This is a genomic window from Arthrobacter ramosus (assembly GCF_039535095.1).
GTDB lineage: Bacteria > Actinomycetota > Actinomycetes > Actinomycetales > Micrococcaceae > Arthrobacter > Arthrobacter ramosus.
Genome location: NZ_BAAAWN010000001.1, coordinates 4,359,227 through 4,415,744, shown reverse-complemented (window position 1 = coordinate 4,415,744; position 56,518 = coordinate 4,359,227). Strand labels below are relative to the sequence as shown.

At 64.6% G+C, this 56,518-nt stretch carries 50 protein-coding genes, 1 tRNA gene, 1 other RNA gene and 2 pseudogenes (2 of these 54 cut by a window edge); 13 read left to right on the top strand and 41 right to left on the bottom strand.

Features of this window, described 5'->3' with window-relative positions; all coding sequences use genetic code 11:
- The 4 genes from recR to ABD742_RS20295 form a co-directional block, all read right to left on the bottom strand.
- Positions 1-181, bottom strand: partial view of a recombination mediator RecR gene (recR, locus tag ABD742_RS20310; RefSeq protein WP_234752624.1) — the start only. 419 nt of this gene lie to the left of the window's left edge; 181 of the gene's 600 nt are visible here — the first part of the coding sequence; it begins with the start codon at positions 179-181; its stop codon lies off the left edge, out of view.
- A 105-nt stretch (positions 182-286) separates the two neighbouring features.
- Positions 287-3,580 (bottom strand): DNA polymerase III subunit gamma and tau, encoded by a 3,294-nt coding sequence (locus ABD742_RS20305; RefSeq protein WP_234752623.1) that lies wholly within the window; start codon positions 3,578-3,580, stop codon positions 287-289.
- A gap of 33 nt (positions 3,581-3,613) precedes the next feature.
- Positions 3,614-3,710, bottom strand: an RNA gene (ffs, locus tag ABD742_RS20300) — signal recognition particle sRNA small type.
- A gap of 209 nt (positions 3,711-3,919) precedes the next feature.
- Positions 3,920-4,243: a YqfO family protein gene (locus ABD742_RS20295; RefSeq protein ID WP_234752622.1), complete on the bottom strand. Its 324-nt coding sequence runs from the start codon at positions 4,241-4,243 to the stop codon at positions 3,920-3,922.
- A 310-nt stretch (positions 4,244-4,553) separates the two neighbouring features.
- Here ABD742_RS20295 and ABD742_RS20290 point away from each other — a divergent pair.
- Positions 4,554-4,638: transfer RNA gene (locus ABD742_RS20290), tRNA-Ser, on the top strand.
- Between the two features lie 189 nt (positions 4,639-4,827).
- Here ABD742_RS20290 and ABD742_RS20285 read toward each other — a convergent pair.
- Positions 4,828-5,727, bottom strand: a complete 900-nt coding sequence (locus ABD742_RS20285; RefSeq protein ID WP_234752620.1) for a LysR family transcriptional regulator — start codon at positions 5,725-5,727, stop codon at positions 4,828-4,830.
- 125 nt (positions 5,728-5,852) lie between these two features.
- Between ABD742_RS20285 and ABD742_RS20280 the strand changes: the two genes are divergently transcribed.
- Positions 5,853-9,332: a proline dehydrogenase family protein gene (locus ABD742_RS20280; protein WP_234752619.1), complete on the top strand. Its 3,480-nt coding sequence runs from the start codon at positions 5,853-5,855 to the stop codon at positions 9,330-9,332.
- Positions 9,333-9,392: 60 nt separating this feature from the next.
- Here the strand turns inward: ABD742_RS20280 and ABD742_RS20275 are convergent, their stop codons facing one another.
- Both ABD742_RS20275 and ABD742_RS20270 read right to left on the bottom strand, forming a co-directional pair.
- Positions 9,393-10,304 carry an oxygenase MpaB family protein gene (locus ABD742_RS20275; protein ID WP_234752822.1) on the bottom strand — a complete coding sequence of 304 codons (912 nt, stop codon included), beginning with the start codon at positions 10,302-10,304 and terminating at the stop codon, positions 9,393-9,395.
- A gap of 107 nt (positions 10,305-10,411) precedes the next feature.
- Positions 10,412-11,878, bottom strand: coding sequence for an MFS transporter (locus ABD742_RS20270; RefSeq protein WP_234752618.1), 1,467 nt, complete (start codon positions 11,876-11,878; stop codon positions 10,412-10,414).
- A gap of 97 nt (positions 11,879-11,975) precedes the next feature.
- Here ABD742_RS20270 and ABD742_RS20265 point away from each other — a divergent pair, with 97 nt between their 5' ends.
- Positions 11,976-12,356 carry a MarR family winged helix-turn-helix transcriptional regulator gene (locus ABD742_RS20265; RefSeq protein ID WP_234752616.1) on the top strand — a complete coding sequence of 127 codons (381 nt, stop codon included), beginning with the start codon at positions 11,976-11,978 and terminating at the stop codon, positions 12,354-12,356.
- Between the two features lie 311 nt (positions 12,357-12,667).
- Positions 12,668-13,216 (top strand): annotated as a pseudogene (locus ABD742_RS20260) (M23 family metallopeptidase); the annotation flags it as partial.
- A gap of 74 nt (positions 13,217-13,290) precedes the next feature.
- Here the strand turns inward: ABD742_RS20260 and ABD742_RS20255 are convergent.
- Positions 13,291-13,881, bottom strand: coding sequence for a hypothetical protein (locus tag ABD742_RS20255; protein WP_234752829.1), 591 nt, complete (start codon positions 13,879-13,881; stop codon positions 13,291-13,293).
- 125 nt (positions 13,882-14,006) lie between these two features.
- Between ABD742_RS20255 and ABD742_RS20250 the strand changes: the two genes are divergently transcribed.
- Complete coding sequence (locus ABD742_RS20250; RefSeq protein ID WP_234752614.1) at positions 14,007-14,492, top strand: glutathione peroxidase; 486 nt, start codon at positions 14,007-14,009, stop codon at positions 14,490-14,492.
- Here ABD742_RS20250 and ABD742_RS20245 read toward each other — a convergent pair.
- The 3 genes from ABD742_RS20245 to ABD742_RS20235 are packed head-to-tail and all read right to left on the bottom strand — an operon-like array spanning position 14,489 to position 18,330.
- Positions 14,489-16,174 (bottom strand): amidohydrolase, encoded by a 1,686-nt coding sequence (locus ABD742_RS20245; RefSeq protein WP_234752613.1) that lies wholly within the window; start codon positions 16,172-16,174, stop codon positions 14,489-14,491. The genes ABD742_RS20250 and ABD742_RS20245 overlap by 4 nt on opposite strands.
- 49 nt (positions 16,175-16,223) lie before the next feature.
- Positions 16,224-16,862, bottom strand: coding sequence for a TetR/AcrR family transcriptional regulator (locus tag ABD742_RS20240; protein WP_234752611.1), 639 nt, complete (start codon positions 16,860-16,862; stop codon positions 16,224-16,226).
- A 22-nt stretch (positions 16,863-16,884) separates the two neighbouring features.
- Positions 16,885-18,330, bottom strand: a complete 1,446-nt coding sequence (locus ABD742_RS20235; protein ID WP_344788852.1) for an APC family permease — start codon at positions 18,328-18,330, stop codon at positions 16,885-16,887.
- A gap of 330 nt (positions 18,331-18,660) precedes the next feature.
- Here ABD742_RS20235 and ABD742_RS20230 point away from each other — a divergent pair, with 330 nt between their 5' ends.
- Positions 18,661-19,602, top strand: a complete 942-nt coding sequence (locus tag ABD742_RS20230) for a phosphodiesterase (protein ID WP_234752608.1) — start codon at positions 18,661-18,663, stop codon at positions 19,600-19,602.
- Here the strand turns inward: ABD742_RS20230 and ABD742_RS20225 are convergent.
- From ABD742_RS20225 to ABD742_RS20215, 3 genes are all read right to left on the bottom strand, one after another.
- On the bottom strand, positions 19,599-21,158 hold the full coding sequence (locus ABD742_RS20225; RefSeq protein ID WP_234752606.1) for a DUF2142 domain-containing protein: 1,560 nt from the start codon (positions 21,156-21,158) through the stop codon (positions 19,599-19,601). The two genes, ABD742_RS20230 and ABD742_RS20225, sit on opposite strands and share 4 nt — an antisense overlap.
- A gap of 125 nt (positions 21,159-21,283) precedes the next feature.
- Positions 21,284-22,867, bottom strand: coding sequence for a stealth family protein (locus ABD742_RS20220; RefSeq protein ID WP_234752604.1), 1,584 nt, complete (start codon positions 22,865-22,867; stop codon positions 21,284-21,286).
- A gap of 52 nt (positions 22,868-22,919) precedes the next feature.
- Entirely contained in the window at positions 22,920-23,828 is a 909-nt protein-coding gene (locus ABD742_RS20215) for a Cof-type HAD-IIB family hydrolase (protein WP_234752603.1), read from the bottom strand.
- Positions 23,829-23,998: 170 nt separating this feature from the next.
- Here ABD742_RS20215 and ABD742_RS20210 point away from each other — a divergent pair, with 170 nt between their 5' ends.
- Positions 23,999-24,298, top strand: coding sequence for a type II toxin-antitoxin system VapB family antitoxin (locus tag ABD742_RS20210; RefSeq protein WP_059388531.1), 300 nt, complete (start codon positions 23,999-24,001; stop codon positions 24,296-24,298).
- Complete coding sequence (locus tag ABD742_RS20205; protein WP_234752601.1) at positions 24,291-25,025, top strand: LytR C-terminal domain-containing protein; 735 nt, start codon at positions 24,291-24,293, stop codon at positions 25,023-25,025. Before ABD742_RS20210 ends, ABD742_RS20205 begins: the two co-directional genes overlap by 8 nt.
- A 39-nt stretch (positions 25,026-25,064) precedes the next feature.
- Here ABD742_RS20205 and ABD742_RS20200 read toward each other — a convergent pair whose 3' ends face one another.
- From ABD742_RS20200 to ABD742_RS20125, 16 genes are all read right to left on the bottom strand, one after another.
- Complete coding sequence (locus ABD742_RS20200; protein WP_234752599.1) at positions 25,065-25,706, bottom strand: TetR/AcrR family transcriptional regulator; 642 nt, start codon at positions 25,704-25,706, stop codon at positions 25,065-25,067.
- Between the two features lie 114 nt (positions 25,707-25,820).
- Entirely contained in the window at positions 25,821-26,519 is a 699-nt protein-coding gene (locus ABD742_RS20195) for a DsbA family oxidoreductase (RefSeq protein ID WP_234752820.1), read from the bottom strand.
- 189 nt (positions 26,520-26,708) lie between these two features.
- Positions 26,709-27,239 (bottom strand): GNAT family N-acetyltransferase, encoded by a 531-nt coding sequence (locus ABD742_RS20190; RefSeq protein ID WP_234752597.1) that lies wholly within the window; start codon positions 27,237-27,239, stop codon positions 26,709-26,711.
- A 122-nt stretch (positions 27,240-27,361) separates the two neighbouring features.
- Positions 27,362-28,696, bottom strand: a complete 1,335-nt coding sequence (locus ABD742_RS20185; protein WP_234752596.1) for an MFS transporter — start codon at positions 28,694-28,696, stop codon at positions 27,362-27,364.
- Positions 28,697-28,811: 115 nt separating this feature from the next.
- Positions 28,812-29,285 (bottom strand): heme-degrading domain-containing protein, encoded by a 474-nt coding sequence (locus tag ABD742_RS20180; RefSeq protein ID WP_234752594.1) that lies wholly within the window; start codon positions 29,283-29,285, stop codon positions 28,812-28,814.
- Between the two features lie 8 nt (positions 29,286-29,293).
- Positions 29,294-29,602 (bottom strand): Dabb family protein, encoded by a 309-nt coding sequence (locus ABD742_RS20175; RefSeq protein WP_234752593.1) that lies wholly within the window; start codon positions 29,600-29,602, stop codon positions 29,294-29,296.
- A gap of 45 nt (positions 29,603-29,647) precedes the next feature.
- Positions 29,648-30,514, bottom strand: coding sequence for a TolB family protein (locus tag ABD742_RS20170; RefSeq protein WP_234752818.1), 867 nt, complete (start codon positions 30,512-30,514; stop codon positions 29,648-29,650).
- Positions 30,515-30,669: 155 nt separating this feature from the next.
- Positions 30,670-31,668 carry a sugar phosphate isomerase/epimerase family protein gene (locus tag ABD742_RS20165; RefSeq protein ID WP_234752591.1) on the bottom strand — a complete coding sequence of 333 codons (999 nt, stop codon included), beginning with the start codon at positions 31,666-31,668 and terminating at the stop codon, positions 30,670-30,672.
- Positions 31,669-31,733: 65 nt separating this feature from the next.
- Positions 31,734-32,942 (bottom strand): Gfo/Idh/MocA family protein, encoded by a 1,209-nt coding sequence (locus ABD742_RS20160; protein ID WP_268819357.1) that lies wholly within the window; start codon positions 32,940-32,942, stop codon positions 31,734-31,736.
- Positions 32,943-32,952: 10 nt separating this feature from the next.
- Positions 32,953-34,089, bottom strand: coding sequence for a Gfo/Idh/MocA family protein (locus tag ABD742_RS20155; protein ID WP_234752589.1), 1,137 nt, complete (start codon positions 34,087-34,089; stop codon positions 32,953-32,955).
- Positions 34,086-34,829, bottom strand: a complete 744-nt coding sequence (locus ABD742_RS20150) for a sugar phosphate isomerase/epimerase family protein (RefSeq protein ID WP_234752587.1) — start codon at positions 34,827-34,829, stop codon at positions 34,086-34,088. The genes ABD742_RS20155 and ABD742_RS20150 overlap by 4 nt, the downstream gene beginning before the upstream one ends.
- 51 nt (positions 34,830-34,880) lie before the next feature.
- Positions 34,881-35,774: a carbohydrate ABC transporter permease gene (locus ABD742_RS20145; RefSeq protein WP_234752586.1), complete on the bottom strand. Its 894-nt coding sequence runs from the start codon at positions 35,772-35,774 to the stop codon at positions 34,881-34,883.
- The gene (locus ABD742_RS20140) at positions 35,774-36,736 is read right to left on the bottom strand and encodes a carbohydrate ABC transporter permease (protein WP_234752584.1); all 963 of its coding nucleotides are present in this window, start codon (positions 36,734-36,736) and stop codon (positions 35,774-35,776) included. The genes ABD742_RS20145 and ABD742_RS20140 overlap by 1 nt, the downstream gene beginning before the upstream one ends.
- Before the next feature lie 10 nt (positions 36,737-36,746).
- Positions 36,747-38,063 carry an ABC transporter substrate-binding protein gene (locus tag ABD742_RS20135; RefSeq protein ID WP_234752582.1) on the bottom strand — a complete coding sequence of 439 codons (1,317 nt, stop codon included), beginning with the start codon at positions 38,061-38,063 and terminating at the stop codon, positions 36,747-36,749.
- Between the two features lie 131 nt (positions 38,064-38,194).
- Positions 38,195-39,004: a hypothetical protein gene (locus ABD742_RS20130; RefSeq protein WP_234752580.1), complete on the bottom strand. Its 810-nt coding sequence runs from the start codon at positions 39,002-39,004 to the stop codon at positions 38,195-38,197.
- A complete protein-coding gene (locus ABD742_RS20125; RefSeq protein ID WP_234752579.1) occupies positions 39,001-40,122 on the bottom strand; it encodes a Gfo/Idh/MocA family protein in 1,122 nt (373 codons plus the stop codon). The genes ABD742_RS20130 and ABD742_RS20125 overlap by 4 nt, the downstream gene beginning before the upstream one ends.
- A gap of 176 nt (positions 40,123-40,298) precedes the next feature.
- Here ABD742_RS20125 and ABD742_RS20120 point away from each other — a divergent pair, with 176 nt between their 5' ends.
- Positions 40,299-41,519 carry an ROK family transcriptional regulator gene (locus ABD742_RS20120; protein ID WP_234752578.1) on the top strand — a complete coding sequence of 407 codons (1,221 nt, stop codon included), beginning with the start codon at positions 40,299-40,301 and terminating at the stop codon, positions 41,517-41,519.
- Between the two features lie 83 nt (positions 41,520-41,602).
- Positions 41,603-42,799, top strand: coding sequence for an MFS transporter (locus ABD742_RS20115; RefSeq protein WP_234752577.1), 1,197 nt, complete (start codon positions 41,603-41,605; stop codon positions 42,797-42,799).
- Between the two features lie 238 nt (positions 42,800-43,037).
- Here the strand turns inward: ABD742_RS20115 and aceB are convergent, their stop codons facing one another.
- Both aceB and aceA read right to left on the bottom strand, forming a co-directional pair.
- Positions 43,038-44,690: a malate synthase A gene (aceB, locus tag ABD742_RS20110; RefSeq protein ID WP_234752576.1), complete on the bottom strand. Its 1,653-nt coding sequence runs from the start codon at positions 44,688-44,690 to the stop codon at positions 43,038-43,040.
- Between the two features lie 438 nt (positions 44,691-45,128).
- Positions 45,129-46,445 carry an isocitrate lyase gene (aceA, locus tag ABD742_RS20105; protein ID WP_234752575.1) on the bottom strand — a complete coding sequence of 439 codons (1,317 nt, stop codon included), beginning with the start codon at positions 46,443-46,445 and terminating at the stop codon, positions 45,129-45,131.
- Between the two features lie 155 nt (positions 46,446-46,600).
- Here aceA and ABD742_RS20100 point away from each other — a divergent pair, with 155 nt between their 5' ends.
- Complete coding sequence (locus ABD742_RS20100) at positions 46,601-48,112, top strand: XRE family transcriptional regulator (RefSeq protein ID WP_234752574.1); 1,512 nt, start codon at positions 46,601-46,603, stop codon at positions 48,110-48,112.
- 142 nt (positions 48,113-48,254) lie between these two features.
- On the opposite strand, the gene ABD742_RS20095 is transcribed toward ABD742_RS20100, so the two are convergent.
- The 9 genes and pseudogenes from ABD742_RS20095 to ABD742_RS20055 all read right to left on the bottom strand — a co-directional run bounded on the left by ABD742_RS20095 (position 48,255) and on the right by ABD742_RS20055 (position 54,897).
- Positions 48,255-48,848: a dihydrofolate reductase family protein gene (locus ABD742_RS20095; RefSeq protein WP_234752573.1), complete on the bottom strand. Its 594-nt coding sequence runs from the start codon at positions 48,846-48,848 to the stop codon at positions 48,255-48,257.
- Between the two features lie 17 nt (positions 48,849-48,865).
- Entirely contained in the window at positions 48,866-49,399 is a 534-nt protein-coding gene (locus tag ABD742_RS20090; RefSeq protein ID WP_234752571.1) for a DUF6036 family nucleotidyltransferase, read from the bottom strand.
- Between the two features lie 31 nt (positions 49,400-49,430).
- Positions 49,431-49,796: an iron chaperone gene (locus tag ABD742_RS20085; protein ID WP_234752570.1), complete on the bottom strand. Its 366-nt coding sequence runs from the start codon at positions 49,794-49,796 to the stop codon at positions 49,431-49,433.
- Positions 49,797-50,040: 244 nt separating this feature from the next.
- A pseudogene (locus tag ABD742_RS20080) lies at positions 50,041-50,358 on the bottom strand (integrase core domain-containing protein); the annotation flags it as partial.
- 67 nt (positions 50,359-50,425) lie between these two features.
- On the bottom strand, positions 50,426-50,743 hold the full coding sequence (locus tag ABD742_RS20075; RefSeq protein ID WP_234752568.1) for a DUF6262 family protein: 318 nt from the start codon (positions 50,741-50,743) through the stop codon (positions 50,426-50,428).
- Complete coding sequence (locus tag ABD742_RS20070; protein WP_234752567.1) at positions 50,740-52,656, bottom strand: tyrosine-type recombinase/integrase; 1,917 nt, start codon at positions 52,654-52,656, stop codon at positions 50,740-50,742. The genes ABD742_RS20075 and ABD742_RS20070 overlap by 4 nt, the downstream gene beginning before the upstream one ends.
- Positions 52,619-53,677, bottom strand: a complete 1,059-nt coding sequence (locus tag ABD742_RS20065; protein ID WP_344788842.1) for a tyrosine-type recombinase/integrase — start codon at positions 53,675-53,677, stop codon at positions 52,619-52,621. The genes ABD742_RS20070 and ABD742_RS20065 overlap by 38 nt, the downstream gene beginning before the upstream one ends.
- 108 nt (positions 53,678-53,785) lie before the next feature.
- On the bottom strand, positions 53,786-54,460 hold the full coding sequence (locus tag ABD742_RS20060; protein WP_344788840.1) for a DDE-type integrase/transposase/recombinase: 675 nt from the start codon (positions 54,458-54,460) through the stop codon (positions 53,786-53,788).
- Between the two features lie 32 nt (positions 54,461-54,492).
- Positions 54,493-54,897 (bottom strand): coiled-coil domain-containing protein, encoded by a 405-nt coding sequence (locus ABD742_RS20055; RefSeq protein WP_344788838.1) that lies wholly within the window; start codon positions 54,895-54,897, stop codon positions 54,493-54,495.
- Positions 54,898-55,171: 274 nt separating this feature from the next.
- On the opposite strand from ABD742_RS20055, the gene ABD742_RS20050 reads away from it, so the two are divergent.
- Together ABD742_RS20050 and ABD742_RS20045 are read left to right on the top strand one after the other, a co-directional pair.
- Positions 55,172-55,873, top strand: a complete 702-nt coding sequence (locus ABD742_RS20050; RefSeq protein WP_234754943.1) for a queuosine precursor transporter — start codon at positions 55,172-55,174, stop codon at positions 55,871-55,873.
- Between the two features lie 213 nt (positions 55,874-56,086).
- A protein-coding gene (locus ABD742_RS20045; RefSeq protein WP_234754942.1) for an ABC transporter ATP-binding protein crosses the window boundary here: on the top strand, positions 56,087-56,518 show its 5' portion. 255 nt of this gene lie beyond the right edge of the window; 432 of the gene's 687 nt are visible here — the first part of the coding sequence; it begins with the start codon at positions 56,087-56,089; its stop codon lies beyond the right edge, outside the window.

The following is a 56,518-nucleotide window of genomic DNA, read 5'->3' as shown; positions in this document are numbered from 1 at the left end:
TGCCGCAGACAGTGCAGAACTTCACCCGTTCCTTGACTGTGGTGATGGCCGCGACCAGCCGCTTCATGTCCTCGGGATCGGCCTCAAGGATGTGGAAGGCCAGGCGCTGCGCCGACTTCGGCCCGACGCCGGGGAGCCGGCCGAGCTCGTCGATCAGCTCTTGTACTGCGCCTTCGTACACAATTTCCTCGTTCGTTTGGTGTGGACGCCGTTCCTGTTCGGCGGGCGTCGCGGTTGGGTGGCACCTTTTGCGGGCCCGCGCAGGGTGTTTTACGGAGTCCGGATGTCAGCGGCGCATGCCGTCCAGCGACCGTTCTTCCAGTAGCTTCCCGCCCAGAATACGCTCGACGGCGGCCCGTCCAAAGACTCCAGACTCCTCGATGGTTTCGTCGTCGGCACTCGGGATGTCTTCCACCGCGGTACCGGGAGCGACGGCAGCCCGTGCCGGTGCTTTCTCGCGGCCGGCCATGGCTTCCGGGCTGTTCGAAAGCCGTTGGTAGAGGCTCTGCTTCCCGGCTCCCGAAGGCGCCGACACTGCTGCAGGGGCCACTTGGGCAGGGGCTGGCGCAGGGGCTGGCGGAGTGGTTTGTGCGAGTGCGACGGCCGAACGCGCGGTTTCGCCCCCGGGCGTCGCGGCTGCAGGCGACGTACTGGCAGACGATGCGCCCGCTGGCGGTGCACTGCCTGGTGATGTGCCCGCGCCGGAGGCCGCGGGCTGGGGCGCCGACCAAGTGGTTGACCAATCGGCGGCTGGCGCGATGGCCGGTGCCGGTGCCTGAGGCTGGTTTGGAATCTGCGCGGCGGCAGGTTCATAGACGGGACTGGGCGTCACCGACTCGGATGAACTGGCCTGACCGTCAGGGTCGGCCGGGGTGCCCGAAGCCGCGGAACCAACGTTGGATTCGGTGCCGACCACCCACGAGCCCGGCGCCTGCTCGACAGCCCTGGACCATGGATCTTCCGAGGCCTCGGACTTCTTCTCCGAAGGTGCTTGGGTGGAGCGCTTGCTCTTGGGGGTAGAGCTGGCTGGGATTGAGCTGTTCAGCGCGGAGCCAGCGCGTGGCGAAGGGACGGCAGGCGTTGGGCCGGCTTCCGGGGCTGCCGTGCCGGCCGACCGTGGGGCGGCAGGCCCGGCGGTGGGCACGGCGGTGAAGCCCGGAGGACCTGCCGGCTCCCAATCCATGGGCGGTTCTTCGTCAAGCGGGGGAGCGTCTTCGTCCCGCGGGGGACCCCAATCATCGTCCGAATACGAGTAGTCCGCGGCCGGGTCTGTCGGTGCCGTCGGGGACGAGACGGCCGCTGCGGCGGACGATGCCGGGGTGGCTGCTGAGGCCGGAGCCCGCCCCGATGTTGCCGATGCCACCGGTGTTGGTGCCGTAGGTGCTGGTGGAGCCGATGGTGCGGGTGCCGGGTCAGCCTTGTCTCCTTCCGGGGTGGCAGGGCTTTGTGCCGCAGGGGCAAGTCCCCATGCGGTATCCACAGCGGACGACACAGCCGGAGAGGCGCCACCCGCTACAGGGGGCGTCGGATCAGCCGGTGCTTTTGGGTTTGGCTCAGAGCTACCTGAGCTGTTGCCGCCGACGACCGAAGTGATCTGGCAGTCGATGCCGATCGTCTTGTGGATGGCTTGGCGAAGGTTCTCGGCATGGTCGGCGCGGCTGAACGCGCTCGCAAGGCCGTCAGTGCTGAATGCCAGGGTCAGAAGTTGGCCGTCGAACTGCGCCACCTGCGCGTTCGCTCCAACCAAAGCCCAGCTGCTGCGCTTGATCTTGGTCAGCGTCTGGAGGATCTCGGGCCAAGCCCGCCGGATCACCTCTACATCGGCGCCACCAGTAGCGGGGCGAGAGGCCTGTGCGGGCGCCGGTTGTTGGGCGGGCGCTGACGCCTCTGCGGGCACTGGCGGTTGTACCGGGGCTGACACCGGGGCCTGTGCTGGCCCCGGCGTTTGGCGTGGCGCGGGCGTTGGAGCCGGTGCCGCCGCGGACTGGGTCCGGTCCTGATCTGCCGCTGGTGGAGCCGATGGCGCCTGTACAACGGGCCGCGCCGCAGCAGCTTGAGCAGGAGCATGCGGAGCTTGTTCGGGAGCGGGGCGGCTGGCGTGTTGCCTGGTTTCATCCACAGGCCAGTCAGTGGTGGACACCCGCGGCGGTGTCAGTTGTTCCCTGGACGGTTCCCCGGAAGCAGGCGGATGGCCCGGAGCCGGAGCGACCTCGGCCGGCGTGGACGAGGCTGCCCCGGGCACGGGTGAGCCGAGCCCTGGTGAGCCGAGCCCTGGTGAGGCGGGAACGGGACGGGCGGCCGCCGTCGGGCGTTCCACTGCTTGATCCGCTGGGCGGGCAGTTGGCGCGGCGGAATTGGAAGAAGCCGAAGCTTCCGGCGGCGCCTGGGCTTCCGCGGGAGGAAGTGCCCCGCCGTAGTTGAGGCGCCGTTCGACGCGGTCGATCCGGGCGGCGATGCCACGTTCGGTCTGCTCGGAACTGGGCAGCAGGATCCGGGCGCAGAGCAGTTCAAGATGCAGCCGGGGCGAGGTGGCGCCCGTCATCTCAGTGAGCGCGGTGTTAGTGACATCGGCGGCACGGGAGAGCTCCGCGGCACCGAGGTTGTTGGCCTGGCTACGCATGCGGGCGATCTGGTCCGCCGGCATGCCGCGGAGGATGGCCTGGGCGCTTTCCGGCATGGCTTGCACGATGATGAGGTCGCGGAACCGCTCCAGCAGGTCCTCGACGAAGCGTCGGGGATCGTGCCCGGTTTGGATGACACGGTCCACGGCACGGAAAACGGTAGCGGAATCGGACGCGGCGATTGCCTCCACGACGTCGTCGAGCAGTGAAGCGTGGGTGTATCCAAGCAGCGCGACGGCGAGTTCATAGTCCAGGCCGTTGGGTCCGGCGCCGGCCATGAGCTGGTCCAGTACGGAGAGGGAATCGCGCACCGAACCCCCGCCGGCCCGGATGACGAGGGAGAGCACGCCAGGAGCTACGGGCACGTTTTCTTGTTGGCAGAGAAGCTCGAGGTACTGCATCAGTGGCTCGGGCGGCACCAGCCGGAAGGGGTAGTGGTGCGTGCGGGAGCGGATGGTGCCGATGACCTTGTCCGGCTCCGTGGTGGCGAAGATGAATTTGATGTGTTCCGGCGGCTCTTCGACGATCTTCAGCAGCGCATTGAAGCCGGCAGAGGTGACCATGTGGGCTTCGTCAATGATGAAGATCTTGTAGCGGTCCCGGACCGGGGCGAAGGTAGCGCGTTCGCGGAGATCGCGGGCGTCGTCGACGCCACCGTGGCTGGCGGCGTCGATCTCGATGACGTCGAGCGAGCCGGAGCCGCCGCGGGCCAGCTCAACGCAGCTGTTGCATTTCCCGCAAGGAGTGTCCGTGGGGCCTTCGGCGCAATTGAGGCAGCGGGCGAGGATGCGGGCGGACGTGGTTTTTCCGCAGCCACGAGGCCCGGAGAAGAGGTAGGCGTGGTTGACCCGGTTTTTGCGCAGGGCCGTCATGAGCGGCTCCGTGACGTGTTCCTGCCCGATAACGTCCGCGAAAGAATCGGGGCGATATCTGCGGTAAAGAGCAGTAGTAACAGTCACAGGGGAAACCTACCTATAGGGACTGACATTTAAATAAGAGACCCCTCATGCACCCGCCAGAGCCCATCTACCCTTGCTACCTTCCGGTCCTGGGGGAGTTCAACAGGATGACGCCACATGAGGGGCCGTCGACAAGCTTACCCGAAGTTATCGAGCCCTCCGAATTTGCGGACATGTGCTTTCTGAGAGCCAAGAAATGGACATGTCCCTTCGGCGCTCGGTGGTTCCAAGGGACATGTCCCTTGTGAGAGCCAAGGACTGGACATATTGGGATTATGTCCAGTGCTCGTGTGTTGGGGAGGGCATGTCCAGTGGCAGGGGGAGGGCATGTCCAGTGGACTAGCGCCAACCGTTCACTGGCCACGTCATGAATGCAGGCTCCTCATACGGGTGGGCTGCGCGCAGGGCCTGCACTACGGTGTCGAGCAAGTCCGCTTCAACTACGCACTCGACCCGGATTTCCGGCACCGTTTCGCCTTGCCCCACGGCTCCGATGAACGGTTCTGCCCCTGGCAATGGAGTGAAACGTCCTGTGCCGGGAGTGGTGAAGGAACAATGCGAATAGTCGCCGATTCTGCCGGCCCCTGCATCGCCGATCGCGGCCAGCAAGCTCTCGCTATGGGATGCCGGGACGTAGACAACGAGGGCGTGCAGTTGGCTCATGGCACCATCCTCCCAGTGGTCGCTTAAAAACAGGTCAGAGGATGGTTCTTGATCTCCATTGCCAAACCGCTGAACGCAGCGGACTATGGGTATGTACACCGATTGGGGCAATCTCAAGATTGTGAGCTGCAGGGCCTGGTTTCAGGGGCTGGACCCAGCAGCTCAACGGAGTGCCGGAGGAATGGACGCATTGGGGGCGTCCATTTTTACGTTTAAGCGCAAAGAGAGCCCGCCCGACACCATGAAAGTCCCGATTGGGCGATGCTGAAATTCTCGGGTACAGTGGAGTCTGCTTTTGATTCAGAAGCATGGAGAATTCGCCTAGCGGCCTATGGCGCACGCCTGGAACGCGTGTTGGGTTAACGCCCTCGGGGGTTCAAATCCCCCATTCTCCGCGTTTGGCCCCGGTCTTTTGGACCGGGGCCTTTTTGCGTTTCTGGGCCCTTGAGGCGAGCTTGCAGGCAGGCCTCGGATTCCCCTCAAGCTGCGTTGTTGAAACCGGGGATTGTTTTCAGGACTGGCCCTTGTTGCTGCCGGATGAGAAACAAGCGCCGGGTTGGCTGCGCCGGGTTGGCTGCGACGCCCTACACCCGTTCCGCAGCCACCCGTTCCAGCACTACCCGGCACGCCAGGATTGCCGGGTGGATCCGGCCGGCGGTGCGCGTTGACGTGAAGACTGTCCGTTTGGGAAGCCCGGGGAGGTCCAGCAGTTGGACTGGCGTCGTCCGCCCCGTCCAGACGAGATCCGGCATGAGGGCCACGGCATTGCCGGACTCGATGAGCCGGATTTGAGCTTGGAGGTCGGCGGTTTCGTAGCGGACGTCGGGCTCGAAACCGGCGGAGCGGCATGCTTGCTCCGCCCAGTGCCGGGACGCCGCGCCGCGCGGTTCCATGACCCACGGCAGCGCAGCCGTGTCCGCCAGCGAGGAGATCGATTCCCCACCAAGGCCAATCGGGGGAGTGGCCAGCCTGATGGCGTCGCTGGTCAGGGTGGCCCGGTCCAGGCCGGGATGATGCGGTGCCGCGTGCCCGGGGTATTGCTCGGCCACCACGATGTCGAAGTCGCGGGCCCAGGTTTCATAGAGCGCGGTCTCCGGTTCGCGTTGGATCATCTCTACGCGCACTTCGGGATACTCGCCCTTCATGATGGTGAGGAAATCCGGCATGAGAGCCAGGGCGGCGGTTTGGAACACGGCCAGCCGCACTGTTCCCGTCACCGTGGAGAGGGATGCCGCGAGATCCGTCTCTGCCCGCTCGAGGGTGGCCAGCAAGGACGCCGCGTGCTCCACAAGGATCTCGGCCTGCGGCGTCAGCTGAACTCGCCGTCCGGACTTTCTCAGCAGTTTCACGCCGGCTTCCTTCTCCAGCAATGTCAGCTGCTGGGACACCGACGACGGGCTGTACTTCATCGCGTCGGCCACCTCTGCGAGCGTTCCGCGGATCTTCAATTCGTGCAGCAATCGCAGCCTGCGGACATCCAGCATTCGGCTCTCCAGAAGGGTCGAGAAATCTAATGAATATTCTTCAGAAAAGATCGCTTTTCCTAATCTGATTGTAGATCCATACTGATGGAAACAAAGCCCTCTCCGCACCAAAAGGAACGAAGCGCATGAGCACACCAACCCGGGATTCGAGCATCGACGCCAGGACGCAGTCCACCCCGGAATCCGGACACCTCCAGGAGTTGGCCCACGAAGCCATCCAACTGGTTCGACACTGGCTCACCGAAGCCTCGAAGGTCCCCGTTGACGTTTCCGCCCAGCGCCTCGCCGGCGTCCTGAAGGACCCGAATGGCCTGGACTTCACGGTGGGATTCGTGGACGGCGTCATCCGCCCCGAGGATCTGTCCGTCGCCGGCCGCAACCTGGCCAAGCTTGCCCCGAAGGTCCCGGCCTTCCTGCCCTGGTACATGCGCGCTGCCGTGCGCACCGGCGGTGTCATGGCCCCGGTTCTGCCGCAAGTAGTCATCCCGATCGCCCGCAAAGTCCTCCGTGACATGGTGGGCCACCTGATCGTGGATGCCACGGACGCGAAGCTCGGCCCGGCCATCGCCAAGATCAAGCAGAACGGCGTCCACCTGAACGTGAACCTGCTGGGCGAGGCCGTCCTGGGCGAACGCGAAGCCAGCCGCAGGCTCGAGGGAACCCTCAAGCTCCTGGCTCGCGACGACGTCGACTACGTCTCCATCAAGGAGTCCTCCACGGTGGCCCCGCACTCGCTGTGGGCCTTCGACGAAGCAGTGGACCACGTGGTGGAGAAGCTCACGCCGCTCTACAAGCTGGCTGCGTCGTTCTCCAAGCCAAAGTTCATCAACCTGGACATGGAGGAATACAAGGACCTCAGCCTGACCATGGCCGTGTTCACCCGGATCCTGGACAAGCCCGAATTCAAGAGCCTCGAGGCCGGCATCGTGCTTCAGGCCTACCTCCCGGACGCGCTCTCGGCCATGCAGGAACTGCAGGAATGGGCTGCGGCACGTCGGGCAAACGGCGGCGCTCCCATCAAGGTGCGCGTCGTCAAGGGCGCCAACCTGCCCATGGAACAGGTCCAGGCCTCCATCCAGGGCTGGCCGCTCGCCACATGGGGCACCAAGCAGGATTCGGACACCAATTACAAGCGAGTCCTGAACTACGCCCTGACCCCTGAGCACATCGACGCTGTGCGCATCGGCGTCGCCGGCCACAACCTCTTTGACGTGGCCTTCGCGTGGCTGCTGGCGAAGGAGCGCGGGGTGACGAAGGGCATTGAGTTCGAGATGCTCCTCGGTATGGCCACAGGCCAGGCCACGGCCGTCCGCAAGGACGTCGGCAGCCTCCTGTTGTACACACCGGTGGTGCACCCGGGCGAGTTCGACGTCGCCATCGCCTACCTGATCCGCCGCCTCGAAGAAGGCGCCAGCCAGGACAACTTCATGTCCGCCGTGTTCGAGCTCAGCGAGAATGAAACCCTGTTCGAACGCGAGAAGCAGCGTTTCCTCGCCTCGCTCGCGGAGATGGACGACGCCGTTCCGGCCCCCAACCGCACGCAGGACCGCAACGAGCCCGCAGTCTCGGCGCCAAAAGATGGTTTCGCCAACACCCCGGACACCGATCCTGCCCTGCCCGCCAACCGGGCCTGGGGCCGCGCCATCCTGGAGCGCATTCCGGGCTCCGCCGCCGGCGACGCGATCGTTGAAGCCAGCAAGGTCAGGGACGCCCAGGAACTTGACCGCATTATTGCCACCGCCGTTGAACACGGCAAAGCTTGGGGCGCCATGCCGGCTGCCGAGCGCGCAGCCATCCTGCACCGCGCAGGCGACATCCTGGAATCCCGGCGGGCCGAACTTCTTGAGGTCATGGCCTCCGAGACCGGTAAGACGATCGAACAGGGCGACCCCGAAGTCAGCGAAGCAATCGACTTCGCGCACTACTACGCCGAGCGTGCCAAGGACCTGGAAACGGTCGACGGCGCCACGTTCGTCCCAGCGAACCTCACCGTCGTGACCCCGCCGTGGAACTTCCCGGTGGCGATCCCTGCGGGCTCCACGCTGGCGGCACTCGCGGCGGGATCCGCCGTCGTGATCAAACCGGCAAAGCAGGCCCGCCGCTCCGGTTCCGTCATGGTGGACGCGTTGTGGGAGGCCGGTGTGCCGCGCGAAGTGCTGGCGCTCGTGCAGCTCGAAGAACGCGAGCTGGGCACCCAGCTGGTCTCGCACCCCAGCGTTGACCGCGTGATCCTCACCGGCGGCTACGAGACCGCCGAGCTCTTCCGCTCCTTCCGGCAGGACCTCCCGCTGCTCGCGGAGACCTCGGGCAAGAACGCCATCATCGTCACCCCGCACGCGGACCTCGATCTCGCCGCCAAGGACGTCGTGTACTCGGCTTTCGGGCACGCCGGACAGAAGTGCTCCGCCGCTTCGCTCGTGATCCTGGTAGGTTCCGTTGCCACGTCCGAGCGCTTCCACAACCAGTTGGTGGATGCCGCCCGCTCGCTCAAGGTGGGCTACCCGGAACAAGCCACCACCCAAATGGGCCCGATCATTGAGCCGGCCAACGGCAAGCTCCTCAACGCGCTGACCACCCTCGGCGACGGCGAGACCTGGGCCGTGAAGCCGGAGAAGCTGGACGAGACCGGCCGTCTGTGGTCCCCGGGCATCCGGTTCGGCGTCAAGCGCGGCTCCTACTTCCACCTGACCGAGTTCTTTGGTCCGGTCCTCGGCGTCATGACGGCGTCCACCTTGGAAGAAGCAATCGCCATCCAAAATGAGATCGAATATGGCCTCACCGCCGGGCTGCACTCACTCGATTCCGAAGAAATGGGCGTCTGGCTGGACACCATCCAGGCCGGCAACCTCTACGTGAACCGCGGCATCACGGGCGCCATCGTCCAGCGGCAGCCGTTCGGCGGCTGGAAGAAGTCCGCCGTGGGCGCGGGCACCAAGGCCGGCGGACCCAACTACCTGGTCGGACTGGGCAGCTGGCTCCCGGCTGAGCCCGGCGCCAAGCGCGGTGCCACGCTCAAGGGTGGGGCCGCTTCGATCCTGGCCGCCGCCAAGGCCGCAGGCCCGCTTGTTGAAGCCAGCGACGCAGAGGCCCTGCAGAAGGCGCTCTTCAGCGACGCCGCGGCATGGGCCACGGAATTCGGCACCCGCAAGGACGTCTCCGGCCTGAGCGCCGAGCGCAACGTCTTCCGGTACAGGGCCGTCCCCGTGACCATCCGTCTGTCCGAGGGCGAGAAGCTCGTGGACTTGCTTCGCGTCGTAGCGGCCGGGGCAGTGGCGGGTTCGGCACTCACGGTGTCCTCCGCCGTCGAGCTTCCCGAAGCTGTTATCGCAGCGTTCGCGGGGCTGGGCGTGAGCACCCGCATCCAGAACGACGCCGAATGGCTGGCTTCCGCGGCAGGCATCAATGGTGGCCGCATCCGCCTGATCGGCGGGGACAGCAGCGCGCTGAGCGCCGCGACCGGCGGTCGTCCCGACGTCGCGATCTACCACGGCTCGGTGACCCCGGCCGGACGCATCGAGATGCTGCCGTTCCTGCACGAGCAGGCCATCAGCATCACAGCGCACCGCTTCGGCACTCCGAACCACCTGTCGGACGCGCTGATCTAGCGATTCGTCAAAGAATCCCGGCGGGACGGCCACAAGCCGCTCCGTCGGGATTCTTTGCGTCTATGCCTCGTACCCCAAGCGCCGCAACCGCTGACGGGCGGCCTGCTCGCTGGGGCCGCTACGGCCCAAGGTCAGGCGCACGACGGCGAGGACCACCCGCGCGGCGAGAATCGACGGCAGCGGGATGGGGCCAAAACGGGGCTTTTCCAGCCCCAACAGTTCCCGATACCTGGGTTCCAGGCTGGCTACGGCCGCGGCGAACAAAATCCGGTAACCGGGTTGCAGCGACGCTTTCAGCGGGGGATATCGGATGAAATCGATGGTTTCCCTGAGCCGCTCGTCCGCGCGGAGATGTCCGGAGGCGTACCAGCGGTCCATTTCCGCCGTCACTTCCGCGAGGCTCAGGGGAGGGTCCTCGACTCCCATCAGGCGGCCGGCCTGGGCCCACTCGCGGATGTAGGCGTCGGCGCCGCCGGGGACCGCACCTCCCCAGATCCGGTGCGCCGCCACGAAGGAATCCGCGTAGGCAACGTGGACCCAGCGTAGAAGCTCGGGATCGTTGGCTGAATACTCGCGGGTCTGTCCCTGGGCGTCAACGTAGCTGCCCTTGACGGAGTCATGGACCCGTCGCACGAAATTGGTTGCCGTGTGAGCCGCGTCCATGGAGCCGTAGCTCACGGTGAATATCCAACGGATGGTATTTGCCAGCCGGCCGAGGGGATCTCTTTTGAAGCCTGAATGGTCGTACACTCCCGCCAAGGCGCCGGGGTGCAGGGACTGCATGAGCAGCACCCGGATTCCCGCGACGATCGTGGACATGGACCCGTGGACAGCCCAGACGGCCGAGCCGGGAAGGTGGTATCCGGGGTCGTTTCCCTCCGCAAGCCGCAGCACCCAGTCAGGCGTGGACTGCGGGTGACCTGTAAAAGTCATCCGCAGCTCCGCTTGCCACTTCTTCAGGAAGTTGACCATGGTCCATTGTTGCGCAGCATTCTGTTGGCGCAAGGTGCCGTTTTGTTTAGGCAGAGGTGCCGGCCCGCTGTGGAAACAGCGGACCGGCACCTTTCACGCGAGTCCGCTTAGGCTGCGGGTTGCTCAGCGAGTGCCCGACGGCGGCGCGCCGGGGACGCTGCCACCAGCAGGGCCGCGATTGCCACGGCAGCGCTCAGGACCAAACCGGGACGGTATTGATCGAGCATGGCCGCTGCGCTGAGTGTGCTGCTTGTGCCGTCGGCGGTCCCGTGGCCGCTGACGAGGGCTGTCGTCACGGCAAGGACCAGGGCGGCCCCAACCTGGGTGCTGGTCTGGATCAGTCCAGCGGCCAGCCCCTGCTCCGAATCCCGGATGCCAGCGGTGGCTTGGACGTTGATGGACGGGAAAGCCAAAGCAAAACCGATTCCCAGCAGGATGACCGAGGGCAGGATGTCCAGGACGTAGTTGGGTGAGGTTCCAACGCGGAGGAACAAGACGTAGCCCAGTCCCATTGCGGTCAGACCGGTGAGGATGAGCTTCGGGGCCCCGAATTTCTCAATGAACCTGTCCGCGAAGGGCGCGCTCGTTGCCACCAGGAGCCCGGTGGGAAGCAAGGCAAGCGCCATGCCCAAGGGAGACCAGCCGAGCACCGACTGCAGGTACATCGTGAGGATGAACTGGAAGCTCAGGTAGGAACCGAACAGTCCAACCGCACTCAGGTTGGCGCGGGCCACCCATCCTTCGCGAAGGATGCCGAAGCGGATGAGCGGGTGCTTGACGCGGTTTTCGATGACGGCGAAGGTTGCCAGCACGGCAGCAGAGACGGCGAATCCGGCGATTGTTGCCACAGATCCCCAGCCCTTCTCCGGAGCTGAAACCAAGGTGTACACGAGGCCAAGCATGCCGAGCGCGAGGGTGACTGCGCCCCAGACATCATGGCCGCTCTCTTCCGTGGACGGCTTGTCCCGGGGAATGAACAACATGCCAAGAAGCACGACGGCGACTGCGATCGGTACCGATACCAGGAAGGTCCAGCGCCAGCTCAAGCTGGTCATGAGCCCGCCAACCACCAGCCCGAGCGAAAAGCCGCTCGCGCCGAAAGTGGTGAAGATGGACAGAGCCTTGTTGCGCTCGCGCCCTTCAGCGAAGTTGGTAGTGATGATGGAGAACCCGGTAGGGGCGGTGAATGCCGCGGCCAGGCCTTTGACGAAGCGCGTGGCGATCAAGAGGGTCGGATCATTCACGAGGCCGCCGAGGAGCGATGCCGCGGCGAACACGGTCAAGGCGATCAGGAAGATCCGACGCCGGCCCAGCAGGTCGGCGAGCCGCCCGCCCAGGAGCAACAGGCTCCCGTAACCCAGGACGTACGCGGAAACGATCCACTGCAGGGAATCGGTTCCGAGGTGGAGTTCGTGGCCGATGGAGGGAAGGGCTACGCCCACCATGGAAACGTCCAGGCCGTCGAGGGCCAGGACTGTGCACACCACCATTAGCAGCAGCCACTGGGCCCGGGTCCAGCGGACGGCTGTATGGAGCTGCTCGGCAGATCTAGTGAGGGTGCTTGGTGAAGTCATGGAAATCAATCTATATGACACGTCATTCAATGACAAGGAATATGACCCGGAATCTTATGACGTGGACTTTATCTTGGGTTTCGACTAGAATCGGGCCATGGCAACAACGCAGGATCGCCAGCTGGTTGAGCAATGGCGCAGCATCCAGAACTCGTACTTCCGCACCGCGGCCGCGATAGACCGCGCCCTCGAAGCCAAGTTCGACATCGGCCTGAACGAATTCGAAATCCTCGATCTTGTTGCCGAAAGCGTCGACTCTGCCTGCCGCATGAAGGCACTCGGGGAGCGGACTCCCATGACCCAGAGCGCCGTCTCCAAGGTTGTTGACCGCTTGGAGAAAGCCGGACTCGTCTCCCGCGTAACCTGCACGGATGACCGCCGCTCGCTGTACCTCGAGCTGACCGACGCCGGCCGCGCGCTGCATTCGGATGCCGCCGTCGAGCACCGCGCGCTGCTGAAGGAGAACCTCGGCGAGTAGCCCGGCACCGTCCTTCGAGTGTTTCGCGGACCGGCCAAGTATGAAGTCGAGTGTTCCCATTCGATTTCATAGCGGCCACAATGGGACAAGCGCGCCCGTACTGGGGATGAGCGCCTGTCTCAGGAGCCGCTGTGGGAAAGCATCATGAGTCTGGCCGGATTGTCGATCTGGTGCTCACAAGAAAGTTTGGCCGGGTCCTTTCGGCCTGTTTCCTCGCTGTCGTGGTGATCCTCGCTTTTGGTTTTCAGGGCCCCCGCCTGGGCGGGCCGGTAAGCGATGGATCCTTGGCCACGGGCCAAGTTGAACCCGGCATGCTACCCACGGATGGTGCCACGTCGAGTGCGCAGGATACCCTGCCACAAAGCCCGTCATCGGCCCCGGTCCAGGCAGGTGACAAAGCCACGGTGTCTTTTGAACGTTCCCCGGTCCAAACCCTCGACAAGAACGGCGTAGGCAATCTCAACGTCTCATCAAGTTCCCTCGACCGGCCCCCTGCCGGGAAACTCTACGCTCCGCTTGAAGTGCTGCTTCCGAGCTCCCCCTTCGGATTGAGGATCGATCCCTTCACCGGATTGCCGGGGGAGTTCCACTGGGGCCAGGATTTCGCCGCGGCCTGCGGCACGCTCGTCTACGCAGCCGACTCCGGCGTGGTCCGGGCCGTGGGCTGGCATCCGTGGGGTGGCGGCAACCGCGTGGAAATTGATCATGGCAACGGCCTCGTCACCACGTACAACCACCTGCAGGGAATCGCGGTGACCAAGGGGCAATCGGTCCGGGTGGGCGAGGTCATTGCCAGAGTGGGAACCACGGGTTCCTCGACTGGTTGCCACCTGCACTTCGAGACGATCCTTAACGGCGTCTATACCAACCCGATGAACTGGACGTTCCTGCCAACCAAGCAGGTGGATCCCCTCGGCGATATCCCGATGGTCAGCTACCAGCCAGGTTCCGCCACCGCGACCTCGGCCGGGTCCGTCTGGTCCATCCCCGGGGCCGTGCCGACTGACCCGGGAGCCGTGCCCTCCAGGGAGGCGGTGACCGGCGGGGTACAGGAAGCGAAGGTTGTGCCGCCGAGCCCGTCTGCTACGGCCACGCAGACGCCGACGGCGTCACCCACCGGTAGTCCGACGGCGTCACCCGCCGCGACGCCGACGCCGAGCCCGACCGGGACGCCAACGCACTCGCCGACTGGCACCCCGAGCGCGCCACCAACGCACTCGCCGACTGGCACCCCGAGCGCGACGCCGACCCCGACCGGAACGCCGACCCCGACCGGAACGCCGAGCCCGACCGCGACGCAGGCTCCTACTGGGACGCAAGCGCCAGTGGTGACACCGACGCCCACAGCAACAGTCCCGCCCCCGGTGACCGTACCGCCCACGGTGGCGCCGACGTCGAGCCTCCCCGCTCCGGTACCGACCGTGACGCACACCCAGTCAGCCCCGCCTCCGCCCGCGACGCCGGCACCCAGCAAGCCCACGCCGTCGGCGCCCACGAGCCCCACGCCGCCGGCTACTTCGACCACCAAAACGACCCCTACGGCCCCTCAGCCGTAGAAGACATCGCTTTCCTGGAGCCCGCCCAAGCGCCTTGCCGCGTAGACTCGAATGCGGCAGTTTGCCAAGGTCCACGTCGTAAGGAAGCGATTCAATGTCCCCGCTCTATAGCATCCCCCTGACTTTCAACGACGGCTCCCAGGCCGACTTTGGGCGTTTCGAGGGTAAAGCCGTACTGGTCGTCAATGTGGCTTCGAAGTGTGGTTTCACGCGCCAGTACTCGGGACTTGAGGAGCTCTACGGCAAATACCGCGACCGTGGATTCGAGATTCTGGGTGTGCCGTGCAACCAGTTCGCCGGCCAGGAACAGGGTTCCGACGCCGAGATCGCGGACTTCTGCCAGCGCAATTTCGGAGTCTCGTTCCCGCTCGCGAGCAAATCCAAGGTCCGGGGCAAGGAACAGCACCCCCTGTATGCCGAGCTGACCCGGACGGCCGACGGCTCCAAACCGCAGAAGGTGAAGTGGAACTTCGAAAAGTTCCTCGTGAGCCGCGAAGGCGAGGTGCTCGCCCGCTTCCCGTCCGCCGTCGAGCCCGATTCCGAAAAGCTCATCGAGGCACTCGAAGAGGCTCTCGCTTAAGCAGGCTGGAATGAGCCCCGGTTGACCCCTTCGGTGAGGGCCTGGCGGTTATCGACAACCACGTCTCCGTCAACAACAGTCAGGATCACCGGCGTCTGCGCGAATTCGTCCGGCGCGGTGGTCAGAGGATTGTGTCCAACAATCGTCAGATCGGCGCGGGCTCCGCTCTCTACGATTCCGCCCTCTTCACCAACCGACCGCCAGTATTGGCTCGTGTAGCCTTCGAGCGCGGCACGCGCGGACAGCGCCTGCTGGGGCCGGACGGGCTCGACGTCGGGCCGGCCGGCCGGGCGGCGCGTCTGGGCCGAGGCGATGATCGCCCGCGGGTCGAAGGGAGCGATGGGCCAGTCCGATCCGAGGGCGACGATGGCTCCGGCGTCGCGGAGATCGCGGGTCCGCCACGCGTGGTTGGCCCGTTCGCTGCCAAGCCTGCGGGACCAGTTGTCGGTGTGGTCGGCGCGGCTGTAGAGGGCGCAATGCGTCGGCTGCAAGCTCGTTGCAGCCCCAGCGCTGATGATTTCCGCCAAGACCGAATCCGGGATGGACTCGATGTGCTCGATCCGGTGAACCGTGCCGTTCTTGGGAAGGGCCCCGATGGTCCGCGCGACGAAGGAGACCGCTTTGTCGCCGATGGCGTGCGTGGTGGTGGGGATCCGGTGTTCGTGGAAGAACTTCATGGCTGCGGCGAGGGCCTCGGGATCGTGCCAGAGCGGGTGGAGCGACTCTCCGTGGGTGTCGGGTTCAAAGAGCCATGCCGTGCCGTTGTCGATGGTTCCATCCATCATGAGCTTGATGCCGTGAACGTGCCAGCGCCTGCCGTGCCGGCCCTGCATCGCCAGCATGGCCTTCAGGTCCTCCTCCGTGGCGCCGGGCATGACCCACGGGGAGATCCGCAGCCGGATGGCGAGCTCGCCTCGGCGCTCCAAGGCCTCCAGCACTTCCAGGGTGTCCGGTGCGCCGAAGTCCAGCATCTGGCCGGCTACGAGCCCGGCTTCGGCCATGGAACGCAGGAGTTTCCCTAGTTCGTCGACCCGCTGATCGAAGGAGGGCTGGGGGAGGAAGCGGCGAACGAGCTCCTGGGCGGCCATTTCGTAGAGCATGCCGTTGGGCTTGCCGTGCTGGTCGACGCCGACATAGCCGGTGCTGGGAAGCTCTTCCGTTCCGGTGACTCCGGCGAGCTTGAGGGCGGCGTCGGAGACAAGTGAGGCGTGGCCGTCGAACAGGGTGATGAACACGAGTTCGCCGTCGAGGATGCCGTCGAAGAGGGAGTTGTCGAAGACCGCATCCCCGAAGATGACAGGGTCGAGGCCCCAAGCGAACAACCAATCAGAGCCGACGGCGTGCGGCGTGGAAGCGGCGCGCCGCGCAAGGGCGGCGCGGACGGCGTCGAGCTCGGTGACTCCGCCCAGGTCAAGGCCACGGGCGATTTCCGCCCCGTGGATCGGGTGGATGTGGGCGTCAATCAGGCCGGGGCAGACTGTTGCGTCGCCGACGTCGATCACCTGTTTGGCCCGCGCGGTCCATTCGGCGGCGGGGTTGGCCGCCTGCTCGCCGTCGGCGCGGCCGACGTGCGCAATGCGGCCATTTGAGATGGCGACGAAACCGGCGGTCTCTGTGAGCGCCCCGCCGTGGAGGATGCTGGACGAGAAGATGACGAGATCGATGGGCTCGGGCGTGGTCAAGATGTAACTCCTTGTTGTGTTCGGGTTTCCGACGCCGGCCCGGTGAGGATCAGTCGTCGTCGATGGCTGCCTTCAATCCTGCCGAGAGGACATCGGCCAGGAACGCGAAGCGGTCCACAGGGTGCTCTGCCACGGCTTTCTTTGCCGCGAACAGATGGGGATAAGTGCCTTCCTCCTCTTGGTTGATGCTCCATGCGGATTCCATCGTCATTGCGTCGAGGCTCGCGCCGATCGCTGCGCTGTCGAGGGTTTCCAACGCGGGAATGATGAGGTGCCGCGGCGTCCCAGCGATCTCAAACGCTTCGACAAACTGGTCGTAACGCTCCAGGGCTGCCGGGTGTGACACCGGCTGCGTGAGCAGGAGGGGAAGGAGCGCCGGCACCATGCTGTACGCCTTGCGGAGGGAGTCGAAGATCTCGCGGATGACGTCGTCAAGGCTGCCGGCCGGCAACTCGGGCATCGGAGCTTTTTCTACGAGCGCGCCACGGGCCAGTTCGATGATCTCCTGGCGACCGGTGACGTGCTTGTAGAAGGATGACTGCCTGACGCCCAGACGTTCCGCGAGCCGCGGGATGGAGAGGCTCTCTTCCTCTTGGAACATCTCGAGCGCCGCGCGGCCGATCGCCTTCCGCGAGAGCCTCGGTGTCCGGGGCCGTCCTAGCTGGCTGGTTTTGCTGGGAGTCTGCATCCCTCAAGACTAGGCTCCGGGATCACTCGGCGTGGCCGATCCGCTGGTAGGCGGCCGGGTTGACGTTGCGCAGCACGAGGGCCAGTACGGTTCCGGCGGCAAACAGGATCGGTGCGAACACGAGGAGCGTGGTGTTGACGGGGTCCCCGGCCGGAAGGCCTGTGAGCAATTGGGCGTTGTTGGCCATCAGGTAGGTCACTACGCACATGATGATGGTGGCGACCACGGCGGAAGGGACGACATACCAGCGAAGGCCGTGGTCCTTGAGTCGGGTGAAGAAGACCACGACGCCGACTCCAGTGAGGGCCTGCAGGAGGAGGATGCCGATCACGCCGGGGGTGTTCGTCCAGATCAGGAACTGGGTGAAGGGGTCCAGATGGAATAGGGCCGCGCCGATCACGAGGGCGAGCGCGAGGAGGGTCTGGTCGAAGCCGGCCACGGAGGGGGTACGGTATCGCGGGCTGATGCGGCCGGAGCGCTTCGGGAAGATGCCCTCGCGGCTCAGGGACAGGGTGTAGCGATTGATGGTGTTGTGGAAGGAGAGCTGGGCGGCGAAGATGCTGGTGACGATCAGGACGCTCATGAGGTTCACGCACCAGCCTCCCGCGAAGTTACCCGCTGCGATGTAAGCGGTGTCCCCGGCGTCGAGGTGGCCCGCGGCGAACGCTTGGACGGCGTCCGCTCCGAAGGCCTGGACGATGATCCAGACGGCGAAGGCGTAGAACGCGCCGATGAAGGCGATGGAGATGTAGGTGGCACGCGGGACGCTGCGGTCCGGGTCCCGGGCCTCTTCCCGGTACAGGGCTCCGGATTCAAATCCCATGAAGGCGGAGAAACCAAGGCCAAGGACTGCGGCGAACTGCGGGGAGAAGATGGCCTGCGGGCTGAACGATTCGAAGCTGATGCCGTGTGCGCCGCCTTGGGCCAGGACGAACGCGGCGACGATGGCGACGATCAGGGTTTCGAGGGTGAGCAGGACGGCGAGGACCTTGGCGCCGACGTCGATCCCGCGCCAGCCCAGGTACCAGACGGCCCCGATCGACACGATCGCGTAGAGCCACCAGGGAAGTTCCACGCCGGTGAAGGACTTCACGGCGAGGTTGGCCTGGATACCCAGCAGCCCGTAGAGGCCGATCTGCAGGCCGTTGTAGCTCATCCAGGCCGTGAGGCCGGAACCGAGGCCGACCATGCGGCCGAGGGTTTTCGAGATGTAGCCGTAGAAGCCGCTGTAGGACCGGACGTGGCGGGTGAGCGCCATGAAACCGATGGCGAACAGGCCTAGGCCGATAGCCGCGGCGATGTAGATGGAGGGAGCGCCGACGCCGCCCACAGCGAGGGCGAGCGGGGCGATGCCGACCACGATGGTCAGCGGAGCGGCCGCTGACACCAACATGAACACAATGTCGCGAGTGCCGATTGCGTTCTTCTTCAATCCAACTTCAGGGCTGGAAGTTGCGGGCGGCGCCATTGCCGCTGATTCTTTAGTGAAAGCCATTCACTTATTGTGAGGGGCAGCACATGTTTGAGTCAAGAGGGTCTGTTCGGGGCTCGCTTCCGAGCACACGCAAACACCGACGCTCGCTCACCTATGTCGCCTTTTCGGCGAACGCTCGCTCACCTTTGGTGAGCGGGCGTCGTCGAAAGTTGACCTAAAGGTGAGCGAGGATCGCGGGGGGACGCGAGTAATTTTCCAACATTCCGGCCGTAAGTTACCCTGCGTTAGCCTTTTGTCTGGTTGGATTGGGTCTATTGGGGACTGAAACCGGAGGCGCCGCCTCCTACCGACCCGAAGGTAGTAATGGAGCTCATCGAGGCCGAGCACCCGCGGCCAGGACACGTACTTCTGCACCTTAGCGACTCCCATTTGTTGGGAGGGTCGGAACCCCTTTACGGTACGGTCGATAGCGAAGCCCATCTCAGGCAACTATTTTCGGAAGTGCACGCGTCAAAGGTCCGTCCCGACGCCGTGATCTTCACCGGTGACCTCGCCGATCAAGGTGAGCCGGGCGCCTACGCCAAACTCCGGTCGATCGTCGAGCCTGCCTGTCGAGAGATGGGAGCACGGGTGATCTGGGCAATGGGAAACCACGACGATCGGGCGAATTTCCGTGCGGGCCTCTTCGACCAGAGCGACAATGACGCCCCGGTGGACCACAGCTACTTCGTCAATGGCCTGCGGATCATCACGCTCGATACCTCCGTGCCCGGCTTCCATCACGGTGAACTAAGCCAGAGCCAGCTCGACTGGTTGGGATCGGAGCTCGCGACGCCGGCTCCCGACGGCACGATCCTTGCCCTCCACCACCCTCCGGTTCCGAGCGTCCTTGACCTCTCGATCCTCGTGGAGCTGCGCGGCCAAGCGGCGCTGGCCGACGTCGTACGCAATTCGGATGTCCGCTCCATCCTGGGCGGTCACTTGCACTACTCCACGACGGCCACTTTCGCTGGCGTCCCGGTATCGGTAGCTTCCGCGAGCTGCTACACGCAGGACCTCAACGTTCCGCAGGGCGGCACCCGCGGTCGTGATGGCGCCCAGGCCTTCAACCTGGTGCACGTTTACGAGCAAACGATCGTGCATTCAGTGGTTCCGTTGGGAAAATCGCCGACTGTCGGTGAGTACGTCAGTCCGGAAGCCACCAGGCGCCGGCTCGCCGAAGCAGGCATCCGGATTCCCCAGCGAGCGACGCACGAACGTGGTTCCAGGGCCGACGCGAAGCGCCCGGAGATGACCCGACGCTAGAGGCGCGCTTGTGGCTGCGGGTTCGACGCCCCGTCTTCCATTGGCGTGGTGCTTAGCACCGGGCTTAGCGGATTCACGGCCGTCATCGTGCGGTAAAGAAGAGCGGCTGCCACGAGCAAGACAGCCAGGTATGCCACGGTGAGCGAAAGCCATCCGAAGGGCGGCTGCCACTGAGGTGCCGTCACCATATCCCGCCAGTTGGCCTCGTCATGGAGCCCGATGACGTACCGGCGCATTCCGTAGATAAAGCTGTAGAAGTGGCCGAATACCAGGACGGCGAGCACCACCGGTAGCGCCCGTCGTGCTGTGCGGCGGAAGTCGATATTGAAAGAGCGCATTGCAACTCCGCATGCGGTGATCATGACGGCCACCAGCGCCAGGATGTACCGGCCCTGCCAGATAATTCCTACCTCTTTTGCGAGGGGAATCTGCAGTAGTGGAGGGAGGACGATGATCGCAAAGACCAGGAAAGCGATGGTCAGTCGCGCTGAACGGCTGGGCACGGACAAAGCTGCCACGATCGCCCCAATGATGAGCGCCGCCCAGACAGTGAGCACACCGCTTGGCCCCAAAGTATCCAGCCAACCAAGGTAGGACACGTAACCGGCCGCGAAATCGAAGGTCTTGTCGAGCATGATTGCGGCGATCCGGGCCGGTGATGCGTCGATCCCGTCGCCCATGAGGCTTTGCAGGCTATCCGCGCTCTTGAGCCAAAGCAAGGCGAGCCCGCAACCGACAGCGGCCACGAGTGCCATCGCCTGCACAAATCGCAGTCGCAACACGGAAAGCAGCGGACGAAGCCCGAACATCAAGAGCGACGCCGCCACCGCCAACACGAGCCATAGCAGTGAGGCAGCCCGGGTGTTGGCCAGGACAGCAGCCGAAATCGCTGCCGCGGCAAGGGGTAGCCGCCAATGATCGCCGGAAGCGATTCTCTCCCACGACAAACAGAGCGCGCTGAACACAGCCATCGACGCGGAGATTTCCAGCGAATTGGGGTTCACGCCCCCGGACAGGAACAAAACCATGGGAGTCACAGCAATCGACCCGACAAACAGGGGCAGCTTCCATCGTTGAAGGCTGGCCAAAGCAGTCAGGGCAACAGCCAGGAAGGCGACGCTGAGGAGACCGCCCACGATCCGCATGGCGTAGATGGCTTTGGCGCCGGTAAGGACGAGGCTCGGAAGCCCGGCCACCGCGTAGTACATCGGGTTGTAGTTCCCCGCGCTCGTGTATGCGTTCAGCTCTGAGGCGTCATCTGTCAGGGTAGGGCTGCAACCGGCGGACACTGCTGGCTTCCAAGCGAAGCAAATAGGGAGTCCGTCCACCGTTCCCACGAATGCGGGGACGAGCACCTGGGCACGATCACCTTGATTCGCGCCCGGTTCCCCTCGCAACTGCCCTCGAACAACGGACGCGGCCTTGATGGTGTGTGCGGGCTCGTCGGGCACGGACATGAGGGGGCTTGCCAGTGCCCAGATCGTGGTGAGGAGTCCAAGAATGGCGAATATTGCGAGAAAGCGGAGGAACCAAGGGGGTTTGGTGGCGGGGTTCAATAGACATATCTGTTCGTTGATCGGGTGCGGAGATTCACAGCTACTTTACGTGGGCGGACGTGCCGTGTACGGCAACCCTGGTCGGCGAGCTCACTGAATCAACCCGGAGCGGGCCCGTTCCCGGACTACTTCTCCCACGGCGCCTTGACCGGGAAGTACTTCTCCATGAAGTCCGTCACGAGTCCGGCCCTTTCGTCGGCAGCCACCTCGGGGAAGCTGCCGTCGTTGAGGCAGAAGAAGTCCACGTTGCGCTTGGCTAGCAAGGTGGGCAAGTAGTGCAGCCCGGACCACAGGGTGGTGTCCACATACCTGACCTTGGCTGCCGTCTGCGTCACTGCCCGACCCGTGAGCAACGAGTAGTAGTGGTAGAACGAGTTGGTTACCGAGATGTTGTCCGCCGCACGGAACCTGCTGGCTGCCGTCTTGGCGAATTCGGCCGGAAACTCGCGCTCCATCTCTGCGATCACGCTGCGGCGAAGGGGCGCGGCGGTGTGCTCCAGGTGGCGAGTGGTGATGCGCCCGAACCGCTCCCAGAGGAGTTTCCTGTTGACGCGGGCCGCGTTCTCGAAGCCGCTGCGTTCGGCGTCGTTCTCTCCCAGTCCGATCCGGGTGGAGGCCTCGATGAACTTGGTGATTCCGCCGGGAGTGAAGAACATGTCCGGTGCCACGGGCCGGCCGAAGAACATGTCGTCGTTGGAATACAGGAAGTGCTCGGAGAGATCCTCAATGTGGTGCAACTGGGATTCCACGGCCTGGGAATTGTGGGTGGGCAGCACCGTGGGGTCCTTGAAGAACTCCTCGCTGCGCATGATCCTGACGCTCGGATGCTCTGCCAGCCACTCCGGCGCGGGGGAGTCCGTGGCGATGTAGATCCGGCGAATCCAGGGCGCATACATGTACACGGAGCGCAGGGCATATTTGAGCTCGTTGATCTGCCGGAAACGGGCCTCGTGGGCGTCGCCCTCGCCCACGACTGCGTCTTTCATCTGCTCGCGGCGCGCGGCAATGTACGCGGGATCGTTGCCGTCTACCCATGAAAAGACGATGTCGACGTCGAAGTCGATGTCGCTCGCGTGGTCCGCGAACATGTTCTCGATGGTCGGCCAGCTCAGCCCATGGCGTTCCACCGTGCCCCGGACAGCGTCCTGGCGCAACATGGTTCGTCGGGTCAGTGAGTTTTCCACCGGCAACACGAGTTGATCGCCGTCGAACTCCCACAATTCCAGTTGCACGCCCAGCGAGGGGCCGTAAGTCAACCCGCCCCCGGGCTCGACGCGTGGACGGAAGAGCCGGAAGATCCGGGCCTTCCGGTTGCTCGAGAGCTCGCCGTCGGCCACCAGCAACGTGGACTTCTTCCGCGCATCAACTGTCATGGAGTAGAACGGCTCGTTCCGGAAAGCGGAGACCAATGCCTGGCGCAGTTTCTTCCGGAGCTTCCAATCGACGGCAATCACTGGCCTGTGATCGTTGCCGCGGACCAGGATGAAGTCGAGCCCGGCCGCGTCGAGTGCGGCGCGGATAACGAGTAGGTCTTCGACCATCACCTGTTGCGGGGTGCGGTTCTGGTTCAGCAAGCTGTATCGGCCGCGATGGCGGACGACGTCGGCGCGGTGCTTGAGGCGCGCGTCGACTGCGGGCGATGTCGGTTCGGGAACGACCGCATCGTCGTCGGAGGCGGGGCTACCGAAGTAGATTGCTTGCTGGTCCATGTCTGTGATGGCTTTTCTCCGAAGGGTTGTGGTTCGCGCGGGCTTGGTGACCTTAGCCCACCAAGGCTTCACGCCAACTGCGGAGGAATGCGCCTCCGGCGTCGTCGTGAATGACGTCGTCGCCCAGGCCGAGGTCTGTGGCTGTAAGAACATCGTAGGGCTTGTTGGGCACGCCGTCCGCGGGCCGGACGTCGACGTGCTTGACGCTGTGGTCGTTGTGGTGGAGCCAATCCGCCATGGCGTAGTCCGTGCGCGAATCGCCGACCGTCCGCCAGGCCTGTGGGGTGATGCCCTGGGCGGCGAGGAGTTCCACAGCGCGGCTGGCGCCGAGATCCTTGCCGAGCCGGATGGACTCGATGTCCGTGGAGATGATGGTGGGATCCAGGCGGTAGTCGGCGGCGTCGTCGGACTCTGGCGCGTGGTGATCCAGGAGGGCGGCGGAGAGCCCGTGCCTGCCCATGAGCTCCAAGGCATCGGCGTCGAAGAGCTTCTGCTCGGCGAGGTATTCGTCACTTGAGACGTCCAGATGCTGCTCCACCGACACCATGGCGCGCTTTGTCTCATCGAAAAACATGTGCGTCGCATAGTCCTCCGCCACCATGCGGCGGACGTCGTCGCCGTAGGCCTTCGGAACAGCAAGGTCGTGATCCACATGGATGGGTCCCGGGCCGCCCGCGGTGTAGCTGAACCACACGGCGCCCTTCTCGCAGATCGCGTGGACCACCGTTCCCGCAGGCATTCCGGCGGCGATCATGGGTGCCATGACCTGCTCGCGGATGAAAGCGTCTGAGCGGCCGGTGTTGAAAATGACGGGGATGCCTGCGGATGCCAAGCCCACGAGGTCCGAGATGATTTCCGGCTTCACGTCGCGCGTCACGGGACTCGCGACAGGGCCGTCGACGTCGAGGAGGAGTGCGAGGGCGGGAGCAGCAGGGTGCGTGCCTGGCATTGAAGCAGTCATGAACCCATTCTGTCAGTCCGGCGTTATGTCGGCAGCGGTGTGACAGCCGACGGCGGCAGGCGGCAACGTTTCAGCGCGCGCCGTCCGTCAACGGTTACCTTTTGGCCACAACCTTGGTGACCGACTTCTCACAAGTTCCCTTGGACGCCTTACTTCTTTAGGCTTGCAACGTGATATTCAAAGCTGTGGGCGAGGGACGCCCGTACCCTGACCATGGTTTTTCCACGCCGAAGGACTGGGCCTCGCTGCCGCCCCGTCCTGTCCGGCTCGACGAACTTGTCACCACCAAGCGCACCCTTGACTTGGAAGCGCTGCTGGCTGAAGATTCAACGTTCTTCGGCGACCTTTTCCCGCATGTGGTGCAGTACCAAGGCCTGTTGTATCTAGAAGACGGGCTCCACCGTGCAGTCCGTACTGCGCTCCACCAGCGCACGGCCATCCACGCCCGGGTGCTCGTCATAGATGGTTAACGAAACAATCCCGGAAGAGCAGGTCGCAGTGCCCGAGAATGCGGACCCGAGGAAGCGGCGGAAACGTCCCGGTCGTCAGAAAGACCCGACGAGTCTGCACGGTCATCGCGTTGTCACCGGTCCGGAACTCCGGGCAACTTTTGCTGAGACTCCTGCGCCTGAGAGCCATCCAGGGTGGTTCAGCCGCCGCCTCTTGCATGGGATCGTTCTCGCGCTGCTCGTCGGACTGGTCGTTGCCGGGCTCGTGGGCGCCTGGGCAGTCATCAATGGCGTGATCCGTTTCCCCTCCGCCGTTGCAAGCCAGTCGCCGGCGGCCGTGTGTCCTCCCACTGTTTTCGACTACATGCCCAACAACAAGATCAGCGTAAATATCTACAACGCCGCCGGCAGGGCCGGCCTGGCCAAGAACGTGGCAGACCAGTTGAAAGCCCGGGGATACAACGTCGGCACCGTCGACAACTCCACCACGAGCTACGCCGGCCCGGCCATGGTTGTTTCGGGATCCGGCGGCCAAGCGGCGGCTTTCAACATCCAGAGGAACATCGCGGGCACCGACTACTTCCAGGACCAACGCACGGATGCCTCCGTGGACCTCATCCTCGCGCCCGGCTTCTCGGCACTGGTGCCACCGGAACTCGTGGATAACACCCCGGGCAAGCTCAGTTGTCCCCGCTTGGACCAGAGGATTGCGGACAATGCGAAGCTGCCGGTGATGCCGACGCCTTAGCACTGGCTTTCCGCGGACAGCGCCAGCCCCGCGGGCGAGTCACGCCAAGCGCGCGGGCCGTCCGTCGTCGTCGAACCTTGCTCCTGCGCCCAACTGGATGAACCGCACGGTCTGGACCAGCCGCTCCTCAAGCTCGTCCAGCTCTGTCCCGTTCGCGGCATTGCCGCGTGCCGCGCTGGAGGAAAGAGTTCCGTGGATAAGCCTCGCGAGCTGGCCGACGTCGGTGGGCGGGAGGTAGCCGGCTGCGATTCCGTCGCGCAGGATGTCCTGGAGCAGCAGGTTGAGTTCGCCGACGTGATCTGCCAATTTCGCAAAGGAAGCAGGGGAGAGGACGGCCCCCATCGCAGGGCCCGGCGGGAGGTGCCGACGGCTCAGATCTTCGACCTGGGCGCGCACGTAAAGGGCCAGGCGGTCCACCGGGTTCTGCAGTGCCGCGAGGGATTCGCGGAGATCGCCCAGGAATCGCTCGGTCTCGTCCAAGGCGTACGCGATGAGGAGCTGTTCCATGTCGGCGTAGTAGTTGTATACCGCCGTCCGGCCGACGCCAGCGTGCCGCGCGACGTCGGTCATGGTCAAGCCGGGCAGGCCGTGGGTGAAGAGCAGTTCGCCGAAAGCTGTCAGGACCCGGCGTCGGGTTTCAGCGCGTTGCGCCGCATTGGTGGCGGCAGTAATCCTAGGCATACAGACACTTTACAGGGATCTGTCAGTAAAGTTGGGTGCGTACGGCGCGAGCTGGCAGCAGATGACCACTCAGCGCGCTGTCGGGGTCATCTGCTGCCAGCTCGCGCAAAGGTTCTAGATCGCGCAGCCGTCGGGGCCGCAGGCTTCGGCGTCGGGGCTGCCGACGGCGACCAGCGGATTCGCTTCCTGCCATGCCTGTGTGAGGGCCTGGGTGAAGACCTCGGAGGGCTGTGCGCCGGAGAGCCCGTACTTGCGGTCGATGACAAAGAACGGCACGCCGGTGACGCCGAGCATCCGGGCTTCGGCGATGTCGCCGCGGACGTCCTCTGCGTACTTGTCGGTGCTGAACAACTCGGCGATTTCGGCTTCCGGCAGGCCCAAGTCGCTGCCGAGCCCGGTCAGGTATTCCTGGCTCCCGATGTCCTTGCCGTGTTCAAAATGGCCGCTCAGGAGCAACTCCTTGGCCTCGTCCTGCTTGCCGTGGGCGGCCGCGAGGTGGATGAGGCGGTGTGCCGTGAAGCTGTTGGCCACCACGACGTCGTCGAAACGGTAGTTGAGGCCCTCGCCCTTTGCCTGCAACGCCACGTGCTCGAACATCTGGCTGACCTGCGCGGGGTTCATGCCCTTGCGCTTGCTGAGGTAATCGAGCTCGGTGCCGTCGTAGTGTTCCGGGATGCCCGGGTCCAACTGGTAACTGCGCCACTGGATCTCGACCGAGTCGCGGTGCGGGAATTCGGCGAGGGCCGTTTCGAACCTGCGCTTTCCGATGTAGCACCACGGGCAAGCGACGTCTGACCAGATCTCAATCTTCATGACGGCGACAACCGGAAGTGGAGGCCCGGCATTCCCGGAATGACCTGTTGGACTGGTCACAACTCGGCCTTCACGACACGCAAAATGGTGTGAGAGGCAGAAGCGGGCGGGCGCTACGCGTATCCGGGCGTCGTGGAACTGTTTGCGCGTCGCCGGGCCATTTCCGCGTCGCAGGCCCTTTTGCGCGTCCTAGACTGCCCGCTCCATCACGAAATCGTGCTCCACGGCATTGCCCAGGCGGAACGACTTGGTGCCGACCTTCCTGAATCCACTCTTCTCGTAGAAGCGGATGGCCTTGGCGTTCTGGCTGTTGACGCCAAGCCACACCCCGGCAGCACCCGAGCTGGCAGCGCGGTCCAACGTGGCCTTCATGAGTTCCGCGGCAGCACCCAGGCCGTGGTGCTCGGGATGCACATAGCACTTGCTCAGATCCGTGCAGGGGCTGAGCGTCAGGGCCGAAGCGACGTCGGAATCGCTCGTGGGTCGGGCCACGAGCATGCTGTAGCCGCGGAGTTCCCCGGCGGCGTCGATGGCCAGGATGGTGATGTCCGGATCGGCAAGGTATTCCGTGAATTTCTCCGCGCTGAGCGTCCTGCGCAGGTGCGCGGCGATGTCCTCGGGCGAGGAGTCCGGCGGGCAGGCGAGCGGAAAGGTGACGGCGGCAAGCTCCGCCAGCCGTCCGGCGTCGTCCGCTGTTGCTTCACGGATTGTCTGGCTCACGCGGTCCTCTCGGGAAATCGGGCACAGAAATGCCCCTCACGACTGATCTTAAGGGGCATTTCAGGAAAGATTACGACGGCGGTGGCCCGCCGAAGCGTTCCGGTTCCGGGGCGCCAGGCTGCTTAGGCGCGGGCTTCCGCAAGCAGGCGAAGATCCTCGTCCGGCTCGGGATCCCGGCCCAAGGCGAGGCCGACGATGGTGACGACGGCTGTGGCGAGCAAGTATGCGGCGATCAGGAGCCAGCTTCCGGTGGCGGCGTAGAGGGCCGTGAAGATCAACGGTGCCACCGCTCCACCCACGACGCCCGCCACCGTGTACGCGAGGGAACTGCCGGCATAACGGAGCCTGGCCGGGAATTGTTCGGTGATGAAGGCCGCCTGCGGGCCGTACATGAAGGCGTGCAACCCGAGGCCGATCACGACGCCGACGGTCAGCACCAGGACGGAGCGGGACTGGATCATGAGGAAGAACAGCGGGATGTACACGGCTGTGGCCGCGGCGGTGATGCCATAGACCAGCCGGCGGTTGAACCGGTCCGTGACGGCTCCTGCGGCCGGGATCAGGAACAGCTGGAAGGCCGAGCCCACCAGGACTGCACCCAGGACGTTGCCCGTGGTCATCCCCAGTTCCTTGGTGGCGTAGACCGCGACAAAGACGGTGAACAAGGCGTACAAGACGTCGGGGCAAATCCGGCACAGCGCGGCGGCGAGCAGGGGACGGAACTGGGTGGTGAGGACTTCCTTGATGGGAGCCTTGGGCCGTTCGCCGGTGGCCTCGATGGCCTTGAACACCGGGGTTTCCTCGAGCTTGAGCCGGATGACGAGCCCGAAGGCAACCAGGATGGCCGAGCTGAGGAAGGCCACGCGCCAACCCCAGGCGATGAAGGCATCGTTGCTCATGACGGCGGCGAGGACGGCCAGTGCGCCGTTTGCCATCAGGTTGCCTGCGGGCGGCCCGATCTGGGCTGCGGAAGACCAGAATCCGCGCTTGCTGGGATTTGCGTACTCGCTGGACAGCAACACGGCGCCGCCCCATTCGCCGCCTACGCCGATCCCCTGGGCCAGGCGAAGGAGGACCAGGATGGTCGTGGCCCCAATGCCGATGGTGTGGTAATCCGGCAAAGCGCCGATGAGGACCGTGGCCGCGCCGATGAGGATGAGAGTGATGACCAGGACGTTCTTGCGTCCGATCTTGTCCCCGAGCCGGCCAAAGACAACGCCGCCGATAGGCCGGGCGAGGTAACCCACCGCGAAGGCCGAGAAGGACAACAGGAGACCGGTGGTTTCGTCGTTCGTGGGGAAGAAGATCTTGGGGAAGACGAGCGCGGAGGCGACCGAGTAGATGGCGAAGTCGTAGTACTCCAGGGAGGTTCCTGTGACGCTGGCAATGAAGGCTTTGACGGCGCCTGCCGAGGGTTTGCTGCGCCGTGTTGAACTTGGCGAAGTGGTCGCGGACATGGTTCCTCCATGGAACGTTGGGCGGGCTTTGTGATCCCGATCTCAATCGGGGCCTACACCCAATGATGCATCAACAAGAGGAATTGTTCAACAATTTTTTGGCGAGAGTTCTTGCTTAGGTGGTGAGATGTTGCCGGATCCCTTCGACAATGAGGTCATGATCCTCCTGCGATGAAAGGCCTGATGCCGTGACGGCGGCGACCACTCCAACGCCACGGACCCGCACGGGAAACGAGCCCCCTGTCACGGCATAGTCGGCGCCGAGCCACCCCGTGGCTATTGGATCGATACCGGCGGAGGACAGCCGGGCTTCGACAAGTGCGCTGCTTGCTTCCATCCGCAAGACGAGTGCGGATTTCCGTGCGATCCACGATTCCTGGTCCGGTGTGATTCCCGGCAACGCAGCGCGGAAAAGAATGAGCCCGGGGCGCCGGATGTCGATGCCGATCGCGTGACCGGCCTCCTGGGCCATGCTGGTCAACCGTGAGCCGAGCCTCCAGGCGTCCCCATGGTCGAAGGAGGTGAAAATCAGCTCCTCTTCCTGGCGTTTAAGCGTTTCCAATGCTTCATGGGCGGCGATGTTAGCCATGGAGCCCCCTACCGTCCTTCCTGGCCGTAGGGTTCGAAATCGAACTCCTGGAAGTCGGACACTTCCTTCGCCCACCGGGTCTCCACGAATCCGACGTGGGCAGGATGGTCATTGTAGGAATTGAAGGCCTCCGCGCCGTCGAACTTCATTTCGAACTGAAAATTGAGCGGGCTCTTCTTTGAAACCTGGCGGGACACTCGGAAGTCCTGAACCACTGGTATTGCGGTCAACGTGGCGACTGCTGCGTCCAGGAATTCCCGCTCCCCGGAGGAACCGGGCTCGTGGAAGAGGGAGAAGGTAACCGTGTGAAGGATCATGGCATTCCAATCGAAGTGGGCAGCGTGGCTTCCGCAAAAGCCACTTTAGTTTTCCGGGTAGGCGGCAAAAGCGAAACGGGTGGAGTCGGGTGACCAACTGTTGACGTTGAGGGTTCCCTGGCCGCCGAAGCGGGGCCACATGTGGAGCGGAGTAGCCCAGTCGCTGGTGGAAACAAGTACGACGTCGACCCGCAAGTCCGCGGGGTGGCCGACGGTTCCGCTCGGAAAGCGGATGTAACTGGCGAGGCGTGCGTCTGGGGAGAGGTGCGGGAACCAATCGACGGTTTCGCTGTGGAGCAGCCGTTCAAAGCCCGTACCGTCAACCCGTGCCCGGGCAATCTGCGCATGCCCGGCCTGCGTGGTGAATGACTCGGTATTGAAGTAGAGCCATTTCCCGTCCGGAGAGTACTCGGGCCCGTCGCAGTGGCCAGGGCCGGTGTCCACGAGCGCCGATGGGCCGCCGGCCGCGGGCATCGTCATGACTTGGCCCGGGTTGCTGAAATCGCCGCCGTCGATGCCTACGTAGGCGAGTTCAAGTCCGTCCGGACTGACGCCGTGCAGGAAATGGAAGGACCCGTCATCGGGGGTGAGGCGGTCCGCCTCGCCGCCCCGAAGATCTGCGCGGTAGATGTGGCCGTCATTCGCCGAGAGGTAGATGGTGGAGCCGTCGGGCGCGAGGACGTGGTCGTTGTTGAGGTCCGGGACGCCGGTGATGGCTATCTTTTCGAGTCCTCCGGAAAGGTCCAGCCGCCAGAGGACACCGTCCCCGTTGAGGATGAGGGCCTGGCCATCGAGCGTCCAGTTCGGTGCCTCCAGCAGCAGCTCGTCCGTGGTGAAGGCCAATTCGGAGCTGCCGGTGGCGGAGGCGATCCAGACTTCGCAGCGCTGGCCTGGCCGAAGGGTTCGTATCACCATGCTTCCTCGACGAATCCGTCCTCATCAGGTGCTGTGGTGCCAGACATGCGGATGACCTTTCGTTGTGGGCGAATCGGGGCGCGAGTTGGCAGCAGATGCCCGCAAAATCGGATTTTGGGGTCATCTTTTGCCAACTCGCGCTAAACGGAGGGTTAGTCCTGGCTGAAGGCGGCGTCGAATCTGGTTTGTGAAGGTGGGTAGTCGTATTTTTTGAGGGCGGCGAGGGCTTCGGGGGCGCCGTGGAGGCGGTCCATGCCGGCGTCTTCCCATTCCACGGAGATCGGACCGTTGTAGCCGATCGCGGTGAGGGCCCGGAAGGAAGATTCCCAGGGCACGTCGCCGCGTCCGGCGGAGACGAAGTCCCAGCCCCGGCGCGGGTCGCCCCAGGGCAGGTGGGAGCCCATGACGGTGTTCCGGCCGGTGGGGCGCAGCTTGGTGTCCTTGCAGTCCACGTGGTAGATCCGGTCCTTGAAGTCCCAGATGAAGGAGACGGGGTCGATGCCTTGCCACATGAAGTGCGAGGGGTCCCAGTTCAGGCCGAACGCTTCCCGGTGCCCGATCGCTTCCAAAGTCCGCACGGTGGTCCAGTAGTCGTAGGCGATCTCGGAGGGGTGGACTTCGTGGGCGAAGCGGACCCCGCATTCGTCGAAGACGTCCAGGATGGGGTTCCAGCGGTCCGCGAAGTCCTGGTAGCCGGCCTCGATGACTTTTTCGGGGACGGGCGGGAACATGGCGACGTATTGCCAGATGGAGGAGCCGGTGAACCCGACGACGGTGTCCACGCCGAGCGCGCGGGCGAGGCGGGCGGTGTGTTTCATTTCCTCGGCTGCGCGGGCGCGGACGCCTTCGGGGTCCCCGTCGCCCCAGACCTTGGCCCCGACGATGGCTTGGTGGCGGAAGTCGATGGGGTCATCGCACACGGCCTGGCCCTTGAGGTGGTTGGAAATGGCCCAGACCTTGAGGTTGTATTTGTCCAGGATGGCGAGTTTGGATTCGACGTAGCCGGGTTCGTCCCAGCGCCAGGCGTCCAGGTGGTCACCGGACACGGCGATTTCCAGGCCGTCATAGCCCCAGCCGGAGGCCAGGCGGGCGACTTCCTCGAAGGGCAGGTCGGCCCACTGGCCGGTGAACAAGGTGTACGGGCGGGGCATTGGTTCTCCTTGGGAAAGATTTCGGGGGGAGGGGAAAACGGAAGGCCGGGGTGCTCAGTGGCCGGTTATGGTCGGTGGGCGGCGACCTGGATGATGGCGCTCTTGGCGTCGGCGGATTCTTCGATGGCGGCCAGGACCTGCTGGACGGCGAGCCCGTCCTCGAAGGAGGGTGTGGGCGGGGTTCCGGTCGCCACAGCGGTCAGGAAGTCGCGGATTTCGTGGGTGAAGGTGTGCTCCCAGCCGATCACGTGGCCTTGGGGCCACCAGGCGTCCATGTAGGGGTGGTCGGGCTCGTTGACCAGGATTCGTCGGAAGCCCTGCTCCCTGACGGGCACCGTGGCGTCCATGAAACCCAGTTCGTTGATGGATTCCAGGTCGAACAGGAGCGAGCCCTTGTCGCCGTAGATTTCCATCGTGAGCGAGTTCTTCCGGCCCGTGGCCATGCGGGAGACTTCCACCGAGGCGACCGCCCCGGAGGCAAGGGTCAGCGTGGCCCAGGCGGCGTCGTCGACCGTGACTTGTTCCGGACCGTCCGGCCCGGGACGGCTGTCCACGAAGGTGTGCAGCCGGCCGGAGACCTCGGTGACCGTGTCCCCGAGCAGGAAGAGGACCTGGTCGATCGCGTGGGAGGCGATGTCGCCCAGCGCACCGGATCCGGCGGTTTCCTTGTTCAGCCGCCAGGTCATCGGGGAGTCCGGGTCCACGAGCCAGTCCTGCAGGTAGGCGGCGCGGACGTGCCGGACCGTGCCCAGCCTGCCCTCGGCGATCAGCTCCTTCGCCAGGGCCAGGGCCGGTACCCGGCGGTAGTTGAAGCCGATCATGGACTGGATGCCGCGCGCCCGGGCGGCACGCGCGGCATCCGTCATCGCTTCGGCCTCGGCCAGGGTGTTCGCGAGGGGCTTCTCCACGAGCACGTGCTTGCCCGCTTCCAGCGCCGCGATGGCGATCTCGGCGTGCATCCAGCCCGGGGCGCAGATATCCACGATATGGACGTCGTCGCGCTCCAGGACGGAGCGCCAGTCCGTGGCGGACTCGCTCCACCCGTACCTGGCCGCGGCCCGGGCGACCTGTTCCGGGTCCCGGCCCACGAGCACTTTCTGCTCGAAGGCCGGAACGTCGAAGAAGCTGCCCACGTTCCGCCACGCGTTGGAATGGGCTTTGCCCATGAACGCGTAGCCGATCGCGGCAACACCCAGGGTTTTCTTGCCCGCGCTGCTCCCCTCCGGGGAGGCGCCGTGGTGCGGGGTGGTGGGGGTGGGGGCGGAGCTGGTCATGAGTGGGTTCCTAGAGGGTGGCGGCCATCGGGTCCCAGTCCTCGGGGAGGGCCTGGGAGGTCACGGCGGAGCTGTCGACGCCTACAAAGGTGCCGGTTTCGGCGGACTCGGAAATGGAAACCAGGGTATCGACCACGTGGTAGGCGAGGGCTCCCTGGGCGCGGTGCGGGACACCGGCGCGCAGGGACCGGGCCATGTCCAGCACCCCCATGCCGCGGCCGTTGGCCGGTCCCGTGGCGGGAATGGTTTCCGCTTCTTCGGCTCCCGCGCGCCAGAGCTTGAGGTCGCCGTCGAAGTAGTTCGGGTCCGGGAGCTCCAGGGTGCCCTCGGTGCCGGTGATCTCCACGAAACCCATCCGCAGGCGGGGGGACTCGAAGCTGAAGACGCTGTGCGAAGAGGCGCCGCCCTCGAACTGGAGCATCGCGGACACGTGGGTGGGGACCTCGACGGGGAATTCCTCCCCGGCCTTGGGCCCGGAACCGACCACGCGGACGTCCTTGGCTTTGGACCCGACGGCGGCGACCTTGCGGACCGAGCCGAAGGCCTGCACGAGCGCGGTGACGTAGTACGGGCCCATGTCGAAGAGCGGACCCGCGCCGTGGGCGAAGAGGAACGCCGGGTTCGGGTGCCAGGACTCCGGGCCGGGGGTCTGGAACATGGTCAGGGCGGTCAGCGGGGTGCCGATGTCACCGCGTTCGATGATCCGGCGGGCAGTCTGCAGCCCCGCGCCCAGGAAGGTGTCAGGTGCGCAGCCCAGGCGGATGCCCGCGGCGTCGGCCGTCTTGAGCAGGGCCAGCCCGGATTCGCGGTCCAGGGAGAACGGCTTCTCGGTCCAGACGTGCTTGCCGGCGTTCACGGCGGCCGTGGCCACCTCGACGTGCGCTGCCGGGATGGTCAGGTTCACGATGATCTCGACGTCGGGATGGTTCAGCGCCGCGTCCACCCCGCCCCACCCGGGGACGCCGTATTCCTTGGCCCGCGCTTCCGCGGCGTCCTCGAACAGGTCGGCGATGACGTGGACCTTCAGGTCCGGGAAAACCGTCAGGTTGTCCAGGTAGGCCTTGCTGATGTTGCCCGCGCCGATCACCGCGACGCCCACGGGTCCCCGTCGGGTGGAAGGGGTGGTCTGGTGTGTTGCGGCGCTCATGCGTTCACTTCCTGTGCTGCGTTGAGGAAGGCGAGGCTTTCGGCGATGCCTTCGAAGATGTCGCCGGCGTAGTCGTCGAACTCAACGACGCCGACTTCGAGGGACTTTGCGGCAGCAACGACGTCGAGCACCGGGATGGTGCCCTGGCCCGCCGGAAGCTGGGCCTTGGTGTCCGTGGTGCCGGGGCCGTCCTTGATGTGGATGAACTTCACGCGGTCACCGAGGCGGGCGAGCAGTTCAACGGGGTTCTGGCCGCCGACCGAGGCCCAGTAGGTGTCGACTTCCAGGACCAGTTCCGGATCCAGCAGTCCCTCAAAGTACTCCAGGGCGGTCTGGCCCTCGATGGTGGACTCAAGCTCCCAGGCATGGTTGTGGTAGCCGACGCGGATGCCGTATTCGGCGCCTTTCTTCGCTGCGGCGTTGAGCTTGGCCGCGGTGGCCTGGATGTCCTCGGCCTTCTGCCAGTGCTCGGCAGGCAGGTAGGGATCAATGACCGTGCTGATGCCGAGTTCCTTGGCGGCGGCGAAGATCTCGTCCTGGTCCTGGCTCAGCAGCGGCGCATGGCCGGACGGGGCACTCAGCCCGTTCTCCTTCAAGGCAGTGCCCAGTTCTTTGGCCGTGGCCACGAAATTGTAGGGTTCAACCTGCGTGTAACCGATCTCGGCAACCTTCTTGATGGTGCCCGGCAGGTCTTCCTGCATGGCGTTGCGCAGGGTATACAGCTGGATGGAGTAAGACATGGTTTTCCTTTGCGTTGTCAGTTGCGTGCGATGCGAGGCATATAGCGGCCGTTAGCGGCCGGCGAGGGATCCGCCGATGCCGCCGACGCTGAAGTATTTGTTCAGGGTGGCGAAGACGATGATCGGTGGGAGCATCATGATGACCGCGAGGGCCATGACGCCGGACCAGTCGGTCTGGTTTTGCTGGAAGAACGACTGGACGCCCATGGGGAGGGTGAAGATTTCGTTGGAGCGCAGGAACACGATGGCGACAAGGTAGTCGTTCCAGGCCAGGAGGAAGGCGAAGATGGCCGTGGACAGGATGCCGGGCAGGGAATTGCGCAGCACTACCTTCGTGAACGATCCGAACACTGAGCAGCCGTCGATCCACGAGGCCTCCTCGAGGCTGACCGGGATGGAATCGAAGTATGCCGCCATCATCCACGTGGCCACAGTCATTGTCGAGCCGACGTAGATAATGATCAGTCCCATGAGGTTGTCCACGAGTCCCAGGCCTGCGAACAGGATGAACAGCGGCACCACGGACGTGATGATCGGCAGGGACTGCATGACGAACAGCAGCAGGGAGTAGCCGGAGACGGCCCTGGATCGGCCGCGGGAGAGGACATAGCCGGCGGGTGCGGCCACGGCGACGGCGACGATCACGGTGCTGACGGTGGTGATGAGGCTGTTCTTGAGCCAGGTGGCGGCCAGGGTCTCGGAGAAGACGTTGCTGAGGTTCTCCAGGGTGAGGCCGGTCGCGGTGCTGTTGGGGCCCGGGGTGAGGGCCAGGACCACGGTGACCATGATGGGGACCAGGACGATGGCGGTGATGGCCAGGATCAGGACGAACCGCCACCAGCGTCCGCGCATGCCTGCTTCGGAGAGGACGCGGCGGGATTTTTCGGGTCCCGCGACACCGAGCGCGGGTCCGGATTCGGGGTGGGCGTGGAGTACTGCGCTCATTATTCGACGCTCGACTTTCGGATCTGGCGGTACAGGAAGACCGACACGACGACGAGGGTGAGGGTCATGAGGAAGGCGATGGCAACGCCGGGACCGGTCTGGAAGTCCTGGAAGACCGTGCGGTAGGCCAGGACCACGAGGGAGGTAGTGGCGTCAACAGGGCCGCCGCCGGTGAGGAGGTAGATGGTGGGGAAGTCGTTGACGCAGAAGATCGTCATCAGAATCCAGCTGATGTAGGTGGAGCGGGCGATCAGCGGCAGGGTGATCTGGGTGAACTGCTGCCATTTGCTGGCACCGTCCATGCTGGCGGCTTCATAGACGGTGGTGTCTACCGAGGCCAGTGCTGCCGAAATCATCATCATCATGAAGGGGAAGCTGACCCAGACCTTGAACACCATGACCATGACCGCGGCCAGGTGGGGGTCCGCCAGGAACAGGGGCGTGCCCAGTCCGAGGTTCCGGAAGATGGAGGGGATGAGGCTGTCCGGGGTGGCGACGAGCCAGTTCCAGGCGGTCGAGGAGACCACGATCGGAACCACCCAGGGCAGGAGGAGGAGGACCTTGAAGGTCCCGCCCGCCGGGATTTTGGTGCGCAGCAGCAGGGCCAGGCCCAGGCCAACCAGCCAGGAGCCGAAGACGCCGACGATGGTGAACCACAGGGTGAACTGGGCGGCCTTCCAGAAGGCCGGGGATGTCAGGACATGGCCGAAGTTGTCGACGCCGACGAAGTTGCCCGTGTCGATCAGGGAGCCGTCGTGGGTGGCCTGGACGCCGGCGTAGACCAGTGGGTAGCCGTGGATCAGGACGAGCAGGATGACCGAGGGCAGCAGGAGCCAGAAGAACGTCCGCTTGGTCTGCCCCGAAAGTTTGCTCTTGCGGTTCAGGGACCCGCCGCCGGACCCGCCGGGAGCAAGCCCCCGACGGGCCCGGGCGAGGCCGGACTGTGTTGTGGTGGATGTCATGGCGACGGCTTTACTTCTTGATGACGGATTCGAGGCCGGTCTTGAAGGCCGTGAGCGCCGTCTTGGCGTCGGTCTTGCCGGTGAGGATGGTCTGGGTGAACTGGTTGAGTGCCTGGCCGCCGTCGAGGACAGCCAGGTTGGCGTTGAGCGAGGTGCCTTGCGCGGCGAAGGTCTTCGCGATGGGCTGCCATTCCTTGACGATCTTGACGTTGTTGGCGTCGCTCGTGAATTCGGGCATTTCCGTGATGGATTTGAATACCGGCAGGGCGTTCATGAGCTTCTGGCGCCACAGCTCCTTGAGCTGTCCCATGTAGTAGGTCAGGAAGGCCTCGGAGGATTCCTGGGACGGGGTGTTCTTGTACATCATGATGTTGTTCGGGAACACCAATCCGTGCTTGTCGCCGTGCGGGCCTGCAATCGGACTGGCCACCATGATGTCGCCGGAGGTGTCGCCGACGCGAGCCGGCACGCCCAGGACGTACGGGCCGAAGGCGGCTTTCTTGTCCTTCCACTGCGCGTTGAGGTTGTCCGTGGTGTAGCTGACTGCTGCGGGGTCGATGATGCCGTTGGAGACCAGTTCCAGGAGGTACTCCGTGGCTTCGACGTTCCGGTCGTTCATGACGTCCAGCTGGCCGTCCTTGGTGAAGACGCCACCCCCGTTGTTGACCATCATCATGATCATCGAGTGGTTGCCGATGTTGTTGCCGGCGCCGGACCCGGTGGCGAAGCCGAAGGCGCCGATCTTCTTCAGCGCCTTGCCTGCGTCAAGCAGCGAGGCCCAGTCGGTGGGCAGTGCGACGCCGGCCTGGTCGAAGAGGGACTTGCGGTACCAGAAGACGCGCATGTCCAGCTGCCACGGAACGGCGACGTAGCCCTTGTCCGACTTGAACGGGTCCAGTACGCCGGGCAGGAAGTCGTCGAACTGGCCGTTCTTCTTCAGCGAGTCGATGACCTTGTCCGCGTAGGCGATCTGGCCCTGCTGGTCGAACTGGAACGCCTGGAAACCGCCACCAGTGGACACCGCAGGACCGGTCTTGGACGCAATGGCCGAGGAGAAGGTCTGGTAAAAGTTGTTCCACTGAATGATCTGGTAACCGGCCTTGCCGTTGCTGCCAGTCGGGGCGTAGGACTCGGTGATCTTCTTCGCGGCATCGTTATAGGCCGGGGTGGCCCACGGCATGTCCCAGAACTTGATGGCGCCGCCGGCGGAGCTCGAGCTGGAGCCGCCCCCGCAAGCCGCAAGCAGAGGGACAGCCGCTGCTGCCGCCGTGAGGCCGAGGAAACCCCTGCGGGAGAAATTGCGGCTGGCTTCGGACTGAACATTCATGATGATTCCTTTCGGGACCGCTGCGTGGTCTGCGCGTTCGGTGCGGTCCGGCTCGTCGTCGAGAAGGCTAATGATTGCTTGGTGCTCTGTTTTGCTCGATGGTGCTGGTTGCGTAGTTGAAGAGCTCGGGTTCAGGTCAGGTGCGCGATGGATTCCGTCAGCCGCGCAAAGCCGGCGAGGTCGGAGGGGAGAGTGCCGGCGTCGAGGTGTTCCTTGAGCCGGCGCCAGGTGGTGCGGTGCGCGGATTCGTAAAGCGTGGGCAGGAGGATTTCTCCTTGGGGTCCGGTGGCCCGGACCTCCGTCGGCCAGGCGGCAAGCGGCTCAGGAACCGTGATGCTGACACCGCCGTCGTCGGTGTAGAGGCGGAAGTCGACGCCGGCGGGCCGGGAGTTGCTCAGCACGCCTTGTAGTGAAACCGGAGCGCCGTTGGCGAGCCGCCCGGAAGCCGTGTAGCCGTGCGTGCCTCGGCGCAGGAGGCGAAGCGCGTCCAGTTGTCCGGTGACGCGCACGACGGCGGCGAGATGCTCGGTGAGCAGCCGTTCCGGATCCGTGCCTGCCGCGGCCGTCGCGACCGTGTCCAGCATGGCGGCGCGGCCGGCTACCGAGCGGACGGCGTCTTCGGCTCCGGCGAGACCGGGGTTCGACGCCCAGCGCTGGTCCAGGACAACCGCGACGCCGGAGGCTGAAGCGGCGTTGAGCAGGGCGGCGGTGCTTTCCGGAACAGGATTGACGACGACGATGCCCGACGCTCCGCCGTCGATCGCTTTGATTGCCTCGGTGGTCCAGCCCGGGGCGCCGTCGACGGCGGAAATCCGTGCGGCGTCTGCCGGCGTCGCGTCATTTCCGGGGCCGAAGCTCGCCGGAAGCGAAGCGACCGCGAGTGCCACGGCGCCGCTCTCTTCGGCCTGCGGGGTGGCGGTGACCGTGTACTGGGGGCTCATGAGCGGGCTCCTGCATGGCTGTTTGCGTGCTGGGTATGCTCGGCTGCCGCCTCATCTACTGTGGCGTCGGCAATGGCTATCGCGAACGTGAGGTCATTGATGAGGCTTTCGGCGGACGGCGGTTGCTTCGTTCCGAGGGCCAGTTGGGCGAGTTCGCGCCATTCGCCTTCATAGCCGTTGTGCTCGAACGGTCCGTACGTTGTGCTCGTGGTGCCGCGGGTGATGGTTGCGACGGCGGAACCCGCCTGCACGTAGGAAGGGGTGAAGTCCACGCGAAGGGCCGCGTCGTCAGAGATCGCTTCGAAGGCCCATTCGGGCTTCCACGTCTTGTTCATGGCTGCCCTGAGCTCGATAATCCGGTCACCTGCACCCTGTTTTCCGGAACGAAGGGAAATCACGTAACCGAAGGGGCGCACGTGGCGTGCCTGCAGCACTTCCAGGTCTTCGAAATCCGGGGTAAAGCGGCGCACGAGCGGAAGGTCGTGGATGGCGAGTCCCATGATTCCGCCGCGGAGGGCGTTCTTGATGACCTCGACGTCGCTGTAGTCAGGGGTGCCGCCTGCGGGCCGGGTGATGATTTCGGTGGCGAAGTCTTCGAAGCGGGCATTGGGCGGAAGGACGATGGAAGAGCGGATGGTGTGGACGTTCTCGGGGAGATCGCCCCAGTTGGCTTCGGCTGCGAGCCAGCCGGGATCGAAGGTGTGCATGGCGCCTACGATGATCGGCACGCCGGTTTCCTCGCTGACCGCGGAAATCCGGGCCGCCTCTTCGCCGCTCATGGCGAAGGGCTTTTCGCAGAGGACGGCTTTCTTTCCTGCACGGCATGCGGCGATGACCTGGTCCGCGTGGAATTGGTGGGGGCTGCAGATGGCCACGATGTCGACGTCGGGATCACCCAGGAGCGCGTCCATGCTGGTGCTGTAGTTGGCTCCAACGCGGGCTGCGACCGATTCGGCAACCGCTGCGTCGACGTCCATGATGTGGCGGACTTCCAGGATGTTCCGGAGCCGGGCGAGGGAAGGAAGGTGGATTGCTTGGGTGACCGGGCCGGCGCCAAGGATGCCGACGCCGAGGGGCCGTGGTGATCCTAAAGGTGCTGCCTGTGACTGGCTGGACAAGATCAGTTACCTCTTCGTAAACGGAGTCTCTGAGTGTCAGCGTGGCTTTGCGGGCTACGTGACCCTTCTCACAAACAACCTACGACGACTTTTGACGATGAGCAAGCAAAAGTTGAAAATCAGTCGACAATCTTTTGCTGCGTGACACGCATAAGCAATCGTGCTATCACTGATGCATGACCTCAGCACCCGGAAAAGAGCCCGGCAAGGACGGCTCCGTACAGGACGCCGGAAGCCTTTCGCGTGCGGGAGATCTGTTTCAGCTGCTTCGCGACGGCCAGGCACGAACCCGGGCCGAACTCGCCCTCACCACCGGGCTGGCCCGCTCCACGGTCGCGTCGCGCATCGACGCCCTCATGAACTCCGGACTAGTGGGCCCTGCCGGTGAGGCAAGCTCCAGTGGCGGCAGGCCGCCGTCGCGCTTTGCCTTCAACCCTGCGGCCCGCGTTGTCTTGGCGGTCGACGTCGGAGCGACGCACGTGATCGTCGCGGTCACCGATCTCGGTGGAACAGTCCTGGCCGAGCGCCGCCTCGCGCAGGAAGTCGCTGACGGTCCCGATGTGGTGCTCGGCAGGGTGGTGGCGGCAGGGCGGGAACTCCTCGCCGAAGCCGGCCGCAACCTTGAGGACCTTGCCGGGATCGGCATCGGACTGCCCGGCCCCGTGGAACACGACACCGGCAGGCCCGTCAAGCCGCCGATCATGCCCGGCTGGGACGGATTCGACGTGGTCCGTTACATGCAGCGCTCGCTGCCGGTTCCGGTCCTGGTGGACAACGACGTCAACATCATGGCCCTGGGCGAACGCACAGCGTATTGGCCGGACCACGACAATCTGCTCTTCATCAAAATCGCCACGGGCATAGGCGCCGGCATCATCAGCAGCGGTGAGCTGCAGCGCGGCGCCAACGGCACGGCCGGGGACCTCGGCCATGTCCGGGTTCCCCGCGGCGACGACGTCCTGTGCCGTTGCGGGAACTATGGCTGCCTTGAAGCACTCGCCTCCGGACCCGCCATCGCGCGCCAGCTGCAAGCCCAAGGCCTGGCGGCTACCAACGGCGGCGACGTGCTGCGACTCGTAGCCGAGGGAAACCTCCAGGCCATCCAGGCGCTTAGGCAGGCCGGACGCGACGTCGGCGACGTCCTGGCAACGGTAGTGAATCTGCTTAACCCTTCGATGATCGTCATCGGCGGCAGCGTGGGGGAGGCCGGCGAGCACCTCGTGGCCGGAATCCGCGAAGTTGTCTACCGGCGCTCCCTTCCGTTGGCCACCTCGCACCTGCGCATCGGCATCTCGATGGCGGGCGACCAGGCCGCGATCCTCGGCGCGAGCCAGATGGTCACCCAGCACGTTTTGTCTCCGGCCGTGATTGAAGCCACGCTCCAAGCAACGGGCTGACGGGGGACTTTTGGCGTTCCGGCGCGGCATGCCGTGATAGCAATGAAGGTGATGCCTACTTTCCCCGCCCTTCAGTGCGCCACATGACCGGCCAATTCCTCGCCAAGGTCCCACGCGGCTGGCTGATCCTCGCGTGCATCGGCCTCATCGCCCTCAACATGCGGGGACCCTTCGTCGCGGTGGCGCCAGTGGTGGATTCCCTGAAACGGGATCTTGGATTCTCGCCCGTGGAACTCGGGCTGCTGACGGGCATTCCCGTGCTCTGCTTCTCCCTCGCCGCGCCGCTGGCCTCAATGGCTGGACGCAGGTTCGGCGCCGAATTCGCGGTGATGCTCACGCTTGTGGGTGTGCTGGCCGGCGTCGTGATCCGCTCCAGCGGCGGCGGTGTTCCGGTCATGGTGGGCACCGTCCTCATCGGCCTCGCCATCACTATCGGCAACATCGCAGTGCCGCTCATCATCCGCCGGGACTTCGCGCCGCGACGCCAGGCAACCGCGATGGGTGTGTACACGGCGGCGCTGAATATCGGGTCCTTCCTGACTTCGGTGGCCACTGCCCCGCTCGCCGAACTCGTGGGCTGGCGGCTTGCCCTCGCGGCAAGTGCCCTTCTGGCCCTGGCGGCCATCCTGTTCTGGATTCCTACCGTCGGCGCCCGCAGCGCGTTCGTTCCGGCAGCGGTTCCGGCCGTCGAGGGGTCGCGGGGCGGCAAGGCTTCCGGTGTTGGCTGGCTGACCGTTGGCCTGACCCTCGGCTTCGCCGGCCAGGCGTTTTCGTACTACGGCGTGACGGCGTGGCTCCCAAGCTTCCTGGCCGATGAGCTTGGCATGGGCACAGCGCAAGCCGGCGCGGGATCGTCGCTCTTCCAGATTTTCGCGATTGTGGGTGGCCTCGGGGTGCCGCTTCTCGCCCGTTTCGCCAGTACGACGGCGGTTGCGGCCACCTTGGGTGCCTTGTGGCTCACTGTGCCCCTGGGTCTGTTGCTGGCCCCGGGCTGGTGGTGGCTGTGGTCGTCCCTCGGTGGAGTGGCGCAGGGTGGCGGCATCACGGTCATCTTCATCGCCATCATCAAGTTCGCCCGCGACCAAGCCTCTGCGGGCAAGATGTCCGCCGTCGTGCAAGGGGTGGGTTACTGCTTCGCGGCCCTGGCTCCCACCATCATTGGCTACGTGCACAGCATCTCCGGCGGCTGGACCGTGCCGCTTCTGGTGATCCTTGGCTCGGTCGCCGCGTTCTGCGTCTGCACCACCCTCTCGGTGCGCTGGGTGGCGCGGCAACGCTAGGTGCGCGCCGCCGTCGTCGTACACCCAACTGACTCGCAGTTGTTGTCGTTACGAGGCTTCAAAACGACAACAACTGCGAGTCAGTTGGGTGGGGAGGGGATCCGTCGCTGGGCTGCCTCCCCGGCCATCGGGGTCACTTGTTGCGAAGAGTGCAGGCAGCCCAGCGACGAGCCGGTGGGTGGGCCCACGCCGGCGAGGGACCCGAGCCGAGCGGAGCGAGGTTCGGGAGCCGGTGGGACTAAGCGGCTACGAGTTCTTCCTTGGTGGCTTCCTCGCGGGCTTCGGTGAGGTAGCGGGCGTAGGCCGGGATGGTCAGGAAGGTGGGGAACTCCTCGGCGAGGGTGACTTCCTCGAAGATGCTGCGGGCATCGTTGAAGCGGTCGTCGTCGAAGCGTTCCAGGCGTGCGAACTCTTCGTCCAGCAGCTCGGTGACCCATTCGCGGCTGATGAGCTCGCCGGTGTCGGTGATGGCGTGGGAGTAGATCCACTGCCACAGCTGTGAACGGGAGATCTCCGCCGTTGCCGCGTCCTCCATCAGGTTGTGGATGGCGACGGCGCCGTTGCCGCGCAGCCAGGACTCGATGTAGCGGATGCCGACCTCGATGTTGTTCCGGATGCCGGTCTCGGTGATGGTGCCCTCGGTGGAGGCGATGTCGATCAGGGCACGGTCGTCCGGGGTGACATCCTCGCGCGAGCGGTCCAGTTGGTTCGGACGGTCGCCGAGTACGCCGTCGAACACTTCGCGGCACACCGGAACCAGGTCCGGGTGCGCGACCCAGGAACCGTCGAAGCCGTCGCCGGCCTCGCGGGTCTTGTCCGCGCGGACCTTCTCGAACGCTGCCGTGTTGGCGGCCTCGTCCTTGCGGTTGGGAACGGCAGCGGCCATGCCGCCGATCGCCATGGCGCCGCGGCGGTGGCAGGCCCGGACCAGCTGCTCGGTGTAGGAGCGCATGAACGGCTGGGTCATGGAGACCTGGGCGCGGTCCGGCAACACGAAGCGGGGGCCGCGGGTGCGGAAGTTCTTGATCACGGAGAAGATGTAGTCCCAGCGGCCGGCGTTCAGGCCCGAGGCGTGATCGCGCAGCTCGTACAGGATCTCCTCCATCTCGAACGCCGCGGTGATGGTCTCGATCAGCACCGTGGCGCGGATGGTGCCCTGCGGGATGCCGAGCAGGTCCTGGGCCAGGATGAAGATGTCGTTCCAGAGGCGGGCCTCCAGGCGGCTCTCGATCTTGGGCAGGTAGAAGTACGGGCCCTTGCCCTGTGCGAGCAGGCGGCGTGCGTTGTGGAAGAAGAACAAGCCGAAGTCAACCACGCCGCCGGCAACGGGCTTCCCGTCGATGAGCATGTGCTTCTCCGGCAGGTGCCAGCCGCGGGGCCGGACCACGATGGTCGGCAGATCCTCGGCGGCACGGAGCTTGTACTCCTTGCCCTCCGGGGAGGTGAAGTCGATCCGGCGTTCCAGGGCATCGGTGAGGTTCAGCTGGCCCTGGATGACGTTGCGCCACGTGGGGGTGGAAGAGTCTTCCATGTCGGCCAGCCACACCTTGGCGCCGGAGTTGAGCGCGTTGATCGTCATCTTCCGGTCAACCGGTCCGGTGATTTCCACGCGGCGATCTTCCAAGCCGGGTGCCGGGGGAGCGACGCGCCAGTTCGGATCGTTGCGGATTTCTGCTGTCTCCGGAAGGAACCGCGGATCCTGTCCGCTGGCGATCTGGCCGCGGCGGGTGTGCCGCGCCTGCATCAGCTCCTGGCGGCGCTCCGCCGTGGCGCGGTGCAGGGTTGCCACGAACTCGAGGGCATCCGGGGTAAGAACCTCGTTCTGCCGGTGGATGGGCTGGGCGGTCAGCGTGATGCCGTTGATCGTGTAACTGTCAGTGAAGCTGTTCATCTCAATCTCTCCTCAGAGAAGCAAATGTTCGACGGCGGGTGCTGGGTTCGGTGCGTGGCTTTGGTTTGGTGCCTGCGGTGGTTGCGTCCGGCCCTTCGGACCGGCACCGCTCTGCCTGCTATTCCCCACGTCCCGGTTTCGACCTCGCTGAGCGAGGACGGACCGGGACGCAGGGCCCCTTTTACGCAGGCTGCCGCGATACCGGCTCCTCCGGCCTGGTGTGCCAGTCGCCGAGCGCAGAACGGCCGGGAAAGGTGATCCGGAAGCGTGCGTAAAAGGGGCCCTGTCTCCGTCCTCGGCCGAGCTTTGCGAGGCCATAGGACGGGGATGGGGAATAGCACGCGGAGGATTGCCTTTTTCGGCCCCAACCGCTGGCTGCGCGGGTGCCGGTCCGCAGGCCGGACGGTTCGCAACCGAGCCCGCCGCCGTCGGAATGGGCTAGTGGAACTGGCCTTCTTCGGTGGATCCCACCAGGGCCAGGGTGGATGCGTTCGGGTTGAGCGCAGTTGCGATGTCGTCGAAGTAGCCGGTGCCGACTTCGCGCTGGTGCTTGGTTGCGGTGTAGCCGCGGGACTCGGAGGCGAATTCCTTTTCCTGGAGTTCGACGTAGGCGCTCATGCCTTCACGGGCGTAGCCGTGGGCGAGGTCGAACATCGAGTAGTTCAGGGCGTGGAAGCCGGCCAGGGTGATGAACTGGAACGTGAAGCCCATGGCACCGAGTTCACGCTGGAACTTGGCGATCGTGGCGTCGTCCAGGTGCTTGCGCCAGTTGAACGACGGCGAGCAGTTGTAGGAGAGCATCTGGTCCGGGAACTCGGCCTTGACGGACTCGGCGAACTTGCGGGCCAGCTCGAGGTCCGGGGTGCCCGTTTCCATCCAGATGAGGTCCGAATACGGGGCGTAGGCCTTGGCGCGGGCGATGCAGGGTTCGATGCCGTTGCGGACCTTGTAGAAGCCCTCCGGGGTACGTTCGCCTGTGACGAATTCCTGGTCGCGCTCGTCGACGTCGGAGGTGATCAGGGTGGCTGCCTCGGCGTCGGTGCGGGCGATGATCACCGAAGGGGTGCCCGCGACGTCGGCCGCGAGACGGGCGGCGTTCAGGGTCCGGACGTGCTGCTGGGTGGGGATGAGTACCTTTCCGCCGAGGTGGCCGCATTTCTTTTCGGAGGCGAGCTGGTCTTCCCAGTGCACGCCCGCGGCGCCGGCCTGGATCATGGATTTCATGAGTTCGTAGGCGTTCAGCGGGCCGCCGAAACCGGCTTCGGCGTCGGCGACGATCGGGACAAGCCAGTCCTCGACGGTCTGGATGCCTTCGGAGAATTCGATCTGGTCGGCGCGGAGCAGGGCGTTGTTGATGCGGCGGACCACGGTGGGGACCGAGTTGGCCGGGTAGAGCGACTGGTCCGGGTAGGTGTGGCCGGAGTTGTTGGCGTCGGCGGCGACCTGCCAGCCGGAAAGGTAGATGGCCCGCAGGCCGGCCTTGACCTGCTGCACGGCCTGGTTGCCGGTCAGCGCACCGAGGGCGTTGGTGTATTTGCCTTCCTTGTGCTCCTCGCTGAGCTGCTTCCACAGCTTCTCGGAGCCGCGCCTGGCCAGGGTGTGTTCTTCGGAGACGCGGCCGCGGAGGCGGACGACGTCGGTGGCGGAGTAATCGCGGGTGACGCCTTCCCAACGCGGGTTGGCAGCCCATTCGAGCTCCAGTGCGGCGGCCTGCTGAGCGGAGGTGGGCTGCTCTGGTTCAAATGCTGCGGTCATTGTCTGTCTCCTTTGACGCTACTTTGGCGTGTTGCTGTGTATGTAGCCCCGGCCGATCTTCGCTGCGCCTTTGCAGTTCCGGTCGGCCGGGGTTTCCGTAGTTCTTACTTTTCAGTACTTCCAAGGGACTTGCTAGATAAAAAGCATGGAAAGAAATGCACTTCTTCGCGTATGCTCAAGAAATGTCACCTGTGAGCTGGAACCGCGAAGTACCGCCGTCGTCGTCGTCCGCCCCTGACGCCGAACTGGACGTCATCAGCCTCGGCCGCCGCGTGCGGTATCTGCGCAAGCAGGCCGGGCTGACCCTCGACGACGTGAGCGCCGCCGTCGGGACCGCCCCCAGCCAGCTGAGCCTCATTGAGAACGGCAAGCGCGAGCCCAAACTGGGGTTGCTGAAGCAGCTCGCTGCGGCCCTGAATGTCGGCATCGACCAGTTGCTCGGGGCAGAACCGCCCAGCCGCCGCGCCGCCTTGGAAATCGAGCTGGAACGGTACCAGCGAGGGCCCCTCTACGAGTCGCTGAACTTACCGAAAATCCGCGTCAGCGCGCGGCTTCCGCTCGATGTTCTGGAGTCGCAAATAGGTCTCCTGCAGGAGCTTGAGCGCAGGCTCAATGAGCAAATCGCGACGCCGGAAGAGGCCCGCCGCGCGAACGGTGAACTACGTGCCATGATGCGTGAGCGCGGCAACTATTTTCCGGAGTACGAGGCTGAAGCCCAGAAGGTGCTCAAAGGCGTCGGGTACACCTCCGGCCCGCTGAGCCAGCACGTCATTGCGGACATCGCGGATCACCTCGGTTTCACGCTGCACCACGTGGGCGACCTGCCCCATTCCACCCGTTCGGTGACCGATCTTAAGAATCACCGAATTTATCTCATGCAGAGCCAGCGGCAGGACCACGATCCCCGTTCGGTCCTCCTGCAGGCGTTGGGCCACTACGTCCTGGGCCACGAGACGCCCAAGAACTACGGCGATTTCCTAGCGCAGCGCGTCGCCACCAACTACTTCGCCGCGGCGCTCCTCCTGCCTGAACACGCCACCCTGGAGTTCCTCCAGAAGGCGAAGGCCGCCAAGGAGATCGCCGTCGAGGATATCCGGGACGCCTTTGCCGTCTCTTACGAAACCGCGGCTCACCGCTTCACCAACCTGGCCACGAAGCACCTGGGCATCACGACGCACTTCCAGAAGACCCACCAGAGCGGCATCATCTACAAGGCTTACGAGAACGACGGCGTGGCCTTCCCCCAGGACCATACCGGCGCCATCGAGGGCCAACCGGCGTGCAAGGCGTGGACTTCGCGGGCCGTGTTCGATGTTCCGGACAAGTTCAGCGCCTACAGCCAATACACCGACACCGTCTCCGGTACCTATTGGTGCACGGCCCGAACCGAGCGCTCGGCGGCGGGGGAGTTTTCGCTGAGTATCGGCGTGCCGTACCAGCACGTGAAGTGGTTCCGCGGGAGGGAGACGACGGCGCGGGCTACTTCGACGTGTCCGGACCCGAACTGCTGCAAGCGGCCGCCGGCGTCGTTGGCTTCATCCTGGGCAGGCAACGCCTGGCCGTCCGCCCGCGCCCACTCGCACCTGCTGGCCGCCATGCCGCCAGGTGCCTTCCCCGGCGTCGACGAGACCGAGGTGTACGCGTTCCTGGAGGCGCACTCGGGGTAATTTTTGCGCGGGGGCTTGGTGGGCGCGCCACGCCACGCAACTTTTTGGATTTCTGTGGGTTGAACCACCCCGGAATTCCGCGGCTTGGCTAATGATACGGACCCAAAAACCTGTCCAGCGTGACGCCGACATCGCCAAGGGGCTACGAGTTGAGGACCGGATAGCTCAGGTGAGTGACGCCCACGCCCTCGACGACGGTCGGGTTGCCCAAAGTGACCGGCGCGTTCTCAACGCGATCGAACAGCCGGATACCGGATCCGAGCAGCAGCGGAACCAGGTCGACGCGGATCTCGTCGAGCAGGCCAGCGTCGAGGCACTGCCGAATGGTGTCTGGCCCGTGCATGCCGACGATCTTGTTGCCGGCCGCTGCCTTTGCCTGCGCCACAGCGCTTTCCAGCCCGTCGGTGACGAAATGCACCGCGGAGTCGGAGCGGGGCCACCCTTCGGGCATTTGATGAGTCACGACGTACGCAGGCACGCCGAACGGGTGCTGGCCCCCCCAAGCGTCGGCGCGGTCTGACGTGCGTCGCCCGGTGAGCATCGCCCCTACCTCGCCCATCAAAGTCCGCAGGTATTCGGCGCTCGCTTGGGAAACATGGAATGTGAAGGCGGGGTTGAAGGTGGGGACGTCGACATCGCCTGCGAAGTACCAGTCGAAGACCTTGTCGACGCCGTCCGCGAGGTCCGCCACGTATCCGTCGAGGGACATCGACATGAACGCCACTACCTTGGTCATTACCTTGCTCCTTCGCGTCAAACGGACATGGTCCAGGACAAAGCCGCATCCCGGCGGGGCTCGGATGGGTCGATCAGCCGGATTCTGTCCACGAGCCGGACGCGGTCGATGAGGGATGACTCAATGAGTGCCAGAACGAATGCATGGTCCTTGGGGCGTGCCGCAATGAGCTTCGCCGCGCAGAGATCGTAGGGATCCAGGCAAAGCCCGGTGCTGTTCCGGGTCCGCTCATTGCGCACACCGACGAGGCGGTACTCCCAGTCCTCCGGGAGCACCGCAGTCTCCCTTTCGGCCGCCTGGACATAGAACCCGAACTCCTTGTGGAAGGGCGACCACTCACCAAGGGCGGAGTCGAGGCTGTCCGCAAGCGTGCCGGCGTCGTCGTCGGAAAAAGGGGCTATGTCGACGGCATCCGACATGGTGATCGCCGCAGGTAGCTGGTCCTCCGTGAAGGATCCCAGAATTGACTGGCTGCCGATCACGATCACCCGGTCGCCGTGAATGATATCCGTAGCGGCCCGGATGGCGTGCTCAAGCTCATCGCGGCGCATGGCTGTACCGTACCCCCGAGCAGCCCGATTGTCAGTACCAGCCCCTTTCCCGCTCGCGTTCAGCCAGCAGCGTCGCCGCTTTTTCGATGAGTTCGTAAGGCATCGGCTTCCCCAGAGGGAATTTCAACGTGCCCTTGGCCGCCCGGAAAGGAGCGATTTCCCGCTCGAAGTCCTCGTCGGCGTCGGGCACTGGGTAGACGGAAATATGGTGCTTCCAGGCCGCGAAGTACACCACGTAGTGGCCGTTGAGAGTGATCGTGGGGATGCCGTAACTGATCCGGTCCTCGGCTCCGGGCACGGCTGCCAGGGCCCGCCGTCGGATCTCCTGAAGAATGGGTTGCACCTCGTCTGGCTGCGACGCGATGTACTCGTCCACCGTGTCAAAGTGCCCCACCATGCGCTCTCCTCACTCCGTTCCGTGTCCCGCCGCGCAGCCGGTCCTGGACCAAGCTTGCCTTAGCCCGCGCCGCCTTGCGAGAGGGGGTCGAGCGGGTTCGGGGCGACTCCGACGCCCGCTCACTTATATCGGGTTTTGGCGGGACCCCCGCTCACTTATATGGGGTTTTGGCGGGACGCCCGCTCACTTATATGGGGTTTTGGCGGGACGCTCGAGAATTGTCAAGCTGTGTGGAGTCACTGGGCTATTTTGTGGGGTGTTTGGTCTGGGGGAGGTTGATCCCGACGTATGTGGCGGGGGCCGGTGTGGTGGGTCGTTGGCGGAACCTTCCTGGGTGTCGTTCGTAGTAGTCCTGGTGGACTTTGTCGCGTTTGTCCCAGAGCTCTGTCCACGAGCCGTCGTGGACTTGTGATGGTGAGAACAGCGCGATACCGGAGTGTTTGTGATCGGTGCTGTACCAGTGCACATAGCCGGTGAGGTATTCCCTGGCGGTATCGAGATCGTCAAAGATCCGGGGGTAGCGGGGCCGGTATTTCATCGTGCGAAAGCCTGACTCCGAGAAGGGATTGTCGTTGGATTAACCGGCTAATCCGGGTCTGGAATTGTCCGCTGTCGTCCTTTTTTGATCTTTATTTCGTGGCCTTGGTCGTGGTGTTGGCTCGTTCGAGCCGGCGGAGTCGTTCCTCGTGGTGGCGGGCGCGGTCGGCGACGGCTTCGAGGCTGGCGCGTAGCTGGGCGATCTCGATGCTCAGGCCGGAGAGCGTGGGTCCTTGAACGCCACGGAGCCGGTATTCCTGGATTAGCGTCCGCAGTTCCGGGTTGCGGTAGAGGGTCGCCCGGGAAATTCCGGTCGCTGCCGCGGTGGCGGTGAACGTCACGGGTTGTCCGTTTGCCACCCTCTCCTCGAGGGCTTGTTCGACGCGGGCCACGAAGGTGTCTTGGGTCATCCGGTGTGGGCTTCGCTGATGAGGATGTCCAGTTGTTCGACGAGTTTTTGGTGCCGTTGGGCTTCGCTGCTCCAGCCGCGTGCTGCGGCGTCCCGGGCGAGTATTTCGGCGTCGTGGCGTTGGGCGGTGAGTACCGGCAGATGGGTGTTGTCGGTGCGGTAGCTGGGGCAGTGTTCGCAGATGTTGGCGTAGGGGCATGCTTCTTGGGCGGGTGCGCGCAGGCAGTATCCGCCGGCCATGCGCGCTTTGATCATGGGGGTCTCCCGCCAGTCCCCGTTGGTGATATCGACCAGCGGCAGTGTCCTGCGTCCGGTGGGCAAGGGGCCGATCCGGGCCTTGGCCATATCCAGGGCGCGTTCGTATTCGGTTCTGACCGTGCTATCGAAAAGCCGGCCGTAGCGCAGGCTCATCTCGGCGGAGACGTGCCCCAGCAGCGCCATCAGTGCCTGGAGGGATACCCCTGCGTTGATCAGGGCGGTGGCATAGGTATGGCGGAGTTGGTGAGTGGTGATGTGGCCGAGTCCGGCCGTCTGGCCAGCACGGGCCAGTTCGGTCCGGAGGGCGTTTTGTCCCAGCCGGTGGCCGTGGTGGGTGAAGAGGAAATCCGCCGGCCGTCCGGTCCTTGGGTGTGGGATGGGCCTGCCCGGTGAGCGGGTGATGCTGATCCGGTCCAGTACTTCCAATGCATCATCATCAAGGGGAACCATCCGTTCGGTGGCGAGTTTGCCCAGCGGGACCTTGAGCCAGGACCCTTGGCCGGGGACCTCGTGCACGCAGTCCATTTCAAGGTCCAGCAGTTCCCCGATCCGCAGCCCGGCGGCGCGTTGGAGCAGCAGTGCGTCCGCGGTGAGCCGGTTTGGCGAACGGACAAGCTCGGCGCTCAGGGTGCGGTCCGCATCCGGGGGCAGATAACGCGGCAGGGGCCGCGGCAGCCGCGGGATGTCGGAGCGGAAGAGCAACCGCCGGGTTGGCGCATCGGGCCAGCCCCATTCGGTGATCTCTGTCAGGAAGTTGGCCACGGTGTTTACCCGTCGGGACTGCTCGGCGATCGAGAGTGTTCCGCCGCTTTTGGTGTTCTCTGCCAGGGACAGTGCGATCAGGTATGGCTCGATATGGCGGCAGCGCTCCAGGCCGTCCGGTCCCGTCAGGGTGGGGTCCAGTTCGCTGATCACACGGCCGAAATGGGCCAGCCGGGTGGCGATACCGCTGACGGTGGCGGGAACGCAGGTCACTGATTTGCGCTGCAGGTAGCGGACCAACACTTCATGGAGCGGTGACGGGACGGCTGCCATACGCTTATCGAAAGGCAGCCTGGGTGCGGGCCGGGTCGCCGGGGGCGGCAGCACTCCCTGATGGAAGAGTATTTGCCGGGTGCTTTGGAGCAGGCCCCGGTAGGAGCGCGCGCTGCGGCCGGTGCGGTCCTGGCGCTCGTGGCAGGCCTTTTCAAGCTCGTCGACGTCGGCATCCGTGAGGATGTCCAGGATCCGGCCGGTATGGATGAGCAGGCGGGCGATGACCTGTGAGGCCAGTGCCGAGGCGACCCTGTCGCTGAATCCCAGTTCGCCGGCTGCAGTCCTGAACCGGGCCAAATCGGTCTCGAGCCCGGTGCCGATGACTTCGCGCCAGAGGCTGGAGAATTTACGGGCCAGCAGGTAGTCGTAGTCCGGTCGCAGGCGGCCGCTGACCATCAGAAAGGTCACGAATGGTTTCGTGGCGTTATTCGCTGTCAGCTGCAGGTGCAATGGCCGAAGCGCCCAGTCCTGGACGTGGGGCCAGCGGGCCACAAACGTTTTGGCCGCGGTGGTGTAAGCAGTGTTTCCCCGCCGGGTCAGGGCAAGGTGAGCGGCGTAGGAGGCCAGCAGTGCAGCCGGCGGATCAGTCGCGTTGGTGTTGACGGGCGCGGGCAGCATCATATTCGGCTTTCACATGGGTGGGGGCCAGGTGAATATAGCGGGCGGTGGTATCAACATGGGTGTGTCCGAGCAGGGCCTGCATCACGGCAAGATCCACGCCGGCCTCTGCCAGGGCGGTGCCAAAAGTATGGCGCAGGGCGTGTGGATTTCCGGCCTGAACACCGGATACCTCACGGTGGTAGCGGAAAATGGTCCGTAACCCGGCAGCCGTCAGTGGCTGGCCGCGGGTCGGTCCCTTGGCCACGATGAACAGGTAGCGGCTTGTGGTTTCGGGCCGTTCGGCCAGCAGATACGTCTGGATCACCCCGGCGACGTCGACATCGAGGGGAACCCGACGCTCCTTGGCGCCCTTGCCCTGGACCAATAGCCAGCGGGCGCCGATATCAACATCGCCCACCTGCAAGGCAAGCACCTCGGCCGAGCGCAGCCCACAAAAGAGCATCAGCCCGGCAATGGCCCGGTCCCGCCAGCAGAGCAGGCTGGCCAGAAGGTCCGCGGATTCGCTGCGCTTCAGGGCCCGTGGGAGCCGGCGTGGTTCGCGGAGCCGCAATACGGACCTTGGCTTTGGCTTTGCCACGTGGGCGAGCAACCCGGTGCGTTCACCGGCAGCTGGCCGGCGGGCCTCCTTGCCCCTCGGGACCGGGTTCTTCAGCTCCGGATTGCGCATGATCAGAAACGTGTAGAGACCTGAGATGGCGGCAAGGCGTTGGTTGATTGTTGTGGGCGCGTACCTGTCCAGGCGCCGGCCCTGCATGGTGACAACGTTAGGGCCGGGTCGGCCGGGAACATGGGCCTGACGGCACGCCGATAAATAGTGGAGCAGTTCATCGGTGCCAACAGATGGGAGCTCCATGTCCTGCTCCCTGAGCCAACGGCAAAACGCGAGCAGATCATAGCCATAGGTCCGTACGGTTCGCGGCGAGTAGTTCCGGTCCGTCAGATATCCCAGATACTCGTTGACCGGACCGAAACGATCGGCGCCGGCTCCTGCCAGCCGCCACTGCCCGTCGCCGGGTTCCAACCGCAAATCCTTGCCGGTCACCATGACACAGAAGTATCCGCTCCGTCCCGGCCGAACCGGGCGACATCCCCGCGGCGTGTCGCACCAGAACCGGTCCGAAACAACCGATTAGCCGGTTAAGAGGCAGACGTAGGGGCGGTTATGGCTGAGTTCCACGCCGTGGACGGTGAGGGTGTCACGGAGCAGGTTTGATCTCATGGCCGGGCCTGAATCGGCATGCACGATGAGCGGGGCGCCGTGCCGGGCGATGGCTGTCTCGAACATCTCCGCGGCGAGGTGGTCGGACTCGCGTTCCTCCGCCCGCCAGCCGACGATCTCCCGGGAGAAGATGTCCATGATGGAGTACACCTTGAAAACCTTCCCCTGCCACTTTGAATAGATGTCCGTGATGTCCCAGGACCAGACCTGGCAGGGTCCGGTGGCCTTGACCACCGGCATCTCAGAGGAGCCGCGCTTGACCCCACGCTTGCGCGGGATGATGGGGCGGGCCTGCTGATCCTCGTGCCCTGCCGCGATCCGCCACCACGTGCGGTTGGAGGCGAGCAGCACGCCGTTGTCCCAAGCGGTGGCGAAGGCATGGTCGACGGAGTTGCCCTTCTCCCAACCGGCCAGGATGAGCCCCAGGATCCGGTCGTGATGCGCGGTGCTGATCCGGCATTCGTAGGCCCGGTCGGCCTGGTGGATCGGGTCCTGCACCGCCGGACGGGGATTGGACCGGTAATGCCAGGTCCCGCGCGACACGCCCGCCAGCTCGAGCGCTGTCCGCTGGGAGCCGATGATCACACGCAACTCCAGGACCAGGCTGTTCTCGGCCGCTACGAACCGTTCTGAGCGCTCGTCGGGGTTGTATCGGGCTCTGGCGCGCTCAAGTCGTGCAAGAGCCCGATAGCTTTTCCCAGCGCGGAATTCGTATCCTCCAGCTCCCGCACCCGCTTCTGGAGTCTTTCGACTTCGGCACGGTGGGCAGCCATTTCCTTCGCGCGTGCTTTTTCAAACGCGGAGAGCTCACGATTTGTAGGGACCATGCCTCCATGCTCCCGCGGAATCAGGCCACGGTCGATATCGCCCTGGACCATCATCTTGCGCCACCGGCGGAACGTCCACTCGGAAACGGACGTCGAGGCAAGCCACACCTTCCTCGACCCGTGCGGCTGCAAATAGTACTCATGCATGAACTCACGGATCTCTTCACGCGTGAAACCCTTGTTATCAACGGCCATCGCCGGCTCCTTCAATCAACAGGTCATGAATGACTCACAACCAGCTTGACGATGAGGGGCTCGCTCACCTATATCGGGTTTTGGCGGGACGCTCGCTCACTTGACGTGATGGAACGTTTTAGGCGGTGGCGAGTTTCCGGACAATTCTCGATTCCTCGATGCGAGAATGGGGGAGGCTCCGCGGTTTTGCAAGCGGGTCCACCACCAGTGCTAATACAGCGGGGCGCCGCGCTAACTCCGGCCGCTTGCGCGAACCACTACGAACGGACAAGCGATGACGTCAGCATCAGAATCCCAGACCCTGAGTAAACCCGCGCCGCGCTTCGCGTTAATAGGCTCCCCATACTTTGGCATCATGCTGGCATGCATGGCTGTCGTGCTGATCCTGTCCAACATCGGCGCTGCCAAAGGGGTCGTCTTCGGTCCGATCATCACTGATGGCGGATTCTTCCTCTTCCCGCTTGCCTACATTCTTGGCGATGTGATGAGCGAGATCTATGGATTCAAGGTTGCCCGCAAAGCGATCATCACCTCGTTCGCATTGTCAGCATTCGCATCGCTCTGCTACTGGATCATCATCGCGCTTCCCGGCTTCAATGACGACTACGGTACTGCCAAGCAGGCAGCCATTGAGGGAGCGCTGGGGCCAGTTCCCCAAATCGTCCTTGCTTCACTCCTTGCTTTCCTGGCCGGCCAGACCATCAACTCCCTGATCCTGGTCAAGATGAAAGCCCGCTCGGGTGAGAGAACCCTCTGGGCTCGACTTATGGGTTCATCCGGGGTGGGTGAATTCGTGGACACGCTCATCTTCTGCAGCATCGCGGCCTCGGTCATTGGCATCACGGACTTCGGCAGCTTCGTCAATTACGTGCTCGTTGGCTTTGTGTACAAGGTCGGTGTCCAATACATCCTCGTGCCCGTAACGTCCTTGGTCATTGGCTGGATCAAGAAGCGCGAGCCTAGCTACTGGGTGTGAGCGCGCGTCGCGCCGAAACGCCATATAAGTGAGCGGGCGTCGGCCCGGGATGCCATATAAGTGAGCGGGCGTCGCGCCGAAACGGCATATAAGTGAGCGGGCGTTTCGGCCGTAACGCCATATAAGTGAGCGGGCGTCGGCCCGGGATGCCATATATGTGAGCGGGCGTCGTCGGCTCAGGGGAACCGCAGGGAAGTCCGGTAGTTTCAGAGGATGAAGCTGGGAAATGCCGTGCTCACGGCCGAGAATCTTGTTGCAGGCTATGGCGACCATGCAGTGTGCGGGCCGCTCGACGTCGAGGTTTTCTCCGGGCAGGTGCTCGGGATGATGGGCGAAAACGGTGCCGGCAAATCCACTCTGCTGCGCACCATGATTGGCGCCCAGGCCGCCATTGAGGGCGATGCCCACGTTCTTGGCTTGATGCCGGACGACCGCTCGGCACTCTTTCGCAGCAAGGTCTCGGTGCTGCTGGATGAGGATGCCTACTTCGATTCACTCACGGTCCGCGAGCACCTTTCCTTGGTGGCCCGGGGGCATGGCCTCGCCAACCCCGAGGCTGCTGTCGAGGGAGAGATCGATTTCTTCGAGCTCCAAACGGTGGCCGATGCGTTTCCCGATCAGCTTTCCTCGGGACAGCGCCGCAAG

Excerpts from the sequence above, each read along its gene's own strand:
- ABD742_RS20295 (WP_234752622.1), bottom strand. The coding sequence starts at position 4,243 with ATGAGCCAACTGCACGCCCTCGTTGTCTACGTCCCGGCATCCCATAGC.
- ABD742_RS20285 (WP_234752620.1), bottom strand. The coding sequence starts at position 5,727 with ATGCTGGATGTCCGCAGGCTGCGATTGCTGCACGAATTGAAGATCCGC.
- ABD742_RS20280 (WP_234752619.1), top strand. The coding sequence starts at position 5,853 with ATGAGCACACCAACCCGGGATTCGAGCATCGACGCCAGGACGCAGTCC.
- ABD742_RS20275 (WP_234752822.1), bottom strand. The coding sequence starts at position 10,304 with ATGGTCAACTTCCTGAAGAAGTGGCAAGCGGAGCTGCGGATGACTTTT.
- ABD742_RS20270 (WP_234752618.1), bottom strand. The coding sequence starts at position 11,878 with ATGACTTCACCAAGCACCCTCACTAGATCTGCCGAGCAGCTCCATACA.
- ABD742_RS20265 (WP_234752616.1), top strand. The coding sequence starts at position 11,976 with ATGGCAACAACGCAGGATCGCCAGCTGGTTGAGCAATGGCGCAGCATC.
- ABD742_RS20250 (WP_234752614.1), top strand. The coding sequence starts at position 14,007 with ATGTCCCCGCTCTATAGCATCCCCCTGACTTTCAACGACGGCTCCCAG.
- ABD742_RS20240 (WP_234752611.1), bottom strand. The coding sequence starts at position 16,862 with ATGCAGACTCCCAGCAAAACCAGCCAGCTAGGACGGCCCCGGACACCG.
- ABD742_RS20235 (WP_344788852.1), bottom strand. The coding sequence starts at position 18,330 with ATGGCGCCGCCCGCAACTTCCAGCCCTGAAGTTGGATTGAAGAAGAAC.
- ABD742_RS20230 (WP_234752608.1), top strand. The coding sequence starts at position 18,661 with ATGGAGCTCATCGAGGCCGAGCACCCGCGGCCAGGACACGTACTTCTG.
- ABD742_RS20220 (WP_234752604.1), bottom strand. The coding sequence starts at position 22,867 with ATGGACCAGCAAGCAATCTACTTCGGTAGCCCCGCCTCCGACGACGAT.
- ABD742_RS20215 (WP_234752603.1), bottom strand. The coding sequence starts at position 23,828 with ATGACTGCTTCAATGCCAGGCACGCACCCTGCTGCTCCCGCCCTCGCA.
- ABD742_RS20205 (WP_234752601.1), top strand. The coding sequence starts at position 24,291 with ATGGTTAACGAAACAATCCCGGAAGAGCAGGTCGCAGTGCCCGAGAAT.
- ABD742_RS20200 (WP_234752599.1), bottom strand. The coding sequence starts at position 25,706 with ATGCCTAGGATTACTGCCGCCACCAATGCGGCGCAACGCGCTGAAACC.
- ABD742_RS20195 (WP_234752820.1), bottom strand. The coding sequence starts at position 26,519 with ATGAAGATTGAGATCTGGTCAGACGTCGCTTGCCCGTGGTGCTACATC.
- ABD742_RS20185 (WP_234752596.1), bottom strand. The coding sequence starts at position 28,696 with ATGTCCGCGACCACTTCGCCAAGTTCAACACGGCGCAGCAAACCCTCG.
- ABD742_RS20180 (WP_234752594.1), bottom strand. The coding sequence starts at position 29,285 with ATGGCTAACATCGCCGCCCATGAAGCATTGGAAACGCTTAAACGCCAG.
- ABD742_RS20175 (WP_234752593.1), bottom strand. The coding sequence starts at position 29,602 with ATGATCCTTCACACGGTTACCTTCTCCCTCTTCCACGAGCCCGGTTCC.
- ABD742_RS20165 (WP_234752591.1), bottom strand. The coding sequence starts at position 31,668 with ATGCCCCGCCCGTACACCTTGTTCACCGGCCAGTGGGCCGACCTGCCC.
- ABD742_RS20160 (WP_268819357.1), bottom strand. The coding sequence starts at position 32,942 with ATGACCAGCTCCGCCCCCACCCCCACCACCCCGCACCACGGCGCCTCC.
- ABD742_RS20155 (WP_234752589.1), bottom strand. The coding sequence starts at position 34,089 with ATGAGCGCCGCAACACACCAGACCACCCCTTCCACCCGACGGGGACCC.
- ABD742_RS20150 (WP_234752587.1), bottom strand. The coding sequence starts at position 34,829 with ATGTCTTACTCCATCCAGCTGTATACCCTGCGCAACGCCATGCAGGAA.
- ABD742_RS20145 (WP_234752586.1), bottom strand. The coding sequence starts at position 35,774 with ATGAGCGCAGTACTCCACGCCCACCCCGAATCCGGACCCGCGCTCGGT.
- ABD742_RS20140 (WP_234752584.1), bottom strand. The coding sequence starts at position 36,736 with ATGACATCCACCACAACACAGTCCGGCCTCGCCCGGGCCCGTCGGGGG.
- ABD742_RS20135 (WP_234752582.1), bottom strand. The coding sequence starts at position 38,063 with ATGAATGTTCAGTCCGAAGCCAGCCGCAATTTCTCCCGCAGGGGTTTC.
- ABD742_RS20130 (WP_234752580.1), bottom strand. The coding sequence starts at position 39,004 with ATGAGCCCCCAGTACACGGTCACCGCCACCCCGCAGGCCGAAGAGAGC.
- ABD742_RS20120 (WP_234752578.1), top strand. The coding sequence starts at position 40,299 with ATGACCTCAGCACCCGGAAAAGAGCCCGGCAAGGACGGCTCCGTACAG.
- ABD742_RS20115 (WP_234752577.1), top strand. The coding sequence starts at position 41,603 with ATGACCGGCCAATTCCTCGCCAAGGTCCCACGCGGCTGGCTGATCCTC.
- aceB (WP_234752576.1), bottom strand. The coding sequence starts at position 44,690 with ATGAACAGCTTCACTGACAGTTACACGATCAACGGCATCACGCTGACC.
- aceA (WP_234752575.1), bottom strand. The coding sequence starts at position 46,445 with ATGACCGCAGCATTTGAACCAGAGCAGCCCACCTCCGCTCAGCAGGCC.
- ABD742_RS20100 (WP_234752574.1), top strand. The coding sequence starts at position 46,601 with ATGCACTTCTTCGCGTATGCTCAAGAAATGTCACCTGTGAGCTGGAAC.
- ABD742_RS20095 (WP_234752573.1), bottom strand. The coding sequence starts at position 48,848 with ATGACCAAGGTAGTGGCGTTCATGTCGATGTCCCTCGACGGATACGTG.
- ABD742_RS20090 (WP_234752571.1), bottom strand. The coding sequence starts at position 49,399 with ATGCGCCGCGATGAGCTTGAGCACGCCATCCGGGCCGCTACGGATATC.
- ABD742_RS20085 (WP_234752570.1), bottom strand. The coding sequence starts at position 49,796 with ATGGTGGGGCACTTTGACACGGTGGACGAGTACATCGCGTCGCAGCCA.
- ABD742_RS20075 (WP_234752568.1), bottom strand. The coding sequence starts at position 50,743 with ATGACCCAAGACACCTTCGTGGCCCGCGTCGAACAAGCCCTCGAGGAG.
- ABD742_RS20070 (WP_234752567.1), bottom strand. The coding sequence starts at position 52,656 with ATGATGCTGCCCGCGCCCGTCAACACCAACGCGACTGATCCGCCGGCT.
- ABD742_RS20055 (WP_344788838.1), bottom strand. The coding sequence starts at position 54,897 with ATGGCCGTTGATAACAAGGGTTTCACGCGTGAAGAGATCCGTGAGTTC.
- ABD742_RS20050 (WP_234754943.1), top strand. The coding sequence starts at position 55,172 with ATGACGTCAGCATCAGAATCCCAGACCCTGAGTAAACCCGCGCCGCGC.